Genomic DNA, 54,601 nt, shown 5'->3' with positions numbered 1-54,601 from the left:
TGCACCTTGTCGGTGTCGACGAGATGGTTCACCTGCCCGTAGACGACGAAGAAGGTGAAGTCGTCGCCCATCGGCTTGGAGTGGACGACCATCGCCGGCTCCATGCCCATCTTGTTGGCCAGCTGCAGCGCGGCGCCGTCGGCGACCTTGCTGTGCTTGATCGGCAACGTGAAGGAGAGCTGCACCATCCCGTCACCGGTGGTGTCGCCGTACGGCCTGATCAGGTGCCTATTCTCTTGGGTCATTCCTCGCCCTCCAAGATGGTGCTCGCGGGGTTGTAGTACGCCTCGGACTTCACGGCCACACCCTCGAGGCCCTTGCCGGCGTCGGCGGGGCGCTTCATCAGACCGAAGGTGCCGTCGGCGATCGCGTCCAAGAGCCCGTTGGGCTCGTCGATGATCTTCCCGAGAAGGTCGATCGACTCCCCCAGGACCTCGCGCGCCCGGTTGGCGATGAACCCGTCGGGGGCCGGGTGGAAGTCCTCGCCGAGGCGACCGGCCGCGTCCATGACGTACCGGACGTTCTGCAGGGCGAGGTCGCGGTCGGAGATCCACGGCGTCACCACGGCCTCGGTCATCATCCCGACCAGCAGGATGCCCTGGTCGGTCATCGCGCCGGCCAGGTTGAAGAACCCGTCGAGCAGGTAGCCCTTGAAGATGTCGCCGGTCATGTGCCGGGTCGGGGGCATCCACTTCAGCGGGGCGTCCGGGAAGATCGTCTTCGCCAACAGCGCGTGCGCGAGCTCGAGACGGAACGAGTCCGGTACGTCGGGGTTGATCTCGAACGCGTGGCCCAGGCCCAGCTGCCAGTCCTCGAGGCCGGCCTCCTTGGCGAAGTACTCGTTGAGCAGCTGGCTCGTGGTGACGGTGTGCGCGGCCTCGACCGCGTCGGCGGTGGTGAGGTAGTTGTCCTCGCCGGTGTTGATGATGATCCCCGCCCGCGCGTGGATCTGGCGCGAGAGCCGCTGATCGACGAACGTACGCACCGGGTTGATGTCGCGGAACAGGATCCCGTACATCGAGTCGTTGAGCATCATGTCGAGACGCTCCATGCCCGCCAGCGCGGCGATCTCGGGCATGCACAGCCCGCTCGCGTAGTTGGTGAGCCGCACGTAGCGGCCGAGCTCTCGGGAGGTCTCGTCGAGGGCCGCGCGCATCAGCCGGAAGTTCTCCTGGGTCGCGTACGTCCCGGCGAACCCCTCCCTGGTGGCGCCCTCGGGCACATAGTCGAGGAGCGACTGGCCGGTCGAGCGGATCACCGCGATGATGTCGGCGCCCTCGCGCGCGGCTGCCTGCGCCTGCGGGATGTCCTCGTAGATGTCGCCGGTCGCGACGATCAGGTAGATCCACGGCTTGCGGGGTGCGTCGCCGATCTCGGCGATCATCCGCTCACGCGCCACCCGGCTGGCGTCGAGACGGGCGATGCCGACCCCGACCGCCTCGCGGGCGTGCTTCGCGGCCAGCTCGGCCTCGGCGCCCTCGGGCAGGTGGAACGTCACCTGACCGGCGGCGGCCTCCTCCGCGAGCCGCGAGAGGTCGTTGCCGTGGGCGGCCAGCGCCTGCCACACCGGCAGCGCTACGCCGTGCTCCAGCCCGATGTCGGCGCGCACCGCGTCGACCAGGTGGTTCACCCACGGGGTGCCGTCCGGATCGGCGCCGGCGAGCCCGGCCAGCCGCAGCGTCGCTCGCTCGACGGCGACCGTAGTGTGCTTCTTGGCCATCTCGACGATCGGGTCGCCGACCTTGACTGCCAGCGCGCGGGCCTGGGCGATCGTGCGTGGGTCCAGTTCGAGTCTCACAGTTCCAGTCTTCCTTCGAACAGTGCCCGGACCCCGGCATTGGCGCGGATAAGATCCAGGGCGTAGGCGGCGTGCCCGGGGACGTAGCCGTTGCCGACGAGCATCGCGACGTCGGCGGCGACACCCTCGGCACCGAGCGCGGCAGCGGAGAACGAGGTCGCCATCGAGAAGAAGATGACGGTGCCCCGGTCGGCGGTGGCGAGGATGGCGCCGCCCTCGCAGCCGGGTACGTCGACGCAGACCACGGTGACGTCGGCAGGTCCGCCGGCCTTGGCGACCGCGTCGCGCAGCGCCACCGGGTTGCGCGCGTCGGCGACCACGACCTCGTCGGCCAGGTCTGCCTCGCGAAGTCGCGACGCCTCGGACTCGGTCGGGACGATGCCGATCAGGTGGCCCGCGCCCGCGTCACGAGCAGCAGCGAGCGAGAGCGATCCGGACTTGCCGCCGCCACCGATCACGGCGACGACGCCGCCGGCGTAGCGCTCCGAGACGACCCGGCGGGTCAGCGCCGGAGCACCGCACACGTCCATCACCGACAGGGCGAGCTCGGGGGCGAGGTCGTCGGGCAGGACGGCCGCGATCGAGCGGCCGAAGAGGATGGCGTAGCCGTCGCACGGCACCTGCTCGGAGTCACCGCCCCAGCCGGCGAGCCCGTCCTCGATCACCAGCGGCGTCAGGGTCAGCGACACCAGCGTCGCGACCCGGTCCCCGACCTTCAGCCCCAGCGGTGACTCAGGTCCGACCTCCTCGACGACGCCGACGAGCATGCCGCCCGACCCGGTCACCGGGTTCTGCATCTTTCCGCGCTCGGCGACGATGTCGAGCACCTCGCGGCGTACGGCCTCTCCGTCGCCGTCGTGCGCGGACTCGAGCTGCCGGAACGAGGCGGCGTCGAGGTTCAGACGCTCCACCCGGATCCGCACCTCGTCGGGCCACAAGGTCGTGCGGGTGTCGAGTCTCCGGGCGGCCTGCGGCAGCGGCAACGAGCCGCCCACCGGCTCATCGAGCACTCGGTGCAGGCCAGTCGGGTCAGAAGTGGTCATCGTCGTACGCCTCCTTGCGTCCATCTCACGGCGGACCCTACCAGCGGTTGCGGGAAGAATTGCGGCTGACGGTTGCAGATGCCGCAGGATCTCCCGCTATGGTGGGGGACATGACGTCAACCATCGAGCCTAACCGCCGAAGCGAAGCCCGAGGCGATCGGCGCAGTCGAGACGGACAGCCCTACGCCTACCAGCGCGTAGAGCTGGTCGAACCCGACTGGACCCGGTTCCCGGGGTGGGCCGACATCACCGAGGAGCAGTGGCGCGACGTGCAGTGGCAGCGCGTCAACTGCATCAAGAACGTCCGCCAGATGCGCGCCCTGATGGGCGACCTCCTCGACGAGCGGTTCTACGCCGACCTCGAGCGCGACATGGCCGAGCGGGCGACGATGTCGATGCTGGTGCCGCCGCAGATGGTCAACACGATGGTGCCCTCGGGCGCGGCGGCCGGCGAAGAGTTCACCGCGGCGTTCTACGCAGACCCGATCCGGCACTACATGATCCCGGTCTTCTCCGACCGCCGCACCGACTGGCCGTCACACCCGCAGGCGAGCCGTGACTCGCTGCACGAGCACGACATGTGGGTCGCCGAGGGGCTGACCCACCGCTACCCGACGAAGGTGCTCGCCGAGCTGCTCTCCACCTGCCCGCAGTACTGCGGCCACTGCACCCGGATGGACCTGGTCGGCAACTCGACCCCGGTCATCGACAAGCTCAAGCTCACCGGCAAGCCGGTCGACCGCCACGAGGCGATGCTCGAGTACCTCCGCAACACCCCGCAGGTGCGCGACGTGGTGGTCTCCGGCGGCGACGTCGCCAACCTGCCCTGGCCGCGGCTGGAGGACTTCCTCACCAAGCTGATGGCGATCGACAACATCCGCGACATCCGGCTGGCCACCAAGGGCCTGGTCGGTCTTCCCCAGCACTGGCTCCAGGAGCCGCTCCTGGAGGGGATGAACCGGGTGACCACCATCGCCCGCGAGCGCGGCGTCTCGCTGGCGATCCACACCCACGCCAACCACGCCAACTCGGTCACTCCGCTGGTCGCCGAGGCGTCCAAGGCGCTGCTGGCGGCCGGGGTTCGCGACGTACGCAACCAGGGCGTGCTGCTGGCCGGCGTCAACGCCGACAGTCACAGCCTGCTCGACCTGAGCTTCCGTCTGCTCGACGGCGCGCAGATCATGCCCTACTACTTCTACATGTGCGACATGATCCCGTTCAGCGAGCACTGGCGGGTCTCGGTCGCCGACGCGCAGCGGCTGCAGCACGACATCATGGGCTACCTGCCCGGGTTCGCCACCCCGCGCATCGTGTGCGACGTACCTTTCGTCGGCAAGCGCTGGGTCCACCAGATCGCTGACTACGACACCGAGCGCGGCATCTCCTACTGGACCAAGAACTACCGCACCTCGATCGAGGCCTCGGACTCCGAGGCGCTGACCAGGACCTACGAGTACTACGACCCGATCCACAACCTGCCCGAGTCGGGCCAGGAGTGGTGGCGTACGCACGGGGAGTGACCCGAGCGTGACTGGACCCGGCGCCGTGGCGCCGGGTCTCAGTGCGTCATGGTGGGGCGGTTCTCGTAGTAGGTGTACATCGCGATCGTGGTGCGCGTGGACACGTTGGCGACCGAGCGGATCCGGCCGAGCAGCTCCTCGAGCGCCTCGGGCGTGGCGACGCGCACCTTGAGCATGTAGGACTCGACACCGGCGATGGACCAGCAGGCCTCGACCTCGTGGAGGTCGGCCACCCGCTCAGGGGTGTCGTCGGGCTGGGAGGGGTCCATGGGCTGCACCGCCACGAACGCGGTCAGCGGCACGCCGATCGCGGCGTAGTTGACGGTGGCGCCGTAGCCGGTGATCAGACCACGCTGCTCGAGCCGCTTGACGCGCTGATGCACCGCCGAGGTCGACAGGCCGGTCGCCTTGCCCAGGTCTGTGTAGGACATCCGACCGTCCTCCGCGAGAAGCTGGAGGATTTTACGGTCGGTGGCCTCGATCTCAGGTGCAGTCACGGCGACAGCGTACCCACAACAGCAATATCTCCGCCGCAACGTCCACGAAACTGGTTGACGTAGAAAGATTTCCGGCCACGCCGTCGGGACGAGAGAGCTTCAGGAGGGCCAGCCGGCGAGTGTCATCTGCTCGCCAGGACCGTCCGCAGAGGGCCGGACCACTGACAGCAGCCGCCCGGCACGGGCCTCTTCGGGGACGGGGTTCAGGGCCTCGCCGGTGGCCAGGTGCGGGTCGGCCGAGACCACGACCCGGCCGTGCGAGTTGATCAACGTCGCGCCGACCTCGCGCAGGCCGGGCAGCAGCATCGTCTCCAGGGTCTCGACCGAGCTGTCGGCGCCCGCGACGCCGACCAGCCGGCCGCCCGCGTAGACCGGCAGCGTGGTCGTCAGGACGTACTCGTCGGCGCAGATGAAGTCGACGTAGGGGCCGGCGACGTAGAGCTCGCCGGTGCGCTCCGGCACCCGGAACCACGGCTGACGCGTGTAGTCGATGGCCTCCCCCGTCGCCGGCACCTCCGCCTCGCCGAGGAAGTCCCGGCCCGGGCCCTGCCACCAGGCCAGATAGAGCCGCCGGTCGGCGAGCGCGTCCGGTGCGACAACGAACCCGCCGCCCAGGAGGTTCGGGTCCTGGAGGAAGGCCAGCGTCCCCTTCTCGACCTGTGCGATCAACGCGTCCGAGGTGACCGGTCCCGCGGCGAAGAGGGCACCGACTTCGGTGCGCACTCGCTCGAGCTCGGTGAGGATCGAACCGAAGTGCTGCTCGATCCGGGCAGCACAGGCGGCCGACGCATCGATGTTCATGGTCGTACCACCTCATGGATCTCGGTCAGACGTTCAACGGCGTGGGTCACGTGGTCGCGTACGCTCCCCCGCGCCGCGGCGACATCTCCCGCCTCCAGCGCGGCGACGAGCGCCCGGTGCCGCGCGGCGGAGGCGTGACGGAAGTCCGACTCGCTCAGTGGCACTCGCAGCAACGTACCGAAGTCGGCCTCCTGTCGCACCACCTCCCGGGTGAGCCGCGCCGACTGGGTCAGGGCCGCCACGGAGAGATAGAGCTCGCTCTCGGCGTCGCGCCACCGGCCGACGTCGTCCCCACCAAGTGGGATCAGCAGGTCCTGGAGATCCTCGACCTCGTCGGGGGCCGCTCGTTCGGCCGCGAGCTCGGCACAGCCGGTCAGCACCACCTGATAGAGGCTGGCCCGGTCGCGCAGCTCCACGCGCGACATGGTCGCCAGCCGGCCCTTCACGATGTCGCCAGGATCGGGCGCGCGCACGAAGGAGCCTCCCCCGCGACCACGGGTCGTCACCACCAGGCCCTGTGCCCGCAGCGAGACCAGGGCCTCCCGGGCGGTCACCGTCGCCACACCCAGCATCTGGGCGAGCTCGAGCTCACTCGGGAGCCGGTCACCGTCGGCGAGCACGCCCGAGCGGATCGCCTCCGCCAGCCGGTTCTCGACACGTACGGCTCTGCCTTCGTCGCCGATCGGCGCGAAGATCGCCGACCGGGCGCGCGAGGTCGTCGCACGGGCGTTGGCCACGATCGGGCTCCTCCTTCGAGTGGGTTTACAAAGAACTTACGCAGATACCCTTTAAAATCTAAGATCTGGTTCCATATGATTCAACAATGGGACCGACCGAATCTCCGCAGATCAAGCTCGAAGCCGTGACCAAGGCCTACGGCGACGTGATGGCTGTCGATGCCCTCGACCTGACCATCGGCGATGGTGAGTTCTTCTCGATGCTCGGGCCGTCCGGCTCCGGGAAGACGACGGTGCTGCGCCTGATCGCCGGCTTCGAGCACGCCGACTCCGGCACCATCCGCCTCGGCAGCGAGGACGTCACCGCCCTGGCGCCCTTCGACCGCGACGTCACCACCGTCTTCCAGGACTACGCCCTCTTCCCGCACTTCAACGTGCTCGAGAACGTGGCGTACGGCCTGCGCGTACGTGGCGTCCCGAAGGCCGAGCGCAGCTCCCGGGCACGTCAGGCCCTGGAGATGGTCCGCCTGGGCCACGTCGCGAACCGGAAGCCGACCGAGCTCTCCGGCGGGCAGCGACAGCGGGTGGCACTTGCTCGCGCGATCGTCGTACGTCCTCGGGTGCTCCTCCTCGACGAGCCGCTCGGCGCGCTCGACCTCAAGCTCCGTGAGCAGATGCAGGTCGAGCTCAAGCAGATCCAGCGCGAGCTGGGGATCACCTTCGTCTTCGTCACCCACGACCAGGAGGAGGCGCTCACCCTCAGCGACCGGATCGCGGTCTTCGACAGCGGCCAGATCGTCCAGCTGGGCACGCCGAAGGAGATCTACGAGCGGCCCACCTCGCAGTACGTCGCCGACTTCGTCGGCACCTCCAACGTCTTCGACGAGCAGGCGTCGAAGCGGATGCTGAAGATGGACGGCGCCTTCGCGCTGCGCCCCGAGAAGATCCTGCTGTCGCCGGAGACCGTGGGCGCCCCCGTCGGCGCGATGGCCGCCGCCGGGGTGATCACCGAGTCCATCTACATCGGCACCGGGCATCGGGTCCACATCGAGCTCGAGGACGGCACCAGGCTGGTCGCCCTCGAGCAGAGCCGTGGCTCGCTGCACCCGGATGCCGCCGAACCAGAGTCTCGGGGCGACCGTGTGGTCGCCTCCTGGTCGCCGGGCGACCTGGTCCCCCTGGGCACCGATTCGTCCCGTGCCGTGCAACACCGATGAGCCAACGAAACCAGAGAGGTTGATCATGCGAAACATCCCAACCACACGCGCCGCCAGGCGCACCATCGGCGGCGCTCTCGCGGCCCTGTCCCTGATCACGCTCAGCGCCTGTGGCGGTGACGACGGCGACTCCTCGACCGGAGCGGTCGAAGAGCTCGGCGAGAACGAGGGCGAGGTCACGATCCTGGCCTGGCCAGGCTACGTCGAGGACGGCTCGACCGACCCCGAGGTCGACTGGGTCTCCGGCTTCGAGGAGGAGACCGGCTGTCAGGTCACCGCGAAGGTCTACGGCACCTCCGACGAGGCCTTCAACCTGGCCAAGTCGGGCGAGTACGACGTCGTTGCCGCCTCCGGTGACCTCACCCTGCGCATGATCGCGGCGGGCGAGGCGGCCGAGGTCAACACCGACCTGATCCCGAACTACGAGGGCATCTACGACTTCCTCAAGGACCGCGAGTGGAACACCGTGGACGACAAGAACTACGGCGTCCCGCACGGCTACGGCGCGAACCTGCTGATGTACAACACCGATGACGTCGCGCCCGCCCCGACCTCGTGGAAGGCGGTCTTCGAGGACGCGCCGAAGCACAAGGGCCAGGTCACCGCGTACGACTCGCCGATCTACATCGCCGACGCCGCGGTCTACCTGATGGCGCACCAGCCCGACCTCGGCATCGAGAACCCCTACTCGCTCGACGAGAAGCAGCTCGCCGCGGCCGTCGACCTGCTCAAGTCGCAGCGGGCCTCGGTCGGTGAGTACTGGTCGGACTACACCAAGACTCAGGCCTCCTTCGAGACCGGCGATACCGTGGTCGGCACCACCTGGCAGGTGATCGCCAACCTGATCGACCCGAAGAAGGCCTCGGTCGAGGCGATCCTCCCGTCCGAGGGCGCGACCGGGTGGAACGACACCTGGATGATCTCCTCGAAGGCGAAGTCCCCGAACTGCGCCTACGCCTGGCTCAACCACATCTCCGACCCGGAGATCAACGCCCAGGCGACGGAGTACTTCGGTGAAGCCCCCAACTCGGACAAGGCCTGCGAGTTCGCCTCCGAGGGTCACTGCGAGACCTTCCACGCCGGCGATGAGGAGTACGCCGAGCAGATCTGGTTCTGGAACACGCCGATCGAGAAGTGCCTGGACGGCCGGACCGACGTGAAGTGCACCGACTACCAGGACTGGACCAAGGCCTGGGCAGAGATCAAGGGGTGACCTTGAGCTCTGTCAGCAGCACGCTCAGCAGGAGGCCGGGGATCCGCCTCGGCCTCCTGCTGGCCGCACCCCTCACCTGGCTGGTGCTCGTCTACGTCGTCGCCCTCGCCGCGTTGCTGGTGACGGCCTTCTGGACGATCGACTCCTTCACCAACGAGCTCGAGCGCACCTTCACCCTCGACAACATCCGCGAGATCACCGGCCAGGCGCTCTACCGGACCGTCACCCTGCGCACCATCGGGGTGGCTCTCCTGGTGACCCTCATCGACTGCCTCATCGCGCTCCCGGTCGGCTTCTACATGGCCAAGGTCGCCTCGCGGCGTTCCCGCCATCTGCTGGTGATCGCGTTCTTGATGCCGCTGTGGGCGTCCTACCTGGTCAAGGCGCTCGCCTGGCGCTCGCTGCTGTCCAACGGCGGGCTGCTGGACTGGGCCGGCGGCCTGGTCGGTCTCGGCACACCGGGATTCGGCCTCACTGCGATCGTGCTCACCCAGGCGTACATCTGGCTTCCGTACGTCATCCTGCCGGTCTACGCGGCCTACGAACGTGTCCCGGACTCGCTGCTCGACGCCGCCGGTGACCTCGGTGCCCGCCCGGCCCTGACGTTCCGCACGGTGGTGCTGCCGCTCGTGGTCCCGGGCCTGGTCGCGGGCTCGATCTTCTCGTTCTCGCTGACCATGGGCGACTACATCACGGTCAACATCGTCGGCGGCGCGAACCAGATGCTCGGCAACCTCGTCTACATCAACTCGGGCTCCAACCTGCCGCTGGCCGCCGCGATCGCACTGATCCCGATCTTCGTGATCATGATCTACCTGGCGCTGGTCCGCCGCACCGGAGCTCTGGAGAACCTATGACCATCTCGAGATCGACGCGGCGCCTGCTGGCCGTGATCACCGGCCTGGTGCTCGCCATGCTCTACGCACCGCTCGCCCTGGTCGTGGTGAACTCGTTCAACACCTCCCAGGCTCTCACCTGGCCGCCCAGCGGCTTCACCACCCAGTGGTGGCAGCGCGCGGCGGTGAACCCGGGAGCCCACGACGCGATCCTCACCTCGCTGACCGTGGCCGCGTGCGCGACCGTGATGGCACTCGCTCTCGGCACCCTGCTCGGCCTGGCGATGCAGCGCTACGCCTTCTTCGGGAAGGAGACCGTCAACCTGCTGGTCGTGCTCCCGATCGCCCTGCCCGGCATCGTCACCGGGATCGCGCTGTCCAACGCGTTCTCCTCGATCCTCGGCGTACGTCTGGGGTTCTTCACGCTCGTGGTGGCCCACGCGACGTTCTGCATCGTGACCGTCTTCAACAACGTGCAGGCGCGGTTGCGGAGGATGGGCGGCAACCTCGAGGAGGCCTCCGCCGACCTGGGTGCCGGGATGTGGACCACCTTCCGGCTGATCACGCTCCCCCAGCTGCGCTCGGCGCTGCTGGCCGGCGGGCTGCTGGCGTTCGCGCTCAGCTTCGACGAGATCATCGTGACGACCTTCGCCGCCGGCCCGGGTGTCACCACCTTGCCGGTCTGGATCCTGACCAACCTGTTCCGTCCCGGCCAGGCGCCGATCGTCAACGTGGTCGCGGTCGTCATGATCGTCGTCTCGGTCGCGCCGATCTGGCTCGCCCAGCGACTTTCGTCCGACCCGACCGACACGACGAGGACGATTCACTAGGCTTCACTCGTGGCCGAACCTCGAATGCTCCTGCTGGACACCGCCTCGCTCTACTTCCGCGCCTTCTTCGGCGTGCCCGAGATCCGAGCCGAGGACGGCACTCCGGTCAACGCCGTGCGCGGCCTGCTGGAGTTCATCACCCGGCTGGTCAACGACTACTCCCCCACCGACCTGGTGTGCTGCTGGGACAACGACTGGCGACCGCAGTGGCGGGTCGACCTGATCCCCTCCTACAAGGCGCACCGCGTCGTCGAGGAGGTCGAGACCGCTCCCGACGTCGAGGAGGTGCCGGACCCGCTGCAGGTGCAGGTGCCGATCATCCGCGAGGTGCTCGCCGCGGCCGGGATCTGTGTCATCGGCGCCGACGGCTACGAGGCCGACGACGTGATCGGCACCCTCGCGACCGGCGCGGGGATGCCGGTCGACGTCGTCACCGGTGACCGCGACCTCTTCCAGCTCGTCGATGACGCTGCCGGCGTACGCATCCTCTACCCGACCCGGGGCGTGAGCGACCCGGATCTGGTCGACGAGAAGTGGGTGCGCGCCAAGTACGGCATCAGCGCCGCGCAGTACGCCGACTTCGCCACCATGCGTGGCGACACCTCCGACGGGCTGCCAGGTGTGAAGGGCGTCGGCGAGAAGACCGCCGCCAAGCTGCTCGAGCAGTACGGGGACCTCGAGGGGATCGTGGCCGCTGTCGCCGACCCGACCACGCCGATCACCAAGGCGCAGCGGCAGAAGTTCATCGACGCCGTCGAGTATCTGGCGGTCGCGCCGAAGGTCGTGGCGGTCGCTCGGGACATCCCGCTGGACCGCACCGGCACCGCTCTGCCGAGCGCTCCGGCCGACCCGGCACGCCTGCACGAGCTCGCCGCGACCTACAACCTTGCCTCCCCCGTCGCCCGCCTGGAAGCCGCGCTCGCTCGGGCGTGACCCAGGTCTCCACAACTCCATTCAGAAAGTTTGTGGAAACGGCATCATCAGCCGCGTTCGTCTCCGTCTCCTTGGCAAGACCACCAAGAAGGAGCGGACGAATGAGCGACATCAAGCACCCGGCAGTGCAGCAGGACATCAAGATCTCGTGCCTCGACCCCTGGGGCCGGACCGTGGAGGTGCCGACGACCCTCGGCTACCGCGAGAACGACCCGTACGCGGTGAGCCTGACCTTCCACTCCGGCGCCGGTGACGTCGAGTGGGTCGTGTCGCGCACGCTGATGCTGCAGGGCCTGGCCGCCCCCGCCGGTGAGGGCGACGTGAAGATCTACCCCAGCATCGACGAGGACGCCAAGGCCGTCGCCGTCTTCGACTTCAGCTCCCCCGACGGCCGCCTGATCGCGACCGCCGACTCGCGCGAGGTCCAGACGTTCCTCGGCAAGTCCTTCTCGGCCGTCCCGGTCGGCTCCGAGAGCCAGCACCTGGATCTCGACGCGCTGATCGCAGACCTGCTGGGCAGCTCGTTCGACGCTGAGTAGGCACTCCGCCCGCCTGCTCATTCGTTCACGGACCCTCCCGTCCCGGATTCTCCGGGGCTGGAGGGTTCGTTCTTCTGCTGGCCGGAAGCAATTCCTCGCCGTTGCCACGTCAACTGTGGTAGTGATGTGCGTCACCCACATCCTCTCGGAGGTCACAGTGCTGCCAGCTTTCCTTTCTCGCGAGCGAACCGTGGCCGGCCCCGGCTTCAGTCGCTGGCTCATCCCGCCCGCGGCCCTCGCCGTCCACCTCTGCATCGGCCAGGTGTACGCCACCAGCGTCTACAAGACCGCCCTGGTCGAGCACTTCGACGCGAGCCAGACCGCGATCGGGGTGATCTTCTCGATCGCGATCGTGATGCTCGGCCTCTCGGCCGCGGTGATGGGCACCTGGGTCGACCGCAACGGACCGCGGGCGGCGATGACCGCGGCCGCGATCTTCTGGTCCTCCGGCTTCTTCGTCGGCGCCCTCGGCATCGGCACCGGCCAGCTGTGGCTGGTCTACCTCGGCTACGGCGTCATCGGCGGCATCGGACTCGGGATCGGCTACATCTCCCCCGTCTCCACGCTGATCAAATGGTTCCCGGACCGCCCGGGCCTGGCCACCGGCATGGCGATCATGGGCTTCGGCGGAGGCGCGATGATCGCCAGCCCGCTGAGCGGCCGGCTGCTCGCGCTCTACGACCCGTCCTACACCGGTGACGCCAGCACCGTCCCGGACGGCCACGCGGTGATGATGCTGTTCCTAACCCTCGGAGTGGTCTACCTGGTCTTCATGTCCTTCGGCGCGGCCACAGTCCGCGTACCACCCGAGGGCTGGACACCGGCGGGCTGGGACCCGGCCAGCGTGAAGCAGAAGAAGCTCGTCACCACGGCAAGCGTCTCGGCCAACAGCGCGATCAGGACCCGGTCGTTCTGGCTGGTGTGGATCGTCCTCTTCTGCAACGTCACGGCCGGCATCGGCATCCTCGAGCAGGCGGCTCCGATGATCCAGGACTTCTTCCGCACCGACGGGGTCTCGTCGGTCAGCGCGGTCGCGGCCGGCGGCTTCGTCGGACTGCTCTCGATCGCCAACATGAGCGGCCGGTTCATCTGGTCCTCGACCTCCGACATCATCGGCCGCAAGCCGATCTACATGATGTATCTCGGGGTCGGACTGGTGCTCTATCTCCTGCTGGCGACCATCGGGGACACCTCGATGGCGCTGTTCGTGCTGCTCGCCGTCGTGATCCTGTCCTTCTACGGCGGCGGCTTCGCCACCGTCCCCGCCTACCTGCGCGACCTCTTCGGCACCTTCCAGGTCGGTGCCATCCACGGCCGGCTGCTGACCGCCTGGTCGGCCGCCGGCATCGCCGGGCCGCTCATCATCAACGCCTTCCTCGACGCGCAGGGTGAACCCGGCACGCTCACCGCGGCCGCCTACCGGCCCGCGCTGCTGACCATGGTCGGCGTCCTGGCGGTCGGCTTCATCGCCAACCTGCTGGTGCACCAGGTCCCCGAACGGTTCCACGAGCCCAAGTCCGCCGACTCCACCGAGACCGAGAGGAGCGCAGCATGAACGCCAAGATCGCAGGTGCCTGGGCCCTGGTCGGGATCCCGCTGGCCTACGGAGTCATCGAGACGCTGCGCCGTGCGGCGCAGCTCTTCACGGGCTGAGCTCGGCTTCAGTCAGGTCAGAGGCCGAGCAGGCTCGGCTCGTTCGTACGCCACGCCTCCTGCGCCGCCCGGGTCACCGGGCCGTGCGGGAGGGTGCGCGTGCCCCACTCGGTCACAGCCTGTACGTCGCGCAGGCTGGAGGTGAGGAAGACCTCCGAGGCGTACTCCTCGACCTCGGCCAGCGGCTCGTCGGTCTCTTCCGCCCCGATCCACTCCAGCACCAGGGCGCGGGTGATCCCGGCCAGCGGGCCGCTGGAGAGCGTAGGAGTCTTGAGCGCACCGTCGAGCACGTAGAAGATGTTGCTCCCGGTGCCCTCGCACAGGTCGCCCACGGTGTTGGCGAAGATCGCCTCGGTCGCCCCGTGCTCGCGGGCCTCAGCGAGGGCGATGACGTTCTCGGCGTACGACGTAGTCTTCAGGCCGGTCGTCGCGCCGTGCTCGTTGCGGCGCCACGGCACGCTGACGACCTTGGTCTCGGTCGGGTTGGGCTCTGCGTCCTCGAGGCCGATGATGATCGTGGGTGCCACCTCCGCGCGTGCGGAGCCGAACGGCGCCGGCCCGCCGGTGACGGTGATCCGCAGCCGTCCGTACGCCGTCGGCGCCGCGCCCAGCACGGCCTCCACACCCTTGGTGACGATCGAACGGTCGGGGGTGGGCAGCCCGAGGCCGCTCGCGGAGCGCTCGAGGCGGTCGAGGTGAAGGGCGAGCGCGAACGGCTGGTCCTTGATCACCTTGAGCGTCTCGAAGACGCCGTCGCCGACCACCAGACCGTGGTCTCTGATGGAGACCGCCGGGGCGGTCGGGTTGTCGAGAAGCTGACCATCGATCCACGCGCGCATGCGGCAACTCTAAAACGTCCCTGGTCAGAGCCCGGAAAGCGCGCCGGTGTGGTTGTCGAGATGACAGGTGAATGACACGCAGGTGACCCCGGATTTGGCCTCGGGCAGTGGCTCCGATAATGTTCTTCTCGTCGCCAAGGGCACGGGAAACCGGGCCTGAAGCAGCAAGCGGACGTAGCTCAGTTGGTAGAGCGCAACCTTGCCAAGGTTGAGGTCGCGAGTTCGAGCCTCGTCGTCCGCTCGGAGTAGGTCTCCACCGGAGGCATTGCCTCCAGCGGTGGGTTGGCCGAGAGGCGAGGCAACGGACTGCAAATCCGTGTACACGGGTTCAAATCCCGTACCCACCTCGAAGCACCACCCTGATATAACTGAACAACCCCGGACGATTGGCGCAGCGGTAGCGCGCTTCCTTGACACGGAAGAGGTCACTGGTTCAAACCCAGTATCGTCCACCACAGCAACCGGCCCCTGAACTGCGGAAACGCAGATCAGGGGCCGGTTCGATTTGCTGATTCGCAAGCGCGTTCGACGGTGCCTGACAAAGTGTCTGACTAGCTAGACCGTGCTGGCGGTATGAATCTCTCCAGGATCCGCCTTGGAACGAACGGCTTGGCCGGCGCTGCGGAAGACCACCAACCACTCCGACCGCTCATCGGGCGAGACCGAGAGGTCGTACTCGCAAAGCTGATCAGCGTGGTGCTCCAAAGCAAGTCCGAGCTGGTCTGAGTCGAGCGCCCCTAACTACGCCCCGTTGCCCGCTGGGCGGCCTCGATGACCGCGCCCCACGGCAACTTCTGGTCGGGTGGCATCTGGCGGGGCGGGTGGAGGGGCCAGACGTAGGGGCCCTCGATGAGGTCTACGCCCGCGGCGCGTAGGGCGGCCATGTGGGAAGGCCAGGCGGGGTGCTCGGAGTGGGCGGCGTTGATGAGTGGGAAGAGCACGACAGGGACGGTCGTCAGGCTCTCGGTGACGACGGTGAGGGCCTGGTTGTCGGCCAGACCCAGGGCGATCTTGGCGGTGCTGTTGAACGTCGCCGGGGCGACGACGATGACATCGAGCTGGGCCGGGTGGGTGCGTGGCTCCCACGGGAGGCGGCCCACCCCGCGTACGGGGAAACCGGTGGCGGCCTCGATCCGGGCGGCTTCCCCGTTCGCGCTGAGCCAGGCGAACGCGGTGGGTGTCAGGGTCACCGGGACATCGTGCCCGGCGTGCACCAGCGGCGTGACCAGCTCGTCGCACAACTGCTCCACACCGCCGGCGCCGCAGGCGATGACTCCGATCGTGGCCACCCACGGAGCGTACGCGAGCCCGAGGACGGATGAGGGTCCGTTCTGGTGAGGAGATCACCGGACCGGACCCTCAGTTGGGCTGGCGATGCGATCAACAGAAGGACCCGCCAACCCGAGACGCATCGGGGCGGGTCAGGCCCACGACGGGCGCCATCCGTCCGGCACGCTGCCTCCCCGCACGTCATCCGAGCCGCTGCAGAGGCCGTTGTCGGAGCTCGGGAAGATCACCACGGCATCGACGTCGCCGGCCCACGTTCCTGGGCGCGCGGGATGCGCGTAGCTGCCAAGATTCACGTAGGTGTCAGCTGGGATGCAGAGGTAGCGATCCGGGCTCACTCCGGTGTCCAGGAGCCAGACCGAGTCGTCGTTCTTGGTGTTGATGACGGAGTCCGCCACGTTGCGGTCCCCTTCGGGAAGGATGAGGTAGGCGGGCGTCCACGCTTGCCAGATCTTGGTGCCACCGTTGTACGAGCCGTTATTCAGGCAGACGTTCGGGTAGCTGCAGCCGTAGTGTGAGGCCGCCTGCGCGGGCGTGGCGATAAAGACGCCGACGACCGCAGTCAGCGCTGCCAGGACAAGACCGCTGATGACCGTTCTGAAACGTCGGGGCATGTGCACTCCTTCTCCAAGGTGATGGGACTAGAGAAGGTAGGGACATCTGTCGCACGGTCGTGCCCGTACACGCCCGTACACGCCCGTACCGTTTCCGTACACAAGCATTCGTGACGCTGACGATCCCCGGCGGGAACGGTCAGCCCATCTTTCCGCCGCCGGGTGGATCAGTCGATCAGGCCGGCCTCGCGGGCCATGCGGACGGCGTGGACGCGGTTGTTGGCGTTGAGCTTGCGGGTGGCGCTCTTGAGGTAGGACTTCACCGTGCTCTCCACGATCCCGAGGGCCTCGGCGGCCTGCCGGTTGCTGTTCCCGAGCGCCACCTGGCGCAGGACGTCGAGCTCGCGAGCGGCCAGGCGTACGGCCGGAGCGAGCTGAGCCGGCTGCCTCTCCCCCGGTGCGGCGGTGAGCCGGAGGACCATGGCCTCGAGGCGGCTGCGGACCTCGGGGTCGACCACCTGGCCGGCCAGGTCGGTGAGCTCGGCCGCCATCTCCCGGCGTTCGGCGAGATCGCGCTTCGCGGCCGCCTCGTCCGGACGAGGAGCCCGGCTCGGCGCAGGCGCCAGCCGGGAGAGCCGGTTGCGGACCTCGTCGTCGATCAGGATCTCGCGCTCGAGGGTGCGGATCAGCGGACGCAGCGAGTCGAACCAGACACCGCCGAGACCGAGCCGCGAGCGGGAGGCGAGGTAGATGAGCATCCGCGGGGCCCGGTCGACCAGGATCGGCAGGGCGGCGACGGTCTGGATCTGCTCCTGAGCGACGGCGGTGTCGTAGAGATGGGTGATCCCGCGAGCGGTGTAGTAGTGGTCGACGGAGCCGGGCTGACGGGTCTGCAGGGTCTTGCCGCCCAGGCCCTCCCCGTTGACGACCCGCAGGCCGCGCAGCGAGACGCCCTTCGCGCCACAGGTCGCGGTGATGTCGATGGCCGTGCCGTCACCGCGCACCGGGCCACCGAAGGCGAGGTCCAGCCCCGACGCGGTCCGGAAGGAGGCCAGCGTCTGGGCGATCCGGGACCCGTCGTACGGCGCCTCTGGGGCGATGGCGGTGGTGCTCATGACGTTGAGCGTAAGTGACGGCCATCACAGGCAACAAGAGGCGCGCCCCCTCTTTCGAGGGCACTCTTCCGGGGGTATCGGCCAGGTGGGGACGGTCCCACACTCGGTTCACCAATCCGAGTAGGAGGCACGATCATGGCCCAAATCGCGGCTGACCGAGCCGAGGTCGACGGGCGCACCATGCGCCGCGTCGCGACGGCGTCACTGACCGGCACCACCATCGAGTTCTACGACTTCCTCATCTACGGGCTCGCGGCAGCTCTCGTCTTCAATGCCGTCTTCTTCCCATCCATGGGCGGCCCCGAGGGCACCTTGGCCTCGATCGCGACCTTCGGTGTCGCGTTCGTCTTCCGACCATTGGGGGCGATCCTCTTCGGCCACTACGGCGACCGGATCGGTCGCAAGGCCACGCTGATCACCACCCTGATGATCATGGGCACCTCGACGTTCGCGATCGGCCTGCTCCCTAGCGTGGAGTCGATCGGCAAGGGCGCGGTGGTGATTCTCGTTCTGCTGCGCGCACTGCAAGGTATCGCGCTCGGCGGAGAGTGGGCGGGCGCGGCACTCCTCACCACCGAGTACGCGGCCCGCGGCCAGCGCGGGCGCTACAGCATGTTCCCGCAGCTCGGCCCCAGCCTGGGGCTGATCCTCGCCGCCGCAGCCATGCTCACCACCTTCCGCCTGATGGAGCCCGCGGCGTTCGCGGCCTGGGGGTGGCGGATCCCGTTCCTGGCCAGCGCCGTCCTCATCGCGGTCGGCCTCTGGGTCCGGCTGAAGATCGCCGAGACGCCGTCGTTCAAGAAGGTCCAGTCCGCAGGCACCCGCAGCGCCCTGCCGTTCGTCGGCTGCATCCGTGACCAGTGGCGGCAGGTGCTGCTCAGCGGAGGCATCATGGCGGTCGTCTTCGGCGCCTTCTACACCGGCGCCAGCTTCATGGTCGCGCACGCGGTCGGCACCCTCGGCCTGAGCATGAGCCAGGCTCTGCTCGGCGTCATCGTCGCGGCGTTCGCGATGAGCGTGACCGTGATCGCCTCCGCGTGGCTCTCCGACGTGCTCGGCCGCCGCGTGGTCCTGCTCATCGGCGCCGCCTTCGGCCTCGTCGCCGGCCCGCTGTCCTTCGCCATCATGGAGCCCGGCAGCTTCGCGAGCTTCGCCCTCGGCAACAGCCTGATGCTGTGCGTACTCGGTCTCAACTACGGTCCGATCGCGGCATTCCTGCCAGAGATGTTCCAGGCGAGGTACCGCTACACGGGAGCCGGTCTGGGCTACAACCTCGCGGGCATCCTCGGCGGTGCCGTCCCGCTGGTCATCGCCGAGGACTTGCTGGCGCGGTGGGGCACCGACGGCATCGCGTACTTCCTCAGCGCCCTGGCCGTGCTGAGCATCGGCTGCCTGCTGGTGGCCAAGGAGACCAGCCGCGTGGAGCTCGACGCGGAGCCCGCACTCGCCTGATCCGGCACCGCTCACCCTCCTTCGGGGGTGTGGCTGCCACCGTGGTCTCGGTCATGCTCGCGGCATGACCGAGACCTCATCCATCACCGCTTCGTCGGCTCGTGGCGACATCGACGTTCCGCTGCTCGAGGAGACGATCGGAGCCAACTTCGAGCGCACCGTCGCCCGCCACGGAGACCGTGAGGCGCTCGTCGAGATCGCCACCGGACGACGCTGGACCTACGCCGAGCTGGATGCCGATGTGGACGCCCTCGCGGTCGGCCTCCGCAAGGCCGGCATCGGCAAGGGCGACCGGGTCGGCATCTGGGCTCCGAACTGCGCCGAGTGGACGATGGTCCAGTTCGCCACGGCCAAGATCGGCGCGATCCTGGTCAACATCAACCCCGCCTACCGCACTCACGAGCTCGCCTACGCGCTCAACCAGTCCGGGGTGCGGCTGCTGATCAGCGCGACGGAGTTCAAGAGCAGCGACTACGTCTCGCTCGTCGGCGAGGTGGAGGGCGACTGCGGCGCGCTGGAGCAGACCATCTTCCTGGGTACGCCGCAGTGGGATGCGCTGCTGGCCGCCGGCCGTAGCGAGCAGCTGGCCGACCACGTCGACTACACGCTCGACCCGAACGACGCGATCAACATCCAGTACACCTCCGGGACCACGGGGTTTCCGAAGGGCGCGACGCTGTCGCACCGCAACATCTTGAACAACGGCTTCTTCGTCACCGAGACGATCCACTTCACCGAGCAGGACCGGCTCTGCATCCCGGTGCCGTTCTACCACTGCTTCGGCATGGTGATGGCCAACCTCGGGTGCACCACCCACGGCGCGACGATGGTCATCCCGGGCCCGGGCTTCGACCCGGCCACGACGCTGCAGACGGTCCAGGACGAGAGGTGCACGGCGCTGTACGGTGTGCCGACGATGTTCATCGCGATGCAGAACGACCCGGGGTTCGCCTCCTACGACCTCTCGACGCTGCGTACCGGGATCATGGCCGGCGCGCTGTGCCCGATCGAGGTCATGAAGCGGTGCGTCAGCGAGATGCACATGAGCGAGGTCGCGATCGCGTACGGGATGACCGAGACCTCGCCGGTCTCCTGCCAGACCCGCACCGACGACGACCTCGAGCGACGCACCGAGACGATCGGCCGAGCGGCCCCGCACGTCGAGATCAAGATCGTCGACCCGGCCACCGGCGAGGTGGTGCCGCGTGGCACGGCGGGCGAGTTCTGCACCCGCGGCTACTCGGTGATGCTCGGCTACTGGGACGATGAGACGAAGACCGCCGACGCGATCGACGCCGACGGCTGGATGCACACCGGCGACCTGGCCGTGATGCGCGAGGACGGCTACTGCGTGGTCGTGGGAAGGATCAAGGACATGGTCATCCGTGGCGGCGAGAACATCTACCCCCGCGAGATCGAGGAGTTCCTCTTCACCCATCCCGACATCGCCGAGGCGCAGGTCGTGGGCGTTCCCGACGAGAGGTACGGCGAGGAGCTCTGCGCCTGGATCCGGATGCGACCCGGCGCCGAGCCGCTGGACGCCGAGGCTGTCCGCGCCTTCGCCAGCGGCAAGCTGGCCCACTACAAGGCACCGCGCTACGTGCTGCTCGTCGAGGAGTTCCCGATGACCGTGACCGGCAAGGTCCGCAAGATCGACATGCGCGAGCAGAGCGTCGCCCTGCTCGGGCTCTGAGCCGCCGATGAGCGAGCGTCAGCGAGCGACCATCGGGTCTTTCATCGGGCCGCGTCCGTACATTGGCGCTTGCGCTACGGAGGCGGCCCGATGAGCTACTGGCACCGGGCCGGTCGGCGCACCTTCACCCCGACCGAGCACGTCGGCGGCGCCTGGGACCTGGACACGCAGCACATCGCCACCCTGCTCGGGGTGCTGGCACACGAGGTCGAACGGGATCGCGACGCCCGCCGCGACGACGGGCTCCAGATCACCCGGCTCGGCTACGACATCCTCGGCACCGTCCCGCTCGAGCCGGTCGACGTCGAGGTCACCGTGCTCCGCGCCGGGCGCACCATCGAGCTCGTCGAGGCCAGGGCCTGCCATGACGGCCGGCCCGTCGTACTCCTGCGTGCCTGGCTGACCGCCGGCTACTCGACCGCGGAGCTCGCGGGGACCCGTCACGAGCCGATGCCCGCGCCGGACGAGGTGCCCACCTGGGACATGACCACGCTGTGGGACGGGGGCTTCATCGCCTCGGTCGAGGTGCGCCGTCATGACCTCGGCCCGGGGCGGGCGCAGTCGTGGGTGCGTACGGCTCACGCCCTCGTCGCCGACGAGGAGGTGGGCCGGCTGGCACAGGTCGCCGGACTGCTCGACATCACCAACGGCGTCGCCGTCCGGGCCGACCCGAAGGCCGTCAGCTTCCCCAACCTCGACCTGACCGCACACCTGTTCCGTGCTCCGGCTGCCGGCTGGTTGGGGCTCGACACGACCGTCTCGTTCGGTCCGGAGGGTGCCGGTGTGACCACGTCGGTGCTCCATGACGAGCAGGGCGCCTTCGGCGTCAGTACGCAGTGCCTGACCGTCCGTCCCTGACAGACGGCCAGGCACTGCGGCGGCTCAGCTTCGGGAGAAGAAGTCCTCGTAGCGGTGCTCCCCCGGCGGCCGCTGGTCGACGACCTCCTGCTCACGGATACGGAGCTCGACGCGCCGGATCTTCCCAGAGATCGTCTTGGGCAGGTCGAAGAACTCCAGGCGTCGCACGCGCAGGTAGGGCGGCAGGTGGTCGCGGGCGAACTCGAGGATGGCCCGGGCGGTCTCGGCGGTCGGCTCGTGGCCGGCCGTGAGGGAGACGTACGCCTTGGGGATCGCGAGCCGCACCGGGTCCGGGGCGGGCACGACCGCCGCCTCGGCCACCGCGGGGTGCTCGATCAGGACCGACTCCAGCTCGAAGGGCGAGACCTTGTAGTCGGAGGCCTTGAAGACGTCGTCGGTGCGGCCGACGTAGGTGATGTAGCCCTCCTCGTCACGGCTGGCGACGTCGCCGGTGTGGAAGAAACCGCCGCGCATCGCGTCGGCGGTGCGCTTCTCGTCATCACGGTAGGCGGTCATCAGGGTGGCGGGTCGCGACGAGAGGTCGAGGCCCAGATCGAGGCACAGCTCGCCCTCGCCCGGCCCCTCGATCAGGGTGCCTTCGATCGGGTCGACGAGCACGACCGGGACACCGGGCAGCGGCCGGCCCATCGACCCCGGACGTACCGGCTGGCCCGGGCTGTTGGCGACCGTCGCGGTCATCTCGGTCTGCCCGAAACCGTCGCGGATGGTCAGGCCCCAGGCCTGTTGGACCTGGCTGATCACCTCGGGGTTGAGCGGCTCACCGGCGCTGATCGCCTCGCGCAGCGAGCCGCAGCCGCCGCTGAGGTCGGCCTGGATGAGCATCCGCCACACGGTCGGCGGAGCGCACATGCTGGTCACGTGCTCCTCCCGGATCCGCTGCAGCAGGGTGGCCGCCTCGAAGCGCGTGTAGTTGAAGACGAAGACGGTCGCTCCGGCGAGCCAGGGAGCGAAGAAGTTCGACCAGGCGTGCTTCGCCCACCCGGGGCTAGAGATGTTCATGTGGACGTCGCCGGGCCGCAGCCCGAGCCAGTACATCGTCGACAGGTGCCCGACCGGGTAGGTGTAGTGGGTGTGCTCGACCAGCTTCGGACGGCTCGTGGTGCCGCTGGTGAAGTAGAGGAGCAGCGCGTCAGTGGTGGCGTTGCCGGGGTGCTCGATCGGCTCCTGGCTCTCCGCGGCGGCCGCGGCGTAGTCGTTCCAACCCTCCCGCTCCCCCGCACTGAGCCCAACGCCGATCCGTACGTAGTCGCCCGGGACGCCGTCGAACTTGTCCGCGTCTTCGGCGTTGCACACCACGGCCTTCGCGCGGCCCCGGGCGAGCCGGTCGACCAGCTCGGCGGTGCCGACCGCGGTCGTCGTCGGCATCAGCACCGCACCGACCTTCATCGCTGCGAGCATCGTCTCCCACAGCTCGACCTGGTTGCCGAGCATGACGACCACACTGTCGCCCGAGCCGACGCCGAGGCGCCGCAGGTAGCGGGCCACCGCGTCCGAGCGCCGCGCCAGCTCGTCGAAGGAGTACGCAGCCCGCGACCCGTCCAACTCGGCGATGACCAGCGCCGGAGCGTCGTTGCCCCGAGCCATCGGGTCGAACCAGTCGTGGGCGAAGTTGAAGGTCGCCCCGACGTCGGGCCAGCGGAAGGTGTCCAGCGCCTCGGCGTAGTCGAGGCGCTGGGCGATCAGCGCGTCCCGGGCGGCGAGCAGGGCGTCGGTCGAGGTCGATCCAGTCATGGCGGTCATCATCGCCGTGAGGCCGACACCCGCCCTACCCCCGGAAGAGGGGGCCCGGTGCGGCGGAACCTAGCCGGCTGGTTGCGGTGTCACCCGTGACGGGTGACGCGGCGGCCCCGTCCGTGACCGCATCCTGAGGATTCAGTTCGTACAACGAATCGAGACTTCCATGGGGAAAGCCGCCTACGAGGCGCCTGCCTCTGACCAGCGGAGAGTCCGGTGATGAGCAGTCGATCAGCTGAGCGGAGTCCGCGGTCCAAGGCCTGGTTGCGTCCGATCCTGACCTTGGGCGGCCTGCTGGTCGCCTACTACGCCTTTCCCTTGAAGTGGGCGACAGACTCGGTGGTGGCCGTTGGTGCGAGCTTGCTGGTGACGGTGGGGGCACTCTCACTCGTCGGGACCGTGATGATCAGGGAGCTCGGCTCCCTCCGCAGGGGCGGGCCTGGGCACAGCACGCGCGTGCTGGCCATGTTGCTGATCCTGCTGGTGATGGCGGCGTCGCTGACCTTCTTCCTGCTCAACGAGATCCGTCCGGACGAGATCAGCGGTCTGGAGACGCGGACCGATGCTCTCTACTTCACCTTGAGCACGATGACGACGGTCGGGTACGGCGATGTCCACGCCGAGGGTCAGATCGCGAGGGCTCTGGTGTGCGTGATGATCGTCTTCAACATCGTGGTGGTGGCCTCGCTCGTCCGGGCCCAGACCACATCCCCGACCCGCCCTCGGGCCGACTAGGGGCTACGGGGTCAGCCCACCGACGATCACGGTCGGCTCGACATCGACGGGGAAGTTCACGCTGCTCGCGATGAAGCAGTCCAGATGCGCCTGGTGGTGGGCAGACGTCGCGGCCTCGATCATCGACGCGTCGGCGACGGTGACGACCGGGTGCAGCACGGCTCGGGTGAACCGGCCGCCGGTCCCCTGTGTCTCCATGGTGGCGGTCGCGGCATCGTGGTAGTCGAGGACGACCACGCCCACCGTCACCGCCTGGTGCAGGTAGGAGAGCATGTGGCACTGCGCCAGGGAGGTCAGCAACAGCTGCTCGGGGTTGTGCCGGCTCGCGTCGCCGCGGAAGGTCGGATCAGCGGAGCCGAGGATGTCGGGCAGGCCCTCGATGCGTACGACGTGGTCCCGGGCGTAGTCGCGGTAGCCGCTCGTCCCGGTGCCACGGTTGCCCGTCCACTCCACCGAGACCGTGTAGTCGTGGGTCAGTGCCATGCCAGCACACTAGTGCGGCCAGCTGCCCGACCCGAGGTCAGTGGTCATTGGTCAGTGGTCATGGTCGGCCGGGTGCAGCTGGGGCCCGGCCACACCGCAGTGGGCGCAGGCCTCGATGTGCACCCGGTGCTCGTCGGGCTCGGTTCCGGTGGCGAGCGGGCGGCGTACGAACACCGCGGAGAGCGCGGCGCCGAGGACGAGCAGCACGGCGCAGATGACCATCGCCATGCCGTAGCCCTCGTCGAACGTCTGCGGGTCGGCGTAGTCCTCGCCGGCGATCCCGACCGCCGCCGGGATGACCGCGACGGCCAGCAGCCCCGCGGTCCGGGCCACCGCGTTGTTGACGCCCGAGGCGATCCCGGCATGCCGGTCGTCAGCGGCGGCGAGCGCGGTGGCGGTCAGCGGCGAGACCAGCAGCGTCAGACCGGCGGCGAAGAGCAGGACGGGCCCGAGCACGTCGCCGACGTAGGACGCCTGCGGCCCGATCTGCCCCATCCACAGGACGCCGCCGGCCGCGAGCAGCGGCCCGAGGGTCATCGGCAGGCGCGGGCCGATGCGCTGCGCCAGCGCGCCGGCACGCGACGAGAAGAGCAACATCACCACTGTGACCGGCAGCAGCGCGGATCCGGCGGCGATGGGCGACCAGCCGCTGACGACCTGGAGCTGCAGGACGAGGAACACGAAGATCACGCCGAGCGCCGCGTACACGAGCAGGGTGACGGCGTTGGCCGCGCTGAACTGGGGATTGCGGAACAGCTCGAGCGGGACCAACGGGTGGGTGGAGCGGGCCTCGACGACGACGAAGGCGACCAGGCATGCGACTCCGGCTGCGGCGGTCAGCGCCACCGAGCCGTTGAACCCCACGTCGCCGGCACGGGTCAGCCCGAAGGTGAGTACGCCGAGCCCGGCTGCGGCGAGCAGGGTGCCGGTCAGGTCGAGCCGGCCGGCGGCGTCCGGGTCGCGGCTCTCCGGGACGTGGCGCAGGGCGACGATGACGATGAGCACCGCGAGAGGCACGTTGATGAGGAAGACCAGCCGCCAGTCGATATCGACCAGCCAGCCGCCGACGAGCGGCCCGACGGCAGCCGCGATGCCGCTGAGACCCGACCAGGCACCCACGGCCGCGGACCGATCGTCGACATGGAACGACGCGGCGATGATCGCCAGGCTCCCCGGCGTCAGCAGCGCGCCGCCGACCCCTTGCAGCGCCCGAGCGGCGATCAGCAGCTCGATGTCGGGAGCGAGCCCGCACAGCAGCGACGCGACGGCGAACCACACCACGCCGATGAGGAATACCCGGCGCCGTCCGAAGCGGTCGCCGAGGGAACCGCCGAGGAGGATCAGGGACGCGAGGCTCAACGTGTAGGCGTTGACCGTCCACTGCAGACCGGAGAAGCTCGCGTCGAGGTCATCGCCGATCCGGCCGAGGGCGACGTTGACGACGGTCGAGTCGAGCATCGCCAGGCCAGAGCCCAGCACCGTCGTCGCCAGCACCCAGCGGCCGCGGGCGGTACCCAGCCGGAGAGGAGCCCGATCACCCGGAGATTCCTTCATGATCGGGCTCCTTCCTCGGCGACAGAGACGCGGTGCGAGCAGTATCCCAGTCCGGGGGCTGGGTTCAGGGCTGGTCCGCCACCCACGTACGCAGCCCGGGCCCGTGCTGGTCGAGGGTGGGCGGCGCGGCGTGGTCGGTGGGAGTCACCTCCGACCCGTCGGTGAAGAACCGCAGCGGCGGTCCGGGGAGGGTCAGGTGGCCGAGGGTGGAGTGGTCGACGTCGATCAGCAGACCCTGGCTGGCGGTCTGCTCCCAGGCGTAGACCTCGTCCAGGGAGCGCACCTTGCCGGCCGGGACGCCGGCCTCGGCGAGCTTGGCGAGCAGCTCCTCGGCCGGCCAGGGCGCGAAGAGCGTCTCGACCAGCTCGACGACCTTCTCGCGGTTGGCCGCCCGCTCTGGATTGGTCCCCATCCCCTCGAGGTCCGGTGAGATGTCGAAGGCGGTGCAGAACCTCCGCCAGAGCCCCTCGCTCCCGACCGCTATCTGCACGGTCCCGTCAGCGCAGCGGAACAGGCCGTACGGAGAGATGCTCGGGTGATGGTTGCCCTGGGCTCGCCCGACCTCGCCCGCCACGGTCCACCGGGTGCCCTGGAAACCGTGGACGCCGACGACGGCTGAGAGCAGCGAGGTGCGCACGACCGTGCCGCGGCCGGTGCGGTCGCGGTCATGGAGGGCTGCGAGCACGCCGTACGCGCCGTACATCCCGGCCAGCAGGTCGGCGATGGGCGTGCCGACCCGCTGGGGGTCCTCGGGACCCGATCCGGTGAGCGACATCAGCCCGGCCTCACCCTGCGCGATCTGGTCGTAGCCGGACCGGCCGCCCTCGGGGCCGTCGTGGCCGAACCCGGTGATCGAGAGCACGACGAGGCGCGGGTTGCGGGCCTGGAGATCGTCGATGCCGAGCCCGAGACGGTCCAGGACGCCGGTGCGGAAGTTCTCGATGAGCACGTCGGCCCGGTCGACCAGGCGCAGCAGGACGTCCTTGTCGTCGGTGTCCTTGAGGTCGAGGGTGATCGACTCCTTGTTGCGGTTGGCGGAGAGGAAGTACGTCGCCTCCCGCTGGCCCTCCTCCCCCACGAACGGCGGGCCCCAGCCCCGGGTGTCGTCGCCGTGCCCGGGCGCCTCCACCTTGATCACGCGGGCGCCGAGGTCGCCCATCATCATCGCGGCGTGCGGCCCGGCCAGAGCACGGGAGAGGTCGAGGACGACGACGTCGTCGAGTGGTCCATTCATGCCCGTCACCAGCCCGGGAGGACCATGGTGGCCCAGACCAGGAGGGGACCGACGAGCACCACGATGACGCTGTAGCCGAGGATCTGCTTGTAGTAGCGCTCCTCGGTGATGGTGTCGGGCCGGTTGGCCAGCATCAGCGCTCCGTTGGTGGAGAACGGGCTCACGTCGACGATGGTCGAGGAGATCGCCAGCGCGGCCACGAACATGGCGGCGGAGATCCCGCCCTCGGCGATCAGCGGCACCGAGATCGGGATGATGATCGGAAGCAGTGCCGTCGAGGAGGCGAACGCGGAGACGACCGCGCCGACGTAGCAGAGGATGAGCGCGCCGATGGCCGCGACACCCAGGCTCGCCGCCCAACCACCCACGAACTCCGGCGATCCGGCGGTGTTGAGGATCGTGGCGTACGTCGAGACGCCGGCGACCAGGAGGACCGTCGGCCAGGCGATCTGGCGGATGGCGTCCTTGTGCTGGCTCGGGGAGAGCGCCGCGAGGATGGTCGCCGCGGTGATCGAGGCGAAGCCGATGTTCTTGTCGAAGAACAGGGCGACGGCCGCGACGATCACGAAGGCGGCGAGGGTCAGGACCTGCTCGGTGCGGATGCCGGGCTTGGTCCCGGTCGGGGCGAGGGTGCCGTAACCGCGGGCCGGGACGGTCACGCCGCCCTCGTGCAGATCACCAGGTACGCCGGCGGCGGCGCCGGCTGCCTCGTCGGGGTCGAGCCGCATGCTCATCAGCGATCGCCCACCGAGGGCGAAGAACAGGATGGTCGCCATGATCAGGTTGACCACGAGGCTGGCCACGAAGATCGTCATCTCGCTGGCGGGCAGGCCGTTGTCGACCATGACCGAGTTGGTGATCGTGCCGTAGATGCTGATCGGCGAGAAGCCACCGCCCTGGGCACCGTGCACGACGAACATGCCCATCATCAGCGGGTTGATCTTGTAGCGGCCCGCGAACCCGAGCGCCACCGGGCCGATGATCGCGCAGGCCGCCGGGCTGGCGGCTCCCATGGCGGTCAACAGCGCGGTCACGCCGAACATCACCCACGGGATCAGGGCGACCCTGCCGCCCACCGCGCGTACGGCACTGCTGACGATCAGATCGACCGTGCCGTTGTTCCTCGCGATCGCGAACAGATAGGTCACGCCTATCAGCGTCAGGATCAGATCGGCGCTGACCCCGGCCAGGATCTCCTTCTCGTCGAGGTTCAGCGCGAACATCCCGACAAGCCACGCTGCGACGTACGCGAGCGCTCCCATGTTGATCGGCAGCAACGTGCCTGCCACGAACAAGGCGACCAGCGCGATGATCGCCACCCATTCCGGTCCCATCGGACTTCCCTTCTGTCTGGCCCCCGCCTGGCACCGGTGTGATTCGCATCACGGTCGGCTCAGTGGCCTAGCCAATAGGACAATCGACTGAACGTCAATACCCTGTAGCCATGAGTGAGTCCGCGCGCTTTCCACGTCCACTGCAGCGAACCCGCCTGTATGAGCAGGTCGCGGAGCAGATCACGGCCTGGATCTCGGAGAACGACCTGAAGTCCGGAGACCGCCTGCCGCCGGAGAGACAGCTCGCCACCAGCCTCGGCGTGAGCCGAGCAACCCTCAGTCAGGCCCTGGTCGCGCTCGAGGTCATCGGCGTCGTCGCGGTACGCCACGGCGACGGCACGGTGCTGACCGACAAGCCGCGGGTCGAGCGCATCACCGATGCGATCCGGGCGCACGCGGAGCGGATCCCCGACGTCATCGAGGCACGTGACGCGCTGGAGACGAAGCTCGCCGCGCTGGCGGCGCAGCGGCGTACGCAGGAGGACCTGGACCGCATCGACGCGGCACTGAGGGCGATGGACGAGGACATCACGGGCGGCGGGCGCGGCGTCCACGGCGACGAGCTCTTCCACCGGGCGGTGACCCAGGCGGCCCACTCCCCTCTGCTCGAGCAGATGATGTCCGAGATCAGCGAACTGATCCGGGAGACCCGCATCGAGTCGCTCTCCCAGCCCGATCGCCCCAAGACGTCGCTCGCCGGCCACCAGAAGATCGCCGACGCGATCGCTGCCGGCGACCCCCAAGCCGCCGCGGCCGCGATGCACGGCCACGTCATGCTCGTCAGCGACGTCGCGCTGCTCCGCGACTGATGACCTGGCTGGATCAGCTCGTGGTCCTCGCCGCGGGCCTGGGTGCGGGCATCCTCACCTCCACCGTCGGCGTCGCCTCGCTGCTCAGCTTCCCCGTGCTGGTCGCGGTCGGCCTCCCGCCGGTCGTGGCCAACACCTCCAACACGGTCGGGATGACGCCGGCCGGTCTCAGCGGATCCTTCGGCTACCGGCGCGAGCTGGCCGAGCATCCAAGAGTGACCGCCGCGGTGCTGATCACCGCGGGCGGCGGCAGCATCGCCGGAGCGTTGCTGCTGCTGTGGCTGCCGGGGTCGGTCTTCGAGGCGGTCGTGCCGTGGCTGATCCTGGGCACCTGCGTACTCGTCGGGGTGCAGCCGCGGCTGAGCCGCTTCCTGCGCCAGCACTCCGCCGATGCCGAGCCGCGGGTGCGGGTCTCCGGGTTCACCACGGTCTTCGCGACGCTGACCGGCGCCTACGGCGGCTACTTCGGGGCCGGCTCCGGGGTGATGATGATGGCCGTTCTCGGGCTCGGGACCGATCTGGAGTTTCGTACGGTCAACGCGCTCAAGACGCTCGCGGTGATGGCCTCGAACGTGGTCGCGACGGTGATCTTCGTGGCCATCGCCGACCTCGACTGGCGGGCCGTCGGCCTGCTCGCAGCGGGATCGGTCGTGGGTGGGTACGCGGGGGCGCACATCGGCCGCCGGCTGCCGGCCACGGTTCTGCGCTCACTGATCGTGGTCGTCGGGATCGGCGCGGCGACGCTCATGCTCGTGCGCTGAGGTTCTTCTCGTCGTCAGAACGGCGGCTTTCCCGTCCCGGAGACACGGAACCGTCCCCAGGGGTCGATGTCGGAGAGCCGCCCCTCGGCTTCGCCATGGTCGGTGCGGACGGTGACGCTCTGGCCGTTGCGTACGCCGTCGAGGGCCGTGCCGACCCGGCCGTACCAGTGGAAGTGGCCGTCGATCGGCTGGAAGACGCCGCGCAGCGCGACATCGACCTCCCACGTGCCGTGCTCGGACTCGAGGCGCGCGGGACCGTCGTAGAGGTGCTGGGGCTCGTGGTCGCTCATCGGGGGCTCTTTCGCAGCGGGGTGACGATCTCGGGACGGTCCAGGGCGCTCAGGTCGACGCCGTACTCGGCGGTGGTGCCCTCCAGCGCGTGCCAGACGAACTCGCTCAGATAGCGGGTGAACGCGGCGCGGGACATGGTGCGCCGGTCGAGCCACCACTGGCCGGCGGACTCACCGATCCCGACGAGGCTGTGTGCCCACGGCTCGGCGCCGGCGGCGTCGACACCGAGGCGGCCGAAGGTGTCGCCGAGCAGGCGCGCGAAGGTCGCCGCGATGAGCTGCTTGCCGTCCGCCAGCGGGTCGGTGCCGCCGGTGCGCTGGCGCACCAGGAGCAGGTAGACGTTGGGGTGCTCGGCGATGGTCTCGATGTACGCCGCGACCCCGGCCTCGACACGCTGGCGGGTCGAGGCCGGGGTGAGCACGGCGTCGACGACGGCGTCGAGGATCTGCCGCGCCGCCCACATCCCCACTGCGCCATGCAGCTCGGCCTTGTCGGCGAAGTAGCGGTAGAGCACCGGCTTGCTGACCCCGGCCTCCGCGGCGATGTCGGCGATCGAGACCTCCGCTCCGGCCGAGTCGACGGCGCGTACGGCTGCCGCCACCAGCTCCGCCCGTCTGGTCTCGCGGTGGGCGTCCCAGCGCGAGGAGCGGCCGTCGTCCTTGACCTTCCGTGTCATGTCCTGCACTCTAGCAACTACCCGTAACTCTGGGTAACACCTAGTTTCACCGCCCAGTCAGATCGCTCAGTCAGGGAGAAGAATGACCATCGCCGACCCCACCTCCGACCGGCTCCTGCGCTCCACCGCACGTCAGTCCTACGACCCGGAGGTCGACCTCGACTGGGACGCCGCACCCGTCGAGGGACTGTGGTGGATGCAGCCCGAGCGCGTCTCCCTCTACGGCACCCCGACCTGGGACCGGCTCAGTCAGGAGCAGCAGATCGAGCTCTCCCGGCACGAGGTGGCCAGCATCATGAGCGTCGGGCTGTGGTTCGAGGTGCTGCTGATGCAGCTGCTGCTCCGCGAGGTCTACGGCGCGGACCCACGAACGGCGCGGACCCAGTACGCGCTGACCGAGATCGGCGACGAGACCCGGCACTCGGTGATGTTCGGGCGGGCGATCGCGGCGATGGGGGCACCGGCCTACGGTCCCCGGCCCGCGGTCCTGCGCATCGGGAAGTTCGCTCCGCTGCTGCACGGACCCAGCGTCTTCTCCGCGACCCTCGTCGGCGAGGAGCCGCTCGACCGGTGGCAGCGCGAGCTGATGAAGGACGAGCGCTGCCAGCCACTGACCCGGATGGCCTCCCGCATCCACGTCACCGAGGAGGCCCGCCACGTCACCTTCGCCCGCGAGGAGCTCGCCGCGGCGATGTCGCAGACGATCGGACGTACGCAGCTCCGGATGCACCAGAACCTCACCGCCCGCTCCGCCTACGTGATGGCGCGCTCGCTGGTCCACCCGGACTGCTACGCGGCCGTCGGCCTCGACCCGATGGCCGCCCGCCGAGAGGCGCTCGGCAACGAGCACTACCGCGCGACGCTGGCTTGGATGGGCGAGAAGATGATGCCGTACCTCACCGAGCACGGGATGGTCTCGGAGAAGGACCGCAAACTCTGGCGTGCCTCGTTCCTGATGCCGCGCGACTGACGCGCGGCGTCAGAGCACGGCGTCAGAGCACGGCGAGGCGATCCACCAGCAGCTCGATCCTGCGCTCGGCGTCCTCCGGCAGTAGACGCCTCGACCGGGTCAGGGTCGCCACTCCGTGCAGGGACGCCCAGAAAACCTCGGTGAACAGCTCCGGCTCGACGCCCTCGCCGGCGACCTCGCCCAGCGCCTCGATCAACGCAGCGAAGGCGTCCTTCAACTGCTCGGGGGTGTCCTCCTGTGCGTACGCCAGGCCCCCGTCGAGCTGGAACAGGGCGTCGTAGACCGCCGGGTTGCGCTCGGCGAAGTGGAGATAGGCGCGGGCCAGGGCCGCGACCCGCTCGCGTGGGGTGCTCGCGGCGGCCGTCGCCGACCGCATCGCAACTGCCATCTCCGATGCGCCCTCGAGCGCGACGGCACCGATGATCTCCCGCTTGCCACGGAAGTGGCTGTAGAGGACCGGCTGGCTGTATTCGATGCGCTCGGCGAGCCGGCGCGTGGTCACCGCGTCCCAGCCCTGCTCTTCGGCGAGCTCGCGGGCCGTCGCCACGATGAGCCGCTCGCGGTCCGCCCGCTCGCGCTGCTTGCGCTCCTGTACCGACATGACTTGATCCTAGCACCGCTAGGTATCCGAGCGGCGGCACTGTCTGAGCTCACCGGTCAGCGGAAGGCGGACTCCCCCGTGAGCGCCTGGCCGATGATGAGCTGGTGGACCTCGCTGGTGCCCTCGTACGTCAGCACCGACTCGAGGTTGTTGGCGTGGCGGAGGATCGGGTACTCGAGGGTGACGCCGGCGGCGGCGAGGATGGTGCGGCACTCGCGGGCGATGGCGATGGCCTCGCGGACGTTGTTGAGCTTGCCGAGCGAGATCTGCTCGGAGCGGAGGGTGCCCTCGTCCTTCAGGCGGCCCAGGTGGAGTGCGAGGAGCATCGCCTTGCCGAGCTCGAGAGTCATGTCGGCGAGCTTGGTCTGGGTGATCTGGAAGCCCGCGAGGGGCCTGTCGTAGATCTCGCGGGAGCCGGCGTACGCGATGGCGGACTCGAGGCAGTCGCGGGCCGCACCGACGGCGCCGAAGACGATGCCGAAGCGGGCGTCATTGAGGCACGACAGCGGACCCTTCAAGCCCCTGACCTCGGGGAACGCGGCAGATTCCGGGAGTCGTACGTCGTCGAGGACGATCTCGCCGGTGACCGAGGCGCGCAGGGACAGCTTCTGCTTGATCACCGGCGCGGAGAAGCCCGGGGTGTCGGTGGGGACCACGAAGCCGCGGATGCCCTTGCCGTCGGCCGCCTCGTCGGTCTGCGCCCAGACGACCGCGACGTCTGCGACCGGGGCGTTGGTGATCCACATCTTGGTGCCGGACAGGATCCAGTCGCCCGAAGCATCTCGGCGCGCCCGCGTCCGCATGCCAGCGGGGTTGGAGCCGAAGTCGGGTTCGGTGAGCCCGAAGCAGCCGATCGCCTCGCCGGCCGCCATCCGCGGCAGCCACTCCTGCTTCTGCTCCTCGCTGCCCCACTTCCAGATCGCGAACATCGCGAGCGAACCCTGCACGGAGACCAGCGAGCGGATCCCGGAGTCGGCGGCCTCGAGCTCCAGGCAGGCCAGGCCGTACGCCGTGGCGCTGGTGCCCGCGCAGCCGTAGCCCTCCAGATGCATCCCGAGGACACCCAGCTTGCCCAGCTCTGGAGCGAGCTCACGGACCGGGACCTCGCCGGCCTCGAACCAGCCCGCGAGGTGCGGCTTGATCTCCTTCTCCGCGAAGGATCGCACCGTGTCGCGGATCGCGCGGTCCTCATCGCCGATGAGGGCCTCGGTGCCGAAGAGCTCGAGCGGGGTCTGGGGCATGGGGTCTCCTTTGGGGTCGAGAGAGGGCGCTGCCGATTGTGTCACCCGTCACCGGAAGTCGATTGAACCGTTCGCCACCGCGCTCCGTAGTAGGGGTGAAGGCCGGCATCGGGTCAGCCTCCAGGCGAGAGGAACGGCGTGCGGACACGTACGAAAGCAGCAGTCGGGATCGGTGCGGCAGTGGTCGTGGTCGGAGGCGCCGCGGTGATCTTCGGACCCGGGTGGTACGCGGACCGGGCCGAGGACGCGGCCGCCGACGAGCCCAGCCTCAGCGCGTCGGCCGCGCCCGCGGACGGCGCCGACAGCAGCGGCACCTGGACCGTCTCGGACGGCTCCTACGCCGGCTACCGCCTCGACGAGGTGCTGCAGGGCGAGGACGTCACCGTCACCGGCCGCACCGAGGACGTGACCGGCGAGGTCACCATCGCCGATGGCGAGGTCACCGAGGCGAACATCGAGGTCAAGGTCGCGACGATCGCCACCGACTCCGACAACCGTGATGGCTACTTCCGCGAGAACGCGATCGAGGCCGACCAGTTCCCCACCGCCACCTTCGAGCTGACCGAGCCCGCCGCCCTCGAGGAAGGCGCGACCGAGGTCGCGCTGGTCGGTGACCTCACCGTGCACGGCGAGACGAAGACGGTGACCGTGGACGCCGAGGTCGGCGGCGACGGCGCCAGCACGCTGCAGGTCGTCGGGAGCGTCCCGATCACCTTCGCGGACTTCGGTGTCGAGGCGCCGAACCTGGGCTTCGTGAGCGTCGAGGACACCGGCAGCGTCGAGTTCTCGCTCGACCTGGCCAAGGGCTGATCCGGGTCTCTGGGATCCTGGGTGCGTGCGGGAGGTGACATGGGTGCGGAGGACGAGCTGCTCGTAGCGGTGCACGACGCCCACTCAGAGGCGCTCTACCGCTACGTCGTACGCCGCACCGGTGACGCCGAGGAGGCGCGCGACGTGGTGCAGGAGACGCTGCTGCGTGCGTGGCGCAACCCGGGGGTGCTGCAGCGGACTGACGAGGGCGTACGCGCGTGGCTGTTCACCACCGCACGCAACCTCGTCATCGACGACCTGCGCAGCGCGCGCCGGAAGCGGGAGTACGCCGCCGAGTCGCCGCCCGAGGCGACGCGAGCGGACGAGACCCAGGCGGTGCTCGACTCCTGGGTCGTCGCCGATGCGCTGCTCGCCCTCTCCCCCGAGCACCGTGCGGTGGTGGTGGGCGCCTACTACGGCAGCCGGTCGGTCGCCGAGCTCGCCCACGAGCTCGACATCCCGCCCGGCACGGTCAAGTCCCGGCTGCACTACGGTCTGCGAGCCCTGCGTCTCGCCCTGCAAGAGAAGGGGGTCACCTCATGAACGACGACGACCTGGACGCCTCCGCCCACGAGACGTACGCCGACTGGGATGCGTCCTACGTGCTCGGCGCACTGAGCCCGAGCGAGCGGAGGGCCTACGAGCGGCACCTGACCGGCTGCAGCGTGTGCCACGACGCCGTCGCCGAGCTCGCCGGGATGCCCGGGCTGCTCGGCGCGCTCTCGCGCGGGGAGGCCGAGGAGCTGCTCGAGGAGCCTGCCGCGGTCGTGACTCCGCCGCTGGCGGAGCTGGCCGGGGCCGTACGCAGGTCGCGCCTGCGGCGCCGCGCGTTCGCGGTCGCCGCCGCCGTCGTCCTGCTCGCCGGCGGCACGGCCATCGGCGGACTGCTGCTCGGCCCCGACGGGACCCAGGAGCCGATCGCGGCGCCCTCGGCCTCCGTGACGCCATCGGACTCCGCTGGCGCGAACGTACGCACCGTCGACCTGCGGCCGGTGGGCAGCGTCGACATGTGGGCCCAGCTCGTCGTCACACCGACCTCCTGGGGCACCAAGCTCAAGTGGAGCTGCCACTACCCGCCCGAGCCCGGCAAGAGCCCGCCCGGACCGTCCGACTATCAGGGTGAGCCGGTGACGTACGACCTGGTGCTCGTCGGGCGCGACGGCGCGCGCACCGTCGCTGGGTCGTGGACCTGGTCGGGTGGGGAGACGCTCGGGCTGGACGCCTCCTCCGCGGTGCCGATCGCCGACGTCGAGCGGGTCGAGATCACCCTGGTCGGCGAGGACACCGCGGTCGCGGCAGCGTCGCTGACCTGAGGCTCTGAAGATCCCCTAGAGTCCGAGCTCGGAGACGCTCTTCTCCCGCATCTCGACCTTGCGGACCTTGCCTGTCACGGTCATCGGGAACTCCTCGACGACCAGGACGTAGCGCGGGATCTTGTAGTGGGCGAGCTTGCCGGCGGCGTACGTCTTCAGGGTCTCGGCCGTCATCGCGCATCTCGGCGTACGTCCACCTTCTGCCGGAATCGACCAGCGCCTCGCGGTCACCGAATCTGACTACGGTGCGGTCGAAGGTCTCGCCGATCGTCTCCTCGAGCAGCGGGGTGGTGGTCTCTCCGGCAGCGTAGGAATCCGTCATGAGCTCAGTCCCCCGTGATGAGGTCCGCGGCGCGCTCGCCGATCAGGATCGCGGGCGCGTTGGTGTGGCCGCGCACGATCCTGGGCATGACCGAGGCGTCGGCGACGCGGAGGCCCTCGACGCCGCGTACGCGAAGCCGGGGGTCGACCACGCTGGCCTCGTCCGTGCCCATCCGGCAGGTGCCGGTCGGGTGGTAGAGGGTATGGGCGTGACGTGCCAGGAGCGCGTCGGCGACCTCCTCCGCGGACGAGTCCACCGGGACGTCGGGGCGCAGGAACTTGCCGAGGAACGGCTTGAGCGCGGGCTGAGAGGCGATCTCCAGCGTCACCCGGACACCTTCGACGATGGCAGCGCGGTCCCTTCCCTCGGGGTCGGAGAGGTAGCGAGGGTCGATGATCGGCTTGGCGGCCGGGTCCTTGGAGGTGAGCGTGACGCTGCCGCGGCTGGCCGGGTCGACGAGGATCGGGCCGGCGACGACCGCCTCACCCACGAACGGAATCAGCCCCTCGTCGAAGAAGCCGACCGGGGCGAAGATCATCTCGATGTCGGGCGCCTCCAGGTCGGGGCGCGAGCGGATGAAGCCGTACGCCTCACCCACGTTGGAGGTGAGCATCCCGCGCCTTCGCAGCAGGTAGTTGAGGAGGTGACGTGCCGACTCCGCGGTCGCGAGGGAGCCCTGCTCGACCTCCCAGCCGATGCCGGCGACGAGGTGGTCGGTGAGATTCTCCCCCACCTCCTTCGCATCACGGACGACGTCGATACCGAGGCCCTTCAGCTGGACCGCCGGACCGATCCCGGAGAGCATCAGCAGCTGCGGCGTGTTGATCGCACCGCCGGAGAGGATCACCTCGCGCCGGGCGGTGATCGTCGTCCGCCGGCCGTCGACGACGGCTTCGACACCGGTCGCGCGGGTGCCGTCGAAGGTCACCCGCGACACCAGCGCGCCGGTCACCACGTTCAGGTTGGCGCGCCTGGCGGCGGGCTTGAGGTAGGCCGACGCTGTGCTCCACCGGGCGCCTCGGCGCTGGGTGACCATGGTCTCGACGTACGCCTCGGGGTTGGGGCCGTTGGCCCGTCCGCGACGGTAGCCGGCCTGCTCGGCGGCCTGGAGGAAGGACTCGGTGTAGGGGCGGGGGCTCCGCTGCCGCTCGACGCGGACCGGGCCACCGGTGCCGTCCAGAGCGATGGCGTCCTCGACGTCCTCGAGCTTCACGTACGTCTCCTTGACGACGTCCCAGCCCCACTCGGGCCCGGCTGCCGCGCCCCACTCCTCGTAGTCGGCCTGGAGACCCTTGACCCACATCATCGCGTTCATCGAGGACGAACCGCCGAGCATCCGGCCGCGCGGCCAGTAGATCCGCCTGCCGCCGAGCGCGGGCTGTGGCTCCGTGGAGTAGTCCCAGTCGTGCTCGGACTGGAAGAGCTTCGAGAACGCCGCCGGGATATGGATGTTCATGCTCTTGTCGCGCGGGCCCGCCTCGAGCAGCATGACCCGGACGCTCGGGTCCTCGCTGAGACGTGCCGCGAGCACGGCCCCTGACGATCCGGCCCCCACCACCACGTAGTCGCTGGTCAGTTCCTGGCTCATACCGGATCTCCTTCGTCAACGATGACGGGCGTCCGAAAGCCTACCGCCCGCCGAGACGTCACTTATTGATCTCGAGAAGTCAGATTTTGACCGCGAGAAGTCAGGCTTTCTGACGTCTCGCGGTCAATTTTTGACGCTTCGCGCTCAAATACTGACGCTTCGGCGTGGGGTCAGTCGGCTAGGAAGGCACCGAGGGCGTAGGCGGGGTGGCGGTCGAGGTTGTGGCGGCCGCGGTCGTAGCGCCGGGTGGTGCGGGGGTCGGCGTGGCCGGCGGCGTCCTGGACGTCCTCGAGAGGTACGCCGGCCTCGCGGGCCAGGGTGACGAAGGTGTGGCGCAGGCTGTGCGGGGAAAGCCTGTCGCCGTGCTCGATGCCGGCCGAGGCGCCGAGCTTGCGGATGAGTCGAAAGGCCTCGGAGCGGTGCCAGCGGTTGCCGGTGGCGGTGGCGAAGACCGGGCCGTCGGCGCGGGCGTCGAGGTAGGCGTCGAGCGCCTGTGAGGTCGCCGGGTTGAGGACGACGTCGCGCCGGGCGCCGCCCTTGCGGGTGATCGTCAGGATGCGGTGGCCGCGGGAGTGGCTGAGGTCGGTCACGTCGGCGCCCAATGCCTCGGAGATGCGCAGGCCGTCGTGGAGCAGGAGGGTCACCAACGCGGCGGCGCGGCTGGAGTGGTCCCGCGCGGCGGCGAGGAAGGCGCGCGCCTCTCCCCTGTCCATGCCCAGGGTCTGGGAGTCGTTGCTCGTCTTGGGGCGCTTGATGTGCTCGGCCGGTGAGGCGCTGAGGACGTCCTCCGCCACGCCGTAGCGGTAGAAGCCGGCGATCGCGGAGAGCCGTCGCGCGATCGTCGCGGGGCTCCGTCGTGTCTCCAGGTGGCGGGCATAGCCGTCGACCATCGCCCGGTTCGCGGCGAGCGGGTCGATCTCCAGCGCGGCGCACCAGCCGAACCAGTCGGCGAGGTCTCGTCCGTACGCAGCGCGGGTGTGCCCCGCATAGGAGAGCAGGAACCTTCTGGCGAGCGCTTCGGCCCTCTTCTCCTGGGGCAGCTCCCCCAGGTCTTCGAGGAACAGCTCTCTGACGGATTCCGTCACGGAGAGGTCTGTTGCGGGGGTCTGCGGACGGTGCTCGATCGCGCTCACAAGCACACACCATAATGCCGGTTATGTTGTGTGTCTCATCCGGATCTCATTATGGACGGTATTGCGTATTCGTTCCGTCTTTCGTCACGCTACACTGACGTAATGACGGAAACGATTGCTGTCGACGAGAAGCTCTGCCGCTTTCCCGGCTGTCCGCTGCCCGCGGCGGCCTCGGAGAGCGGAAGCGGCCGACCGCCGGAGTACTGCGACGATCCCTCCCACAACCGAGCCGCCGCCTGGCGCGAACGGAAGCGCCTGCAGCGGCTCATGGAGACACGTGATCCCGAGGAGGCCGCGCGACCGGTGCAGGCAGCCCAGCAGCGGGCCGCGGAGATCACCACCCAGCTGACCCAGCTCGCCGACAGGTTCCTCGACCAGCTCCCGAAGGCGTTGGAGGAGCTGCGTACGCTCGGCGACCTGACCGCTGCCGAGGCCCAGATCGCGACCGTGCAGAGCGAGGCGCAGGAGCAGATCGCCGCCGCGAGCGCTCGCGCCGTCCGCGCCGAGCAGGCGCAGCGTACGGCCGAGGCGGAGCGCGACGAGGCAGATGCCGCTGCGGCGGAGGCGTTGGACGAGTCGGAGCGCTCTGCCGAGATCCTGCGGGAGGCACTGTCCGCCACGGCCGCGGCCGAGGAGTCCCGTCAGGCTGCCCAGGCGGCGCTGGAGAGAGCAGAGTCCGACGCGGCGGCCGCGGCGAAGACCGCCTCGACGACGATCGCCGCCCTCGAGAAGCGTCTCGAGGAGTCGGCGGCCGCGCGCGAAGCCCTGGCCGAGAAGTTCGAGAAGCTGCGGGCAGAACATGCCTCGGCCGTGCAGCGCCGGCGGAGCGAGACCGCGCGCGCCGACCATGCCGAGAAGGCGATGGCGCGGCTGCAGGAGCAGCTGATCGCCGAGAAGAAGGCCGGCGAGAAGGCGGCCGCCAGCGCGGAGGCGACGATCTCCGGGCTGCGTACGCAGCGCGACACCGCCCGCGAGCAGATCGACGCCCTGCGGGACCAGGTGGCAGACCTTCGCGGGAGCGAGGCAGCGGCGAAGGCGGATCGCGATGCCACCCGCGCCGAGCTGGACCGGGAGCGTGCCCATGCGAGCGAGCGGCTCGAGGATCTGCGGGCGGCACACCAAGCCCAGGTCGCGCAGCTGATGGAGCAGATCGAGCGGCGTACCTCTGCCCCCGATGTGCCGGAAGAGGGTGCGTGACACGCGGGACCCCAGTTGGAGGTGAACGGACCACATCCGCTACTGTTCTTCTCGCAAGCGGACGTAGCTCAGTTGGTAGAGCGCAACCTTGCCAAGGTTGAGGTCGCGAGTTCGAGCCTCGTCGTCCGCTCCACTCGAGGGCCGCCCGATCGGGCGGCCCTCGATCAATTTCCCGTGGCGAAACCAGCATCTCGCCGCAACTGCTCTAGGATTTCACTGTTCTGGGAATCTTGGGCACCGGGTGTGGATGAGCCCGGGCGCGAAGCCGACAACCGAAGGACTGTGCGTGGGGGGCGTTGAGTGAGCGGGAAGTTCATCGACGCCTATGCCGTGCTGGAGATCGGTCCGGACGCGGACGACGCGGCCGTCCGAGCTCGCCATCGTGAGCTCGCCAAGCAGTTCCACCCCGACCGTGGCGGCCGTGCTGCCGACGGCGAGCTGATGATGCGCATCAACCGGGCGCGCGACGTGTTGCTCGACCCGGTCGCCAGGGCCACCCTCGACGAGGAGCTCGCCCGGCGCCGCCGTAAGGCCGCTGCCTCGGGGAAGGCGCCCGCGGCTGCGGCTCCTGGCGCTCAGCCACTCAGCCGCGACCGGCGCTGGCGAGCCGAGTGGGGCACCCCGACTCCCCGGCCCACCCCGCCGCCCGCCAGCAGCTCGCCCGCGCCGGTTCCTCCACCCGCTCGAGTGCGCCCGTCGGCCAACCGGCTGCGGCAGGCCACGCGCCAAGCTCGAGCGGCCAACGCCGCGCTGTCCTCGCGACAGCGGACCCCGGCGCCGAAGCCTCCTCGCACCGTGCCTGCGCCGCCTCCTCCCCAGCCCGTCGGCCAGCAAACGGTGAACGCCCAGCCTGCCGCTCCGCAGCCCGCGAACCCCCAGCCGGCTGCTCCGCAGCCGATGGCTTCCCAGGCGTCTGCCCCGCAGCAGCAGACGGCGCCGTCGGCGGACAAGTCCGCCAACGCCTGGTCGCTCTACGCCGTGCCGCTCGACGCGGTCTCGATCGCCTCGCTGCTCGCCAGCGTGCTGATGTGCGGCCCGCTCGGCTTCATCCTCGGCATCATCGGCCTGGCCCGCACCGCCGACGACAAGCGTCGCGGCCGCTGGGCCGCGGTCGCCGGCATCGCCATCAGCACCCTGACGATGCTGGTCGCCATCGGCTACGTGATGCAGGCGATCTCCGCACCTGGACCCTGACCCGGGGATCCGCCCAGCGGCCACTCGGCGATGGTGCGGCAGGCGTGGTTCGCGTACCACTGCAGGCTGACCCGGTCCGCGTTACATCGCGCGGGGAGGAACGGCGCCAGAGACGTACGTGTCGAGTCGAGGTCCACTCCCCCGGCGGTGTGGTCGACGGTCAGGTGCGGCACCGGTTCGAAGAGGCCGCCGTAGGGCGGGCACTGCGGAAACGCCGCACTCAGCTCGGCGGTCAGCGCTGCGAACGGCTCCGCGGGATCGGGATGCAGATAGATCGTGCCGCCGGCGAAGACGCGTACGTCGTCCAGTCGGAAGTCGAACGCGGCTGCGGCGGCAGCGATCTTCCCGACCCGCTCCAGATCGTCCGAGGTGGGCGGGGCCAGAAACGGTGCGAGCAGCGTGATGTGCGCGTGCACGAACGTGGGGTCCGCGGAGACGAACGAGTCGTCATAGTGGCGCGTCCGCTCCAGGACGTAGGTCTCCAGCTCGGGCACCGGGACGACGAGCACCGAGTGCCCGGCGGAGGATCTGCTCATGGCCGGATTCTCGCGGTCACGCCAGGTTGATGACCACTCGACGCGGGCCGCTCGCCACTCGGCTAGGGTGCCCTGGTGTCTACGCCTGAGATGCCCGCCGAACTGCTCAAGCACGCCCTCGACGCGACGGGGTTCATGCCTCCCGAGGAGGGAACGGCGCTGTTCGAGCACGCCGTGGAGCGCCTGCCGCACGGGCCGGCGGTCGAGATCGGGACGTACTGCGGGAAGTCGTCGGTCTATCTCGGCGCCGCGGCGAAGCTGACCGGTGGCACGGTCTTCACCGTCGACCACCACCACGGCAGCGAGGAGAACCAGGCGGGCTGGGAGCACCACGACACGACCCTGGTCGATGAGCGCACCGGGCGGTTGGACACGCTGCCGACCTTCCGGCGCACGATCGAGCAGGCCGGCCTCGAAGACCACGTCGTCGCGGTGATCGGCGCCTCGACGACCGTGAGCCGGTGGTGGACGACGCCGGTCTCGCTGCTCTTCATCGACGGTGGCCACGGCGTCGAGCCCGCGCAGCTGGACTACCGCGGCTGGGCACCGAAGGTGATGCCCGGCGGGCTGCTGCTGGTCCACGACGTCTTCCCGGACCCGGCCGAGGGCGGACGGCCGCCGTACGAGGAGATCTATCTTCCCGCGCTCGCCTCGAAGCAGTTCGAGGAGATCGACGCCGTCGGCTCGCTACGCGTGCTGCGACGCCTCTGACGTCTCGCACCCACACTCCAGCGCCAGCTCCTCGAACGGAGCGGCGAGGGAGGTGCCGCACATGATGGCGGAGCCCGGGGTGGACCCGCCGAAGCGCTCCCCCAGCGCGTCCGCGGCCAGGATGACGGCGGCGGCGGTGAAGGTGGAGTGCTCCTCGGGCCAGTAGGCGTTGGGGTTGGGGTTGGGGTAGTCGGGCGACTCGAAGACCCAGCCGGTCCAGTAGCCGCCGTCGTCGGCACGCATGTGCTGCATGTCCTTCAACAGCCCCAGCGCCCGACGGTGGTCACCGATGTTGTCGAGCGCCATCGCCAGCTCGCAGGTCTCCGCGCCGGTCACCCAGGGATTGGTGTCGACGCACAGAGCGCCGAGGCCGGGGCGTACGAAATGGTCCCAGCGCGACTCGATGAGATCGAGGCCGTCGGCACCGACGACGGCGCCGCCGAGGACCGGGTAGTACCAGTCCATCGAGTGGTGCGACTTGTCCTCGAACGAGTCACGGTGGTGGCGCAGCGCGTGACCGAGCCGGCCGCCGACGATCTCCCACTCCGGCTGCGGGTCGTCCATCAGGTCGGCCAGAGCGACCCCGGCGCGCAGAGACTGGTAGATCGAGGACGAACCGGTGAGCAGGGCGAACGGGTCGCGCGGCGTCCAGGCGATCCCACCGAAGGGAAGCTGCAGCCCGACGACGAAGTCGAGCCCGGCGCGCACCGAGGGCCACAGCCGCTCCACGAACGCCCGGTCACGACGGATCAGCCAGTGGTGCCAGATCCCGACCGCGAAGTAGGCCGACATGTTGGACTCGCCGATCGTCTCCACCGGCGAACCGGCGACGATCTTCATCGGCCAGGATCCGTCAGCGTTCTGCAGGTCCGGAACCCACGAGTACGCAGCCTCGGCCTCCTCCACCAGGCCACCGACCAGCAGGCCCATGGCCGCCTCGACGTGGTTCCAGATGTCGGTGTGCTGACCAGGGACCCACGGGATCGCGCCCGAGGCCTCCTGGGCGCGGGCGATCGACCCGGCCGTGGCGACGATCTGGGCAGGGCTCAGCACCCCGTCGACGTACGGGATCTCGACTCTCATCCGCAAATCAGGCAGCCGAGGTCGGGTCGGTGGCGATAGGGCCCGGCTTGCGGAAGTAGAGAACCATGCTCTTGCCGATCATCGGGTCGAGGACCTTCCCGGCGAGGCGCAGCGGCAGCGGGTTCTTCATGATCTCCCAGACCAGGATCTGGTGGTACGCCTTCACCAGGACGTGCTTGTCGTTGTCGACGCCGACGGCCGACTTCAGCCACCAGTAGGGCGCGTGCAGGCCGTGGGCGTAGGACTTGCCCTCGAAGATCATCGCGTCACCGGGGGTGCCGTCGTTGGGCCGGCCGGCCTTGGTGACCTTGTCGATGAGCTCGTGGTCGGTGTAGATGCGGATGTGGCCGCCGGTGGTGTTGTGGTAGTCCTCGGAGAGCTTCCAGTTGACGACCTCGGGCAGCCAGCGCGGCACCGAGATGGCGAGGGTGCCACCGGGACGCAGCACTCGGACGAGCTCCTTGATCGCGTCGACGTCGCGGTGGATGTGCTCGAGCACCTCGGCGGCGACGATCCGATCGAACTCGCCGTCGGCGAAGGGCAGCGACAGGGCGTCGCCCTCCTTGACCTCCGCGTTCGCGCCCTCGGGGACCTCGTCGCGCATCGCGAAGAACCAGTCGCTGACCTTGGCCAGCTCCTCGGCGTCCTGGTCGAACGCGATCACGTCGGCGCCGCGGCGGTACATCTCGAAGGCGTGCCGGCCACCGCCGGCACCCATGTCGAGCACGCGCTCCCCTGCCTTCAGGCCAAGGCGGTCGAAATCAACGGTGAGCACGGCTCACTTCCTTTCCTTCGAGAACTCATCGATCGTCTGCTGGTAGATCGCCGTCATCCGCTCGGCGACGGCGTGCCAGGAGAAGTGCTCCTCGACCCGGGCGCGCCCGGCGGCCGAGTAGCGGGCCCGGCGCTCGGGGTCGTCGAGCAGCGCCGCGATGGCCTGCTCGAGCTCCTCGGTCTCCCCCGGGGTGACCTGCTTGGCGCACAGGTCGTCGGGGCCGACGACCTCGGGGATCGCGCCGGCACGGGAGACGACGAGCGGGGTGCCGCACGCCATCAGCTCGGCGGTGGGCAACGAGAACCCCTCGTAGAGCGAGGGCACGCAGGCGATCTCCGCGGAGCCCATCAGCTCGACGAGCTCGGCGTCGGAGATGCCGTTGACGAAACGTACGTGGTCCTTGATCGCGAGCTTCTCGATCAGCTGCTCGGTCGGACCGCCCTTCTTGGGCTTGGTGACCAGGACCAGCTCGAGGTCGCGTTCGGTACGCAGCTTGGCGAAGGCCTCGAGCAGGAAGGCGATGCCCTTCAGCGGGGCGTCGGCACTGGCCATGGCCAGGATCCGCCCACTGACGCGAGGCCCGGTCGGCGGGACGAACTCCTCCGGTACGCCGAGGTGCACGGTCTGCACCCGGTCGGAGGGGACGCCGAAGTCGGTGAGGATGTCGCGCTTGGAGTTGTCCGAGGGCGTGATCACGTGCCGCAGCTGCGAGGCGACCTTCGCCTGCATCTTCACGAACGAGTACCAGCGCCAGACGCCGAACTTCTTCTTCCAGCCCTGAGCGCTGTCCAGCTCGATGCGGCGGTCGAAGGAGATCGGGTGGTGGATCGTGGTCACCAGCGGCACGCCGAGCTCGGGCTCGATGCTCAGCAGCGGCGTGGCCAGGGTCTGGTTGTCGTGGACGATGTCGAAGTCGTCCTTCCGCTCCTCCAGCACCTTCAGGACGCGCTTGGCGAAGGTCAGCGGCTCGGGGAACGCGCCCGTGCGCATCCGGGCCCACTCCTCTACGTCGATGAGGTCGCGGAGCTCGGAGAGCTTCGGGTTGCCGAACGGGTCGGGCTCCTCGTAGAGACCCAGGCTCGGCACCTTGGTGAGGGTGACGCCCTCCCCTACGAGGTCGAGATCGGGATAGGGCTGACCGGAGAAGACCTCAACAGTGTGCCCGAGCTTGGCGAGCTCCCGACTCAGATGGCGGATATAGACGCCTTGACCGCCGACGTGCGGCTTGCTGCGATACGACAGCAGAGCGATCCGCATCCGCCACCTCCCTCAAACCTAGGCAGAGCAAGACTAGAACGTGTTCTATACTAGCAGGTAGCCAGCGCGAGTCACTCTAATGCAGGCGCTTCAACAGACGGTGTCGGGCTTGGCGTCTAGGCTGGTGGCGTGGAGGGTTTCTGGACCGGGTTCCGCCTCGACCCGAGGCAGGCCGACAACGCACGTATGCGCGCCTCCGATGCCGATCGGGAGGTTGTACGCGCCGTTCTGACCGATGCCTTCGCCGACGGCCGACTGACCCGCGAAGAGCACGAGGAGAGGGTCGGCACCCTCTTGGAGGCTCGTACGCTCGGTGAGCTGCCCGCGCTCGTGGACGATCTCGTGGTCGCCGAGCCCGTTGCCGGCGAGCCCGGAGCGAACCTTCCCGAGACGCTCGGCTTCCGAGAGCAGGGTGTGGCTGCGTACCGCAAGGAGCTCCAGGAGGCGCTCGCCACCTTCTTGATGGTCAGCCTCATCACCTGGGGCATCTGGCTGTTCACCGGCGCCCCCGACGGGCATCCGTGGCCGATCTATCCGATGCTCTTCCTGGTCGTGAACCTGGTCGGCACCGCCGTACGCCGCGAGGCGATCGTGGAGCGCGAGGTGCACCGCCTCGAGAAGAAGGCCGCCAAGAAGGCGGCGAAGAAGGCGGCGAAGGCCGAGGTCGAGGCAGCACCCGAGACGACTGCCCCGATCCTCGACCCGCCGGCCCAGTCCGAGAAGGACCGGCCCGGCGATCCCTCCTAGGGCATGGCTGGCAAATCCACGCCCGCTACGCGACGTTTCGCATCCGATCTGGCTGCGTTGCCGCCGCTCGACAGCCTCCAGGATGCCTTCGCAGCGGACGCCTTGCCAGATCGGCCCGAAACGCCGCTCGCGGCCGCCGTGTCTTTACCAGCCATGCCCTAGCGCCCCAGCTGCGGGTCGCTCACGGAGGGACGCCCGGTTTCCAGGTGGCCGGCGAACCCGCGTGCCCAGGTCGTGCCCGGGACGGCGAGGGTCAGGTCGTACCAGCCACCGGTGGCACGGGTGTCCAGGTGGCGGGAGCGGATCGGGCCGGCGTACGCGCTGGTGATCTCGGCCTTGCGGGGCGCGGTCACGGTGAGTCGCTGCGAGCGACCGTCCCGCCGGAGGTTGGCGGGCGCGGGGTCGGCGCCCGCGGTGCCGGCGTAGGAGCGGAAGAATCCGTTGGGACCATGCAGGTGGATCTCGTAGTCGCCGCTGACCGGCCAGCGCACCGAGACACTGTCGCCGGCGCCGACGGTGTAGCTGTGCGGGGCGCCCTCCGGGGTGAGCAGCCGTGCCTGGAAGTGGGCGCCGACGGTGCCGGCGTTGCGGATCTCGACGGCGATCGCGTCCGCTGCGGCGGACTCGATCACCTCGAGCCGATAGGGCGTGGGCCGCGCCGGGCGGGTGCCGCGTTCCTGGGTCGGCATCGTCTGGTTCGCCGGCGCCTCGGGGGCGTAGTCCGGGTGCCGCTCACGGTCGGCCGGCTCCCAGCCGCTGGTGTCCGGCAGCGCGGGCGGCTCGGCGGTACGGGAGAAGTCGAACGCCGAGGTCAGGTCGCCGCACACCGCGCGACGCCAGGGCGTGATGTTGGGCTCGGCCACACCGAAGCGCTCCTCCATGAACCGCAGGATCGAGGTGTGGTCGAAGGTCTCCGAGGCGACGTAGCCGCCGATGCTCCACGGCGAGACGACGAACATCGGCACCCGCGGTCCGAGGCCGTAGTGGCCGTCGCCGTGCGATCCGGTGTAGAGCTCGTGCTCGGTCGAGACGGTCGACTCCCCCGGCACCAGCGGGCTGTTGATGTGCGGCGGCACCAGGTGGTCGAAGAAGCCGTCGTTCTCGTCGTAGGTGATGAAGAGCGCGGTCTTCGACCACACCTCGGGGTTGGAGGTGAGCGCGTCGAGGACCTTGGCGATGTACCAGGCGCCGTAGTTGGTCGGCCAGTTCGAGTGCTCGGAGAACGCCTCCGGCGCCGCGATCCAGCTGACCGAGGGCAGCTTGTCGGCCTCTACGTCGGTGCGCAGGATCTCGAAGTAGTCCTGGCCGTCGACCGCGCGGGTGCCGGTGCGGGCCTTCTCGAAGAGCGGGTCTCCGGGCCGGGCGTCCTGGAACCGGTTGAAGTAGAGCAGCGAGTTGTCGCCGTAGTTGCCGATGTAGGCGTCCTTCGTCCAGCCCCACCAGTTGTCGCCCTCGGCGTTGAGGCCGGTGCCCTCGTCCTGGTAGACCTTCCAGCTGACGCCGGCCTTCTCGAGCCGCTCCGCGTAGGTGGTCCAGTCGTAGCCCGCCTCGTCGTTGTAGAGCACCGGCCCGCCACCCTTGCCGTCGTTGCCGGTCCAGCCCGAGAGCATGTAGTAGCGGTTGGGGTCGGTGTTGCCGATGAAGGAGCAGTAGTAGGCGTCGCACACCGTGAACGCGTCGGCGAGCGCGAAGTGGAAGGCGGCGTCCTGCCGCTGGAGGTACGCCATCGTGGTGGTGCCCTTGGCCGGCACCCACTGGTCGTAGCGACCGCCGTTGATCGCCTGCTGGCCGTCGGGCCAGCTGTGCGGGAGTCCCTCGAGGAAGGCGGCGCCCAAGTCGTCGACCTCGGGGTGGAACGGGAGCAGCTCGCTGTCGCCGTTGGGCTGGTGCCACACCGAGTTGCCCGAGGGCAGGATCGCCGGGTGCGGGTCGCCGAAACCGCGTACGCCGCGCAGGGTGCCCAGGTAGTGCTCGAAGCTGCGGTTCTCCTGCATCAGGACGACCACGTGCTCGATGTCGCGGATCGTGCCGGTCCGGCGGGCGGCGGGGATGGAGGCGGCTCGCGCGATGCTCTGGTCGAGCATGGTCAGCGCGGCTGCGCCGCCGGCGAGACCGAGAAACCTACGACGATCGATGTCAACCACAGGAGCTCCTTGACGGTGGGGGGTGAGCGGCGACCACGATCTCCGCTCAGTGGCTCACCCGGGCGACGCGTGGTTGGTCGGCAGATGACGGGCGGGCGAAGAGTTCGCCCTCCGGCCGCAGCCGGCGGTGCAGCTGCGCGGTGACGTACGCGGCGACGAGGAACATCACCAGGTCGGCCGCGATCAGCGCGACCAGCCAGGAGGCGTCGGCCGGTCCGTCGATCCGCTGCTGGATGTGCAGATGGGCGACCATCGCCGAGACGATGAACCCGACGGTGGCACAGAGAGTGATGCGCAGATCGACCCTCTCCTCGTCGGCGCCGGCGACCCAGCGACGGCCGACCCGCAGGATCGCGAGCGAGGTCAGCGCCGCGATCACCGGCAGGAACGGCACCGCATAGCGAGCGTGGATCCAGCCGCCGCCGGCATGGAACGAGGCCAGGTTGACGATGATGATCACGCAGTAGATCCCCATCAACACCCGCACCGCCACCTCCAGGCGGCGCTCCAGCACGGTCGGCTCCGACCCGGGAATCACGACGCGGCGCATCACCCCGTCCGGCCTCGGCCGGGCCTTCGCGTTGACGTCGAGCACCAGGCCGGTCACCGTGACAGCCAGGGTCACCGCGGCGGCGAGGATCCAGATCTTCGGGATCACGTCGTCGGCCCACAGCGAGCCGTAGAGGTGCAGGTAGAGCTCCGGGTTGACCAGCTGGAAGAGCGTGTCGCCGTGGGTCTGGCGGGAGAACTTCTCGAAGAGCGCCGCGGAAGCGGTCGCGTCGCCGTAGAGCACGATGTTGCGTACGTAGAACCAGCCGATCACGATCACCGGTGCCAGCCCGATCCGGATCGCCAGGACCACACCCCGGCGGAACGTACGCAGCGTCGGGTCGCGCAGCCACAGTGCGGCCAGCACGCACGCGCCCAGCACGAGCACCGCCACCAGTCCGGTCGAGCGGAAGCCGGCCGCCGCGACGCCGGCGACCGTAGCCCAGATCAGCCGGTCCCGGGTGACGCCCTCGCGGACCATCCGGAAGCCGAGCAGGAGGGTCAGCGAGGCGGCCACCGTCCCCCAGCCGTCGTTGTAGATCGCACCGCCGTCGTAGGTCACCGCACCGCAGCCGAGCACCATCGCCGCGGAGAGCACCGGGACCACCCGGCGTCTGGGCACCAGCTCGCGCGCCAGCAGGCCGACCAGGATGATGCTCAGCGCGTAGCCGAGAGCGTTGAGCAGCCGCATCCCGAGCAGGGTCACCCCGACATTGCCCACGGCATCGCCGAGCCAGACCAGCGGCAGGCTCATCACGTAGAAGAGCGGCGGGTGGTTGGCGACCCAGATGTCGCGGCGCGGCTCGTCGAGACCGAAGAGCGCCTCGGCGAACTGCGGGTAGCGCACCGGGTCGGCCGGGGTGTTCGTGTCGATCGTGGGCAGGACGCCCTGGGACAGCACGATGGCGTAGGCCGCGTGCTGCTTCTCGTCGGCCTTCAGCAGCGCCGGCATCCCGATCGCGTACTGCGCACTCATCGCGAAGCCGAGCACCCCGAGCAGGAGCAGGCATACGGTCACCTGGGACAGCGAGCGCGAGGGCGTGAGCACCTCGACAAGCTAGTGGGCCCAGATGCCGCTCAGGTGACGTGCTGGCGATCAGTCGATGACCATCGAGGAGCCGGCGGCGACCTGCTCCCGGGTCGTACGCCGCCGCACGTCGCGCCGGTGACGCCAGATCTGCACCACCCCGAGGCCCCAGAACAGGTACTGCACCGACATCGCCCAGCGGAACGCCTCCGGCGTGTAGGAGGTCGAGGCCCCCGGCGTACGCCAGTCGAGGATCCAGCCGACCAGCACGATCACCAGCAGCGCTGCTACGAAGCCACCCTGGTTGATGATCCCGCTGGCGCTCGCCATCCGCGCGGGCGGGTTGCTTGTGCGGCCGACGTCGAAGCCGATCATCGAGGCGGGTCCGCCGAAGCCGACCACGGCCATCAGGAGCAGCAGCACCGGCAGCGGCGCCTCGCCCGGCCAGGCGAGCACGAGCGTCCACACCGAGACCAGGGCGGCAATCATCGTCAGTGCCACCGTCGAGCGGTGCCACGGGTGGCGTCCGGCGATGATGCCCATCACCGGACCCGCGGCTAGGGCGGCGACGACGGTGACCGAGAGCAGGGTGCCGGCGAGGGTGTCGGAGAGCCCTTCGGAGGTCACCAGGAACGGGAAGCCCCACAGCAGCCCCATCAGGTGGGAGCTGAACGGGGTGGAGAAGTGGATCCAGAAGCCGAGGCGGGTGCCCGGCTGGTACCAGGAGGCCCTCAGGCTCCGGCCGAGCTCGCGCGGTTTGAGGGTGGTGCCTCGGCGGTGCCGGTCACCGGGTCCGTCGTGGACGAAGACGCGCAGCAGCACGAGAAGCACCGGGCCGAGCAACGCGGCCGTGAGGTAGGCCCGGGTCCAGCCGAGATGGCCGAGCGCCCACGTCATCGGGACCGCGGCCGCGATCGCGCCCATCTGTCCGACGGTGCCGGTCAGCTGGCTGATCAGCGGCACCCGGCGACGCGGGAACCACGACGGGACCAGGCGTAGCACGCAGATGAACGTCATCGCGTCGCCCATCCCCACGAACGTACGCGCGAGCAGGGCCAGCGCGTAGGAGTCCGCGAACGCGAACCCGATCTGAGCGACCGCCAGGATCAGAGCGCCGGCGGAGAGGACCGTACGCGAGCCGAACCGGTCGACCAGCAGCCCGACCGGCACCTGCATGATGGCGTAGACGAGCAGCTGCAGCATGACGAAGGCCGCCAGCTGTCCGGCGCCGATCCCGAAGCGCTCCGTCGCCACCAGACCGGCCACCGCGAGGCTGCTGCGGTGGAAGACGGCCAAGCCGTAGACCGCGAGGGCGATACCCCACACGACCCATGCTCGTGTTGTCGGCTGGGGATCGTGCTCGTTCACATAGCGAGGCTACTTTGCCTGCAGACCCGTCGAGGTACGGGCGGCCTGTCGTGGACGCGCGATCTCGGTCACAGGAGCGGTGAGAGTGCGAGGAGTGTCGAAGGTGCTCGGCCGCATCCGCCGGCGCAGCTCGGTGGCGACGTACGCGGCGACCGCGAACATCACCAGGTCGGCGGCCACCAGGGCGACGAGCGCGAAGGTGCTGCTGACCGGCCCGTCGACGTACTGCTCGGTGTCGAGGTGGCACACCAGACCGACGACCATGAAGGCCAGCGAGACACCCAGGCCGATGCGCAGGTCGCGCGCCTCGTCGATCGCGGTGACGCCGGTGCGCGAGCCGGTCGAGATGACTCGCATTGGCAGGAGCCGCCCCAGGCGCAGCGCGGCGATCCCGGCGCCGGCGGCGAGGAACGGCAGGAACGGCACCGCGTAGCGGGCGTGGATCCAGCCGCCGCCGGCGATGAACCCGGCGACGTTGACCAGGATCAGCAGGCAGTAGCCACCCAGGAGCGCCCAGATGGCCAGGTCCTGGCGGTGCTGCATCGTGCTCTGCGGCGCGAGCTGGATGCGCCGCAGGACTCCCGTACGACGCGGGTTGGCCTTCGCGGCGGCATCGAGCACCAGGCCGACCAGGGTCAGCGTCAGCACGATGACGGCCGCCTGGCTCCAGGTGTTGGCGATGTTGCCGTCGGTCCACAGGCTGCCGAGCAGGTGGCCGTAGAACTCCGGGTTGACCAGCTGGAACAGGGTGGTGCCGTTGGGCTCGCGCCCGAACTTCTCGAAGAGCGAGCTCGACGCGGTCGGGTCACCGTAGAGCTGGATGTTGCGCACGTAGAACCAGCCGAACACGGCCACCGGCGCCATCCCGATGCATGCCGCGATCCCGACGGCGCGCATGAACGCGCCGCGTAGGAACGTACGCAGCGACGGCTCCCGCAGCCACATCGCCACCAGCACGCAGGCACCGAGGAAGAGGACCGCGACCAGGCCGGTCGAGCGGAACCCGGCGGCCGCGACACCGACCGCGGCCGCGGCGATCACGCGCTCGCGTGTCACGCCTTGGCGGATCATCCGGAACCCGAGGTAGAGAGTCATGAACGCCGCAGCCGAACCCCAGCCGTCGTTGTAGATGCCGCCGCCCACGAAGGTCATCGCGCCGCAGCCGAGACACATCGCCGAGGCGATCACCGGCACCACCGGGCGACGTGGCACCAGCTCGCGCGCCAGCAGGCCGACCAAGATCGTGGTCAGGGCGAAACCGAGCGCATTCAGCAGTCGCATCCCGAGCAGCGTCAGGCCTGGCGATCCGACGGCGTCGCCGAGCCAGACGAGCGGCAGGCTCATCGCGTAGAACAGCGGCGGGTGGTTGGCGACCCAGATGTCGCGGTGGGCCTCATCGGCCCCGAAGAGGCTCTCGGCCAGCTGCGGGTAGCGAGCCGGGTCGTCGGGGATGTCGGTGTCGATCGTCGGCAGCGTCCCCTGGGACAGCGCCACCGCGTACGCCGCATGAGCCCGCTCGTCGGCCTTGAACAGCGCCGGCATCGCGATCGCCACCTGGGCGCTCATCGCGAAGCCGAGCACACCCAGCAGCAGGACGCAGATCGTGGACTGGGACATGGAGACCCGAGGAACAGACACGCAGACGACGGTAACCGTCGAAACTGACGAGACACACGAGCCACGGCTCACGGGCGGTGAACAGAGCGCGACGGGCGGGTGAGCGAAGGTTGACGCAAAACTCGGTCGCATCCGCCTGTGACGGGCCGATAGCGTCCGACGGTGTCATGACTACTTCACCGCACCACATCGCCATGGTGGCCTCCCCCGCGATCAGCCATCTCCTGCCGAGTCTCGAGCTGATCAAGGAGCTGGTCGCACACGGCCACCGGGTCACGTACGCCACCCACGAGTCGATGTCCGACGCGGTCAAGCCGACCGGGGCCGAGCTGGTTCCGGTGCCGACTGTGCTGCCCGTCGAGGACCGGCTCTGGCCCGAGGACCCGGTCGCCGGGATGGGCGTCTTCCTCGACGACGCCATCGGGGTGCTCCCGCATCTGGAGGCGTTCTACGGAGCCGAGCCGGCCGACCTCTACCTCTACGACATCGGAGGCTATGCCGCCCGGGCTCTCGCGGAGAAGCAGCAGCGTCCGTTCGTACAGCTCTCGCCGACGTTCGTCGCCTGGGACGGGTACGCCGAAGAGGTCGGTGCCCAGGTGCGGCAGCTGCCGGGCTACGACGGCTACCTGGACCGGTTCGCGACCTGGCTCGCGGACGCCGGGGCGAGCACGCGTGACCCGGAGACGTTCGCCGGGGCGCCGAAGCGGGCGCTCGCCCTCATCCCGCGGGCGATGCAGCCCAACGCCGAGAAGGTCGACGAGGACGTGGTCACCTTCGTCGGACCGTGCTTCGCGCTCGACGCCGACGAGACCTGGACCCGCCCCGCCGAGGCCGACCACGTCCTGCTGGTCTCCCTCGGCTCGGCCTACACCGCCGGCGCGGGCTTCTTCCGCGCCTGCATCGAGGCATACGCAGCCCTCCCCGGCTGGCACGTCGTGATGTCGATCGGCACCCAGCTCGACCCGGCCGACCTCGGCGATCTCCCCGGAAACGTCGAGGTCCACTCGTGGCTGCCCCAGCGCGCCGTCCTCGCCCAGGCCGACGCGTTCGTCACCCACGCCGGGATGGGCGGCAGCAGCGAGGGTCTGATGGCAGGCGTCCCCATGGTCGCCGTCCCGCAGGCGGTCGACCAGTTCATGAACGCCGACCGTCTGGTCGAGCTCGGCGTCGCCCGGCGGATCGACGCCGAGGAGGTCAGCGCCGCTGCCCTGCGTACGGCACTGCGCGAGCTGCTCGACGACCCCGGCCGCGCCGCGCGCTCGGCTCAGCTGCGCGCGGACGCGATCGCCGAGGGTGGCACCCGCCGGGCTGCTGACCTGTTCGAGGGCATGCTCGCGGGGTGACCCCAGCCCCGCTGGTCGAGCCGCGAGCGCCAGCGAGCGTGTCGAGACCAACACGGTCCCATCTGCGCTAGATGGAGCCGTGTTGGTC

General features: G+C 69.4%; 53 protein-coding genes and 4 tRNA genes (1 of these 57 cut by a window edge). 27 read left to right on the top strand and 30 right to left on the bottom strand.

The features are described from left to right. The 3 genes in view from ACFWQC_RS22710 to ACFWQC_RS22700 are tightly spaced (each overlapping or abutting the next) and all read right to left on the bottom strand, a layout consistent with a single transcriptional unit that may run on beyond the window. Positions 1-245, bottom strand: partial view of an OAM dimerization domain-containing protein gene (locus ACFWQC_RS22710; protein ID WP_378683240.1) — the 5' portion only. The gene continues 511 nt to the left of window position 1, outside the view; only the first 245 of its 756 coding nucleotides appear in the window; its start codon is at positions 243-245; its stop codon lies beyond the left edge, outside the window. Further along, positions 242-1,798 (bottom strand): lysine 5,6-aminomutase subunit alpha, encoded by a 1,557-nt coding sequence (locus tag ACFWQC_RS22705; RefSeq protein WP_378683237.1) that lies wholly within the window; start codon positions 1,796-1,798, stop codon positions 242-244. Before ACFWQC_RS22705 ends, ACFWQC_RS22710 begins: the two co-directional genes overlap by 4 nt. Continuing rightward, entirely contained in the window at positions 1,795-2,841 is a 1,047-nt protein-coding gene (locus ACFWQC_RS22700; protein WP_378683234.1) for an L-erythro-3,5-diaminohexanoate dehydrogenase, read from the bottom strand. The genes ACFWQC_RS22705 and ACFWQC_RS22700 overlap by 4 nt, the downstream gene beginning before the upstream one ends. Before the next feature lie 110 nt (positions 2,842-2,951). Here ACFWQC_RS22700 and ACFWQC_RS22695 point away from each other — a divergent pair, with 110 nt between their 5' ends. Next, the gene (locus tag ACFWQC_RS22695) at positions 2,952-4,361 is read left to right on the top strand and encodes a KamA family radical SAM protein (protein ID WP_378683231.1); all 1,410 of its coding nucleotides are present in this window, start codon (positions 2,952-2,954) and stop codon (positions 4,359-4,361) included. A 38-nt stretch (positions 4,362-4,399) separates the two neighbouring features. Here the strand turns inward: ACFWQC_RS22695 and ACFWQC_RS22690 are convergent, their stop codons facing one another. The 3 genes from ACFWQC_RS22690 to ACFWQC_RS22680 all read right to left on the bottom strand — a co-directional run bounded on the left by ACFWQC_RS22690 (position 4,400) and on the right by ACFWQC_RS22680 (position 6,396). After that, complete coding sequence (locus tag ACFWQC_RS22690) at positions 4,400-4,843, bottom strand: Lrp/AsnC family transcriptional regulator (protein WP_355020057.1); 444 nt, start codon at positions 4,841-4,843, stop codon at positions 4,400-4,402. Between the two features lie 114 nt (positions 4,844-4,957). Next, positions 4,958-5,659: a cache domain-containing protein gene (locus ACFWQC_RS22685; RefSeq protein ID WP_378683228.1), complete on the bottom strand. Its 702-nt coding sequence runs from the start codon at positions 5,657-5,659 to the stop codon at positions 4,958-4,960. Beyond that, positions 5,656-6,396, bottom strand: coding sequence for a FadR/GntR family transcriptional regulator (locus tag ACFWQC_RS22680; RefSeq protein WP_378683225.1), 741 nt, complete (start codon positions 6,394-6,396; stop codon positions 5,656-5,658). The genes ACFWQC_RS22685 and ACFWQC_RS22680 overlap by 4 nt, the downstream gene beginning before the upstream one ends. 86 nt (positions 6,397-6,482) lie before the next feature. On the opposite strand from ACFWQC_RS22680, the gene ACFWQC_RS22675 reads away from it, so the two are divergent. From ACFWQC_RS22675 to ACFWQC_RS22645, 7 genes are all read left to right on the top strand, one after another. Next, a complete protein-coding gene (locus ACFWQC_RS22675) occupies positions 6,483-7,553 on the top strand; it encodes an ABC transporter ATP-binding protein (protein ID WP_378683222.1) in 1,071 nt (356 codons plus the stop codon). Positions 7,554-7,578: 25 nt separating this feature from the next. Continuing rightward, on the top strand, positions 7,579-8,766 hold the full coding sequence (locus tag ACFWQC_RS22670; RefSeq protein WP_378683219.1) for an extracellular solute-binding protein: 1,188 nt from the start codon (positions 7,579-7,581) through the stop codon (positions 8,764-8,766). After that, complete coding sequence (locus ACFWQC_RS22665) at positions 8,763-9,623, top strand: ABC transporter permease (protein WP_378683216.1); 861 nt, start codon at positions 8,763-8,765, stop codon at positions 9,621-9,623. The genes ACFWQC_RS22670 and ACFWQC_RS22665 overlap by 4 nt, the downstream gene beginning before the upstream one ends. Beyond that, the gene (locus ACFWQC_RS22660; protein WP_378683214.1) at positions 9,620-10,432 is read left to right on the top strand and encodes an ABC transporter permease; all 813 of its coding nucleotides are present in this window, start codon (positions 9,620-9,622) and stop codon (positions 10,430-10,432) included. The genes ACFWQC_RS22665 and ACFWQC_RS22660 overlap by 4 nt, the downstream gene beginning before the upstream one ends. Positions 10,433-10,456: 24 nt before the next feature. Beyond that, positions 10,457-11,365: a 5'-3' exonuclease H3TH domain-containing protein gene (locus ACFWQC_RS22655; protein ID WP_378683248.1), complete on the top strand. Its 909-nt coding sequence runs from the start codon at positions 10,457-10,459 to the stop codon at positions 11,363-11,365. Between the two features lie 101 nt (positions 11,366-11,466). Further along, complete coding sequence (locus tag ACFWQC_RS22650; protein WP_355019981.1) at positions 11,467-11,904, top strand: SsgA family sporulation/cell division regulator; 438 nt, start codon at positions 11,467-11,469, stop codon at positions 11,902-11,904. A gap of 157 nt (positions 11,905-12,061) precedes the next feature. Then, a complete protein-coding gene (locus ACFWQC_RS22645) occupies positions 12,062-13,459 on the top strand; it encodes an OFA family MFS transporter (RefSeq protein WP_378683211.1) in 1,398 nt (465 codons plus the stop codon). Positions 13,460-13,574: 115 nt separating this feature from the next. Here ACFWQC_RS22645 and ACFWQC_RS22640 read toward each other — a convergent pair whose 3' ends face one another. Beyond that, positions 13,575-14,396, bottom strand: coding sequence for an aminotransferase class IV (locus ACFWQC_RS22640; RefSeq protein ID WP_378683209.1), 822 nt, complete (start codon positions 14,394-14,396; stop codon positions 13,575-13,577). Between the two features lie 168 nt (positions 14,397-14,564). On the opposite strand from ACFWQC_RS22640, the gene ACFWQC_RS22635 reads away from it, so the two are divergent. The 3 genes from ACFWQC_RS22635 (at position 14,565) to ACFWQC_RS22625 (ending at position 14,851) form a co-directional block, all read left to right on the top strand. After that, a tRNA-Gly gene (locus ACFWQC_RS22635) sits at positions 14,565-14,637 on the top strand. Between the two features lie 35 nt (positions 14,638-14,672). Next, positions 14,673-14,743: transfer RNA gene (locus ACFWQC_RS22630), tRNA-Cys, on the top strand. Positions 14,744-14,776: 33 nt separating this feature from the next. Then, a tRNA-Val gene (locus ACFWQC_RS22625) sits at positions 14,777-14,851 on the top strand. A 282-nt stretch (positions 14,852-15,133) separates the two neighbouring features. Here the strand turns inward: ACFWQC_RS22625 and ACFWQC_RS22620 are convergent. The 3 genes from ACFWQC_RS22620 to ACFWQC_RS22610 form a co-directional block, all read right to left on the bottom strand. Further along, entirely contained in the window at positions 15,134-15,685 is a 552-nt protein-coding gene (locus ACFWQC_RS22620) for a flavoprotein (RefSeq protein WP_378683207.1), read from the bottom strand. Between the two features lie 132 nt (positions 15,686-15,817). Continuing rightward, complete coding sequence (locus ACFWQC_RS22615; protein ID WP_378683205.1) at positions 15,818-16,297, bottom strand: hypothetical protein; 480 nt, start codon at positions 16,295-16,297, stop codon at positions 15,818-15,820. A gap of 167 nt (positions 16,298-16,464) precedes the next feature. Next, positions 16,465-17,352, bottom strand: coding sequence for a response regulator transcription factor (locus tag ACFWQC_RS22610; RefSeq protein ID WP_378683202.1), 888 nt, complete (start codon positions 17,350-17,352; stop codon positions 16,465-16,467). A gap of 135 nt (positions 17,353-17,487) precedes the next feature. Here ACFWQC_RS22610 and ACFWQC_RS22605 point away from each other — a divergent pair, with 135 nt between their 5' ends. The 3 genes from ACFWQC_RS22605 (at position 17,488) to ACFWQC_RS22595 (ending at position 21,355) form a co-directional block, all read left to right on the top strand. Then, entirely contained in the window at positions 17,488-18,804 is a 1,317-nt protein-coding gene (locus ACFWQC_RS22605) for an MFS transporter (protein WP_378683200.1), read from the top strand. A 64-nt stretch (positions 18,805-18,868) separates the two neighbouring features. Further along, the gene (locus tag ACFWQC_RS22600; protein WP_378683198.1) at positions 18,869-20,497 is read left to right on the top strand and encodes an AMP-binding protein; all 1,629 of its coding nucleotides are present in this window, start codon (positions 18,869-18,871) and stop codon (positions 20,495-20,497) included. A 90-nt stretch (positions 20,498-20,587) separates the two neighbouring features. Then, a complete protein-coding gene (locus tag ACFWQC_RS22595) occupies positions 20,588-21,355 on the top strand; it encodes a thioesterase family protein (protein WP_378683195.1) in 768 nt (255 codons plus the stop codon). A gap of 24 nt (positions 21,356-21,379) precedes the next feature. Here ACFWQC_RS22595 and ACFWQC_RS22590 read toward each other — a convergent pair whose 3' ends face one another. Next, entirely contained in the window at positions 21,380-23,107 is a 1,728-nt protein-coding gene (locus ACFWQC_RS22590) for an AMP-binding protein (RefSeq protein WP_378683192.1), read from the bottom strand. Between the two features lie 222 nt (positions 23,108-23,329). Here ACFWQC_RS22590 and ACFWQC_RS22585 point away from each other — a divergent pair, with 222 nt between their 5' ends. After that, the gene (locus ACFWQC_RS22585) at positions 23,330-23,845 is read left to right on the top strand and encodes a potassium channel family protein (RefSeq protein WP_378683189.1); all 516 of its coding nucleotides are present in this window, start codon (positions 23,330-23,332) and stop codon (positions 23,843-23,845) included. Positions 23,846-23,848: 3 nt separating this feature from the next. Here the strand turns inward: ACFWQC_RS22585 and ACFWQC_RS22580 are convergent, their stop codons facing one another. The 4 genes from ACFWQC_RS22580 to ACFWQC_RS22565 form a co-directional block, all read right to left on the bottom strand. Beyond that, a complete protein-coding gene (locus ACFWQC_RS22580; RefSeq protein ID WP_378683186.1) occupies positions 23,849-24,328 on the bottom strand; it encodes an OsmC family protein in 480 nt (159 codons plus the stop codon). A 51-nt stretch (positions 24,329-24,379) separates the two neighbouring features. Then, positions 24,380-25,882: an MFS transporter gene (locus ACFWQC_RS22575; RefSeq protein WP_378683183.1), complete on the bottom strand. Its 1,503-nt coding sequence runs from the start codon at positions 25,880-25,882 to the stop codon at positions 24,380-24,382. Between the two features lie 64 nt (positions 25,883-25,946). Next, a complete protein-coding gene (locus tag ACFWQC_RS22570) occupies positions 25,947-27,116 on the bottom strand; it encodes a CaiB/BaiF CoA transferase family protein (protein WP_378683180.1) in 1,170 nt (389 codons plus the stop codon). Positions 27,117-27,121: 5 nt separating this feature from the next. After that, entirely contained in the window at positions 27,122-28,450 is a 1,329-nt protein-coding gene (locus ACFWQC_RS22565) for an SLC13 family permease (protein WP_355020030.1), read from the bottom strand. Positions 28,451-28,560: 110 nt separating this feature from the next. On the opposite strand from ACFWQC_RS22565, the gene ACFWQC_RS22560 reads away from it, so the two are divergent. Both ACFWQC_RS22560 and ACFWQC_RS22555 read left to right on the top strand, forming a co-directional pair. Further along, positions 28,561-29,259 carry a FadR/GntR family transcriptional regulator gene (locus ACFWQC_RS22560; protein ID WP_378683176.1) on the top strand — a complete coding sequence of 233 codons (699 nt, stop codon included), beginning with the start codon at positions 28,561-28,563 and terminating at the stop codon, positions 29,257-29,259. Further along, positions 29,259-30,020 carry a sulfite exporter TauE/SafE family protein gene (locus ACFWQC_RS22555; RefSeq protein WP_378683173.1) on the top strand — a complete coding sequence of 254 codons (762 nt, stop codon included), beginning with the start codon at positions 29,259-29,261 and terminating at the stop codon, positions 30,018-30,020. Before ACFWQC_RS22560 ends, ACFWQC_RS22555 begins: the two co-directional genes overlap by 1 nt. A gap of 14 nt (positions 30,021-30,034) precedes the next feature. On the opposite strand, the gene ACFWQC_RS22550 is transcribed toward ACFWQC_RS22555, so the two are convergent. Both ACFWQC_RS22550 and ACFWQC_RS22545 read right to left on the bottom strand, forming a co-directional pair. Beyond that, on the bottom strand, positions 30,035-30,310 hold the full coding sequence (locus ACFWQC_RS22550) for a DUF4873 domain-containing protein (RefSeq protein WP_378683170.1): 276 nt from the start codon (positions 30,308-30,310) through the stop codon (positions 30,035-30,037). Continuing rightward, positions 30,307-30,987, bottom strand: coding sequence for a TetR/AcrR family transcriptional regulator (locus tag ACFWQC_RS22545; RefSeq protein WP_378683167.1), 681 nt, complete (start codon positions 30,985-30,987; stop codon positions 30,307-30,309). Before ACFWQC_RS22545 ends, ACFWQC_RS22550 begins: the two co-directional genes overlap by 4 nt. Before the next feature lie 82 nt (positions 30,988-31,069). Here ACFWQC_RS22545 and ACFWQC_RS22540 point away from each other — a divergent pair, with 82 nt between their 5' ends. Beyond that, a complete protein-coding gene (locus tag ACFWQC_RS22540) occupies positions 31,070-31,957 on the top strand; it encodes a diiron oxygenase (protein ID WP_378683164.1) in 888 nt (295 codons plus the stop codon). Positions 31,958-31,979: 22 nt separating this feature from the next. Here the strand turns inward: ACFWQC_RS22540 and ACFWQC_RS22535 are convergent, their stop codons facing one another. Both ACFWQC_RS22535 and ACFWQC_RS22530 read right to left on the bottom strand, forming a co-directional pair. Continuing rightward, the gene (locus ACFWQC_RS22535) at positions 31,980-32,558 is read right to left on the bottom strand and encodes a TetR/AcrR family transcriptional regulator (protein WP_378683161.1); all 579 of its coding nucleotides are present in this window, start codon (positions 32,556-32,558) and stop codon (positions 31,980-31,982) included. 56 nt (positions 32,559-32,614) lie between these two features. Further along, a complete protein-coding gene (locus tag ACFWQC_RS22530) occupies positions 32,615-33,799 on the bottom strand; it encodes an acyl-CoA dehydrogenase family protein (protein WP_378683158.1) in 1,185 nt (394 codons plus the stop codon). A 138-nt stretch (positions 33,800-33,937) separates the two neighbouring features. On the opposite strand from ACFWQC_RS22530, the gene ACFWQC_RS22525 reads away from it, so the two are divergent. The 3 genes from ACFWQC_RS22525 to ACFWQC_RS22515 are packed head-to-tail and all read left to right on the top strand — an operon-like array spanning position 33,938 to position 35,922. After that, the gene (locus tag ACFWQC_RS22525) at positions 33,938-34,609 is read left to right on the top strand and encodes a YceI family protein (RefSeq protein WP_378683155.1); all 672 of its coding nucleotides are present in this window, start codon (positions 33,938-33,940) and stop codon (positions 34,607-34,609) included. A 39-nt stretch (positions 34,610-34,648) separates the two neighbouring features. Beyond that, complete coding sequence (locus ACFWQC_RS22520; RefSeq protein WP_378683152.1) at positions 34,649-35,152, top strand: sigma-70 family RNA polymerase sigma factor; 504 nt, start codon at positions 34,649-34,651, stop codon at positions 35,150-35,152. Further along, complete coding sequence (locus ACFWQC_RS22515; RefSeq protein WP_378683149.1) at positions 35,149-35,922, top strand: anti-sigma factor family protein; 774 nt, start codon at positions 35,149-35,151, stop codon at positions 35,920-35,922. The genes ACFWQC_RS22520 and ACFWQC_RS22515 overlap by 4 nt, the downstream gene beginning before the upstream one ends. 15 nt (positions 35,923-35,937) lie before the next feature. On the opposite strand, the gene ACFWQC_RS22510 is transcribed toward ACFWQC_RS22515, so the two are convergent. The 3 genes from ACFWQC_RS22510 to ACFWQC_RS22500 form a co-directional block, all read right to left on the bottom strand. Next, on the bottom strand, positions 35,938-36,096 hold the full coding sequence (locus ACFWQC_RS22510) for a hypothetical protein (protein ID WP_378683146.1): 159 nt from the start codon (positions 36,094-36,096) through the stop codon (positions 35,938-35,940). A gap of 152 nt (positions 36,097-36,248) precedes the next feature. Further along, on the bottom strand, positions 36,249-37,832 hold the full coding sequence (locus tag ACFWQC_RS22505) for a GMC family oxidoreductase (RefSeq protein ID WP_378683143.1): 1,584 nt from the start codon (positions 37,830-37,832) through the stop codon (positions 36,249-36,251). 170 nt (positions 37,833-38,002) lie between these two features. Next, positions 38,003-38,965, bottom strand: a complete 963-nt coding sequence (locus tag ACFWQC_RS22500; RefSeq protein ID WP_378683140.1) for a tyrosine-type recombinase/integrase — start codon at positions 38,963-38,965, stop codon at positions 38,003-38,005. Between the two features lie 102 nt (positions 38,966-39,067). On the opposite strand from ACFWQC_RS22500, the gene ACFWQC_RS22495 reads away from it, so the two are divergent. From ACFWQC_RS22495 to ACFWQC_RS22485, 3 genes are all read left to right on the top strand, one after another. Beyond that, positions 39,068-40,162, top strand: a complete 1,095-nt coding sequence (locus tag ACFWQC_RS22495; protein ID WP_378683137.1) for a hypothetical protein — start codon at positions 39,068-39,070, stop codon at positions 40,160-40,162. 57 nt (positions 40,163-40,219) lie between these two features. Beyond that, positions 40,220-40,295: transfer RNA gene (locus ACFWQC_RS22490), tRNA-Gly, on the top strand. Between the two features lie 167 nt (positions 40,296-40,462). Then, positions 40,463-41,356 (top strand): DnaJ domain-containing protein, encoded by an 894-nt coding sequence (locus ACFWQC_RS22485; RefSeq protein WP_378683134.1) that lies wholly within the window; start codon positions 40,463-40,465, stop codon positions 41,354-41,356. Here ACFWQC_RS22485 and ACFWQC_RS22480 read toward each other — a convergent pair. After that, the gene (locus tag ACFWQC_RS22480) at positions 41,320-41,892 is read right to left on the bottom strand and encodes a 2'-5' RNA ligase family protein (protein ID WP_378683131.1); all 573 of its coding nucleotides are present in this window, start codon (positions 41,890-41,892) and stop codon (positions 41,320-41,322) included. The genes ACFWQC_RS22485 and ACFWQC_RS22480 overlap by 37 nt on opposite strands. Positions 41,893-41,967: 75 nt before the next feature. Between ACFWQC_RS22480 and ACFWQC_RS22475 the strand changes: the two genes are divergently transcribed. Beyond that, on the top strand, positions 41,968-42,603 hold the full coding sequence (locus ACFWQC_RS22475; RefSeq protein ID WP_378683128.1) for a class I SAM-dependent methyltransferase: 636 nt from the start codon (positions 41,968-41,970) through the stop codon (positions 42,601-42,603). On the opposite strand, the gene ACFWQC_RS22470 is transcribed toward ACFWQC_RS22475, so the two are convergent. Genes ACFWQC_RS22470 through ACFWQC_RS22460 form a run of 3 tightly spaced genes read right to left on the bottom strand, consistent with a single transcriptional unit; the run spans position 42,580 to position 45,718 of the window. After that, positions 42,580-43,686, bottom strand: a complete 1,107-nt coding sequence (locus tag ACFWQC_RS22470; RefSeq protein ID WP_378683125.1) for a prenyltransferase — start codon at positions 43,684-43,686, stop codon at positions 42,580-42,582. The genes ACFWQC_RS22475 and ACFWQC_RS22470 overlap by 24 nt on opposite strands. A gap of 7 nt (positions 43,687-43,693) precedes the next feature. After that, complete coding sequence (locus ACFWQC_RS22465; RefSeq protein ID WP_378683122.1) at positions 43,694-44,461, bottom strand: class I SAM-dependent methyltransferase; 768 nt, start codon at positions 44,459-44,461, stop codon at positions 43,694-43,696. Between the two features lie 3 nt (positions 44,462-44,464). Beyond that, positions 44,465-45,718, bottom strand: coding sequence for a glycosyltransferase family 4 protein (locus tag ACFWQC_RS22460; protein ID WP_378683119.1), 1,254 nt, complete (start codon positions 45,716-45,718; stop codon positions 44,465-44,467). A gap of 129 nt (positions 45,719-45,847) precedes the next feature. On the opposite strand from ACFWQC_RS22460, the gene ACFWQC_RS22455 reads away from it, so the two are divergent. Further along, complete coding sequence (locus tag ACFWQC_RS22455) at positions 45,848-46,465, top strand: DUF1707 domain-containing protein (RefSeq protein ID WP_378683116.1); 618 nt, start codon at positions 45,848-45,850, stop codon at positions 46,463-46,465. A gap of 158 nt (positions 46,466-46,623) precedes the next feature. Here the strand turns inward: ACFWQC_RS22455 and ACFWQC_RS22450 are convergent, their stop codons facing one another. The 4 genes from ACFWQC_RS22450 to ACFWQC_RS22435 are packed head-to-tail and all read right to left on the bottom strand — an operon-like array spanning position 46,624 to position 53,191. Next, the gene (locus ACFWQC_RS22450; RefSeq protein WP_378683114.1) at positions 46,624-48,609 is read right to left on the bottom strand and encodes a phosphocholine-specific phospholipase C; all 1,986 of its coding nucleotides are present in this window, start codon (positions 48,607-48,609) and stop codon (positions 46,624-46,626) included. Positions 48,610-48,655: 46 nt separating this feature from the next. Next, complete coding sequence (locus ACFWQC_RS22445; protein WP_378683111.1) at positions 48,656-50,206, bottom strand: ArnT family glycosyltransferase; 1,551 nt, start codon at positions 50,204-50,206, stop codon at positions 48,656-48,658. Positions 50,207-50,254: 48 nt separating this feature from the next. Continuing rightward, complete coding sequence (locus tag ACFWQC_RS22440) at positions 50,255-51,553, bottom strand: nitrate/nitrite transporter (RefSeq protein WP_378683108.1); 1,299 nt, start codon at positions 51,551-51,553, stop codon at positions 50,255-50,257. Between the two features lie 9 nt (positions 51,554-51,562). Beyond that, the gene (locus ACFWQC_RS22435) at positions 51,563-53,191 is read right to left on the bottom strand and encodes a hypothetical protein (protein ID WP_378683105.1); all 1,629 of its coding nucleotides are present in this window, start codon (positions 53,189-53,191) and stop codon (positions 51,563-51,565) included. A gap of 146 nt (positions 53,192-53,337) precedes the next feature. Here ACFWQC_RS22435 and ACFWQC_RS22430 point away from each other — a divergent pair, with 146 nt between their 5' ends. Beyond that, a complete protein-coding gene (locus ACFWQC_RS22430) occupies positions 53,338-54,513 on the top strand; it encodes a macrolide family glycosyltransferase (RefSeq protein WP_378683102.1) in 1,176 nt (391 codons plus the stop codon). The last annotated feature ends 88 nt before the right edge of the window (positions 54,514-54,601 follow it).

This window comes from Nocardioides sp. NPDC058538, assembly GCF_042719275.1.
Taxonomy (GTDB): Bacteria; Actinomycetota; Actinomycetes; order Propionibacteriales; family Nocardioidaceae; genus Nocardioides.
Note: the sequence above shows the minus strand (reverse complement) of the source record. Positions and strands in the feature narration are given on the sequence as shown.

Excerpts from the sequence above, each read along its gene's own strand:
- ACFWQC_RS22605 (WP_378683200.1), top strand. The coding sequence starts at position 17,488 with ATGGCCCAAATCGCGGCTGACCGAGCCGAGGTCGACGGGCGCACCATG.
- ACFWQC_RS22515 (WP_378683149.1), top strand. The coding sequence starts at position 35,149 with ATGAACGACGACGACCTGGACGCCTCCGCCCACGAGACGTACGCCGAC.
- ACFWQC_RS22585 (WP_378683189.1), top strand. The coding sequence starts at position 23,330 with ATGAGCAGTCGATCAGCTGAGCGGAGTCCGCGGTCCAAGGCCTGGTTG.
- ACFWQC_RS22530 (WP_378683158.1), bottom strand. The coding sequence starts at position 33,799 with ATGCCCCAGACCCCGCTCGAGCTCTTCGGCACCGAGGCCCTCATCGGC.
- ACFWQC_RS22495 (WP_378683137.1), top strand. The coding sequence starts at position 39,068 with ATGACGGAAACGATTGCTGTCGACGAGAAGCTCTGCCGCTTTCCCGGC.
- ACFWQC_RS22670 (WP_378683219.1), top strand. The coding sequence starts at position 7,579 with ATGCGAAACATCCCAACCACACGCGCCGCCAGGCGCACCATCGGCGGC.
- ACFWQC_RS22660 (WP_378683214.1), top strand. The coding sequence starts at position 9,620 with ATGACCATCTCGAGATCGACGCGGCGCCTGCTGGCCGTGATCACCGGC.
- ACFWQC_RS22565 (WP_355020030.1), bottom strand. The coding sequence starts at position 28,450 with ATGGGACCGGAATGGGTGGCGATCATCGCGCTGGTCGCCTTGTTCGTG.
- ACFWQC_RS22520 (WP_378683152.1), top strand. The coding sequence starts at position 34,649 with ATGGGTGCGGAGGACGAGCTGCTCGTAGCGGTGCACGACGCCCACTCA.
- ACFWQC_RS22460 (WP_378683119.1), bottom strand. The coding sequence starts at position 45,718 with ATGCGGATCGCTCTGCTGTCGTATCGCAGCAAGCCGCACGTCGGCGGT.
- ACFWQC_RS22595 (WP_378683195.1), top strand. The coding sequence starts at position 20,588 with ATGAGCTACTGGCACCGGGCCGGTCGGCGCACCTTCACCCCGACCGAG.
- ACFWQC_RS22685 (WP_378683228.1), bottom strand. The coding sequence starts at position 5,659 with ATGAACATCGATGCGTCGGCCGCCTGTGCTGCCCGGATCGAGCAGCAC.
- ACFWQC_RS22540 (WP_378683164.1), top strand. The coding sequence starts at position 31,070 with ATGACCATCGCCGACCCCACCTCCGACCGGCTCCTGCGCTCCACCGCA.
- ACFWQC_RS22570 (WP_378683180.1), bottom strand. The coding sequence starts at position 27,116 with ATGAATGGACCACTCGACGACGTCGTCGTCCTCGACCTCTCCCGTGCT.
- ACFWQC_RS22470 (WP_378683125.1), bottom strand. The coding sequence starts at position 43,686 with ATGAGAGTCGAGATCCCGTACGTCGACGGGGTGCTGAGCCCTGCCCAG.
- ACFWQC_RS22430 (WP_378683102.1), top strand. The coding sequence starts at position 53,338 with ATGACTACTTCACCGCACCACATCGCCATGGTGGCCTCCCCCGCGATC.
- ACFWQC_RS22510 (WP_378683146.1), bottom strand. The coding sequence starts at position 36,096 with ATGACGGCCGAGACCCTGAAGACGTACGCCGCCGGCAAGCTCGCCCAC.
- ACFWQC_RS22610 (WP_378683202.1), bottom strand. The coding sequence starts at position 17,352 with ATGAGCACCACCGCCATCGCCCCAGAGGCGCCGTACGACGGGTCCCGG.
- ACFWQC_RS22590 (WP_378683192.1), bottom strand. The coding sequence starts at position 23,107 with ATGACTGGATCGACCTCGACCGACGCCCTGCTCGCCGCCCGGGACGCG.
- ACFWQC_RS22695 (WP_378683231.1), top strand. The coding sequence starts at position 2,952 with ATGACGTCAACCATCGAGCCTAACCGCCGAAGCGAAGCCCGAGGCGAT.
- ACFWQC_RS22535 (WP_378683161.1), bottom strand. The coding sequence starts at position 32,558 with ATGTCGGTACAGGAGCGCAAGCAGCGCGAGCGGGCGGACCGCGAGCGG.
- ACFWQC_RS22560 (WP_378683176.1), top strand. The coding sequence starts at position 28,561 with ATGAGTGAGTCCGCGCGCTTTCCACGTCCACTGCAGCGAACCCGCCTG.
- ACFWQC_RS22505 (WP_378683143.1), bottom strand. The coding sequence starts at position 37,832 with ATGAGCCAGGAACTGACCAGCGACTACGTGGTGGTGGGGGCCGGATCG.
- ACFWQC_RS22650 (WP_355019981.1), top strand. The coding sequence starts at position 11,467 with ATGAGCGACATCAAGCACCCGGCAGTGCAGCAGGACATCAAGATCTCG.
- ACFWQC_RS22675 (WP_378683222.1), top strand. The coding sequence starts at position 6,483 with ATGGGACCGACCGAATCTCCGCAGATCAAGCTCGAAGCCGTGACCAAG.
- ACFWQC_RS22550 (WP_378683170.1), bottom strand. The coding sequence starts at position 30,310 with ATGAGCGACCACGAGCCCCAGCACCTCTACGACGGTCCCGCGCGCCTC.
- ACFWQC_RS22600 (WP_378683198.1), top strand. The coding sequence starts at position 18,869 with ATGACCGAGACCTCATCCATCACCGCTTCGTCGGCTCGTGGCGACATC.
- ACFWQC_RS22700 (WP_378683234.1), bottom strand. The coding sequence starts at position 2,841 with ATGACCACTTCTGACCCGACTGGCCTGCACCGAGTGCTCGATGAGCCG.
- ACFWQC_RS22555 (WP_378683173.1), top strand. The coding sequence starts at position 29,259 with ATGACCTGGCTGGATCAGCTCGTGGTCCTCGCCGCGGGCCTGGGTGCG.
- ACFWQC_RS22480 (WP_378683131.1), bottom strand. The coding sequence starts at position 41,892 with ATGAGCAGATCCTCCGCCGGGCACTCGGTGCTCGTCGTCCCGGTGCCC.
- ACFWQC_RS22640 (WP_378683209.1), bottom strand. The coding sequence starts at position 14,396 with ATGCGCGCGTGGATCGATGGTCAGCTTCTCGACAACCCGACCGCCCCG.
- ACFWQC_RS22655 (WP_378683248.1), top strand. The coding sequence starts at position 10,457 with ATGCTCCTGCTGGACACCGCCTCGCTCTACTTCCGCGCCTTCTTCGGC.
- ACFWQC_RS22545 (WP_378683167.1), bottom strand. The coding sequence starts at position 30,987 with ATGACACGGAAGGTCAAGGACGACGGCCGCTCCTCGCGCTGGGACGCC.
- ACFWQC_RS22580 (WP_378683186.1), bottom strand. The coding sequence starts at position 24,328 with ATGGCACTGACCCACGACTACACGGTCTCGGTGGAGTGGACGGGCAAC.
- ACFWQC_RS22615 (WP_378683205.1), bottom strand. The coding sequence starts at position 16,297 with ATGCCCCGACGTTTCAGAACGGTCATCAGCGGTCTTGTCCTGGCAGCG.
- ACFWQC_RS22575 (WP_378683183.1), bottom strand. The coding sequence starts at position 25,882 with ATGAAGGAATCTCCGGGTGATCGGGCTCCTCTCCGGCTGGGTACCGCC.